Source organism: Seonamhaeicola sp. ML3 (assembly GCF_023273855.1).
Lineage (GTDB): Bacteria > Bacteroidota > Bacteroidia > Flavobacteriales > Flavobacteriaceae > Seonamhaeicola.
Map to the genome: position 1 here is coordinate 1,672,472 of NZ_CP096884.1, position 56,254 is coordinate 1,728,725.

At 35.1% G+C, this 56,254-nt stretch carries 64 protein-coding genes (2 of these 64 cut by a window edge); 37 read left to right on the forward strand and 27 right to left on the reverse strand.

The genetic code is table 11. The features are described 5' to 3' along the window. The 6 genes from M0214_RS07500 to M0214_RS07525 form a co-directional block, all read left to right on the forward strand. On the forward strand, window positions 1-115 hold the final stretch of the coding sequence (locus M0214_RS07500; protein WP_248724849.1) for a thiamine-binding protein. It extends 146 nt beyond the left edge of the window; only the last 115 of its 261 coding nucleotides appear in the window; its start codon lies off the left edge, out of view; it ends in the stop codon at window positions 113-115. After that, window positions 99-731, forward strand: coding sequence for a nicotinamide riboside transporter PnuC (pnuC, locus tag M0214_RS07505; RefSeq protein WP_248724850.1), 633 nt, complete (start codon window positions 99-101; stop codon window positions 729-731). The genes M0214_RS07500 and pnuC overlap by 17 nt, the downstream gene beginning before the upstream one ends. Continuing rightward, window positions 692-1,270: an AAA family ATPase gene (locus tag M0214_RS07510; protein ID WP_248724851.1), complete on the forward strand. Its 579-nt coding sequence runs from the start codon at window positions 692-694 to the stop codon at window positions 1,268-1,270. The genes pnuC and M0214_RS07510 overlap by 40 nt, the downstream gene beginning before the upstream one ends. Continuing rightward, a complete protein-coding gene (locus M0214_RS07515) occupies window positions 1,260-2,810 on the forward strand; it encodes a DUF4301 family protein (protein ID WP_248724852.1) in 1,551 nt (516 codons plus the stop codon). The genes M0214_RS07510 and M0214_RS07515 overlap by 11 nt, the downstream gene beginning before the upstream one ends. Beyond that, window positions 2,810-3,217, forward strand: coding sequence for an alternative ribosome rescue aminoacyl-tRNA hydrolase ArfB (gene arfB, locus M0214_RS07520; protein WP_248724853.1), 408 nt, complete (start codon window positions 2,810-2,812; stop codon window positions 3,215-3,217). Before M0214_RS07515 ends, arfB begins: the two co-directional genes overlap by 1 nt. Window positions 3,218-3,496: 279 nt before the next feature. Then, window positions 3,497-5,704 (forward strand): TonB-dependent receptor, encoded by a 2,208-nt coding sequence (locus tag M0214_RS07525; protein WP_248724854.1) that lies wholly within the window; start codon window positions 3,497-3,499, stop codon window positions 5,702-5,704. 50 nt (window positions 5,705-5,754) lie between these two features. Here M0214_RS07525 and M0214_RS07530 read toward each other — a convergent pair whose 3' ends face one another. Then, window positions 5,755-6,183: a hypothetical protein gene (locus M0214_RS07530; RefSeq protein WP_248724855.1), complete on the reverse strand. Its 429-nt coding sequence runs from the start codon at window positions 6,181-6,183 to the stop codon at window positions 5,755-5,757. Window positions 6,184-6,353: 170 nt separating this feature from the next. On the opposite strand from M0214_RS07530, the gene greA reads away from it, so the two are divergent. Next, window positions 6,354-6,830 (forward strand): transcription elongation factor GreA, encoded by a 477-nt coding sequence (greA, locus tag M0214_RS07535; protein WP_248724856.1) that lies wholly within the window; start codon window positions 6,354-6,356, stop codon window positions 6,828-6,830. Between the two features lie 5 nt (window positions 6,831-6,835). Continuing rightward, on the forward strand, window positions 6,836-7,228 hold the full coding sequence (locus tag M0214_RS07540; RefSeq protein WP_248724857.1) for an HIT family protein: 393 nt from the start codon (window positions 6,836-6,838) through the stop codon (window positions 7,226-7,228). On the opposite strand, the gene M0214_RS07545 is transcribed toward M0214_RS07540, so the two are convergent. Continuing rightward, window positions 7,229-8,380 (reverse strand): PAS domain-containing sensor histidine kinase, encoded by a 1,152-nt coding sequence (locus M0214_RS07545; RefSeq protein WP_248724858.1) that lies wholly within the window; start codon window positions 8,378-8,380, stop codon window positions 7,229-7,231. A 121-nt stretch (window positions 8,381-8,501) separates the two neighbouring features. Between M0214_RS07545 and M0214_RS07550 the strand changes: the two genes are divergently transcribed. From M0214_RS07550 to aat, 3 genes are all read left to right on the forward strand, one after another. After that, on the forward strand, window positions 8,502-9,374 hold the full coding sequence (locus M0214_RS07550) for a flavin reductase family protein (protein ID WP_248724859.1): 873 nt from the start codon (window positions 8,502-8,504) through the stop codon (window positions 9,372-9,374). Window positions 9,375-9,402: 28 nt separating this feature from the next. Then, the gene (locus tag M0214_RS07555; RefSeq protein WP_248724860.1) at window positions 9,403-9,780 is read left to right on the forward strand and encodes a DUF3127 domain-containing protein; all 378 of its coding nucleotides are present in this window, start codon (window positions 9,403-9,405) and stop codon (window positions 9,778-9,780) included. Window positions 9,781-9,927: 147 nt separating this feature from the next. Then, window positions 9,928-10,560: a leucyl/phenylalanyl-tRNA--protein transferase gene (gene aat / locus M0214_RS07560; protein WP_248724861.1), complete on the forward strand. Its 633-nt coding sequence runs from the start codon at window positions 9,928-9,930 to the stop codon at window positions 10,558-10,560. Window position 10,561: 1 nt separating this feature from the next. Here aat and M0214_RS07565 read toward each other — a convergent pair whose 3' ends face one another. Genes M0214_RS07565 through M0214_RS07575 form a run of 3 tightly spaced genes read right to left on the reverse strand, consistent with a single transcriptional unit; the run spans window position 10,562 to window position 12,354 of the window. Then, complete coding sequence (locus tag M0214_RS07565) at window positions 10,562-11,239, reverse strand: DUF2490 domain-containing protein (protein ID WP_248724862.1); 678 nt, start codon at window positions 11,237-11,239, stop codon at window positions 10,562-10,564. Then, window positions 11,226-11,801, reverse strand: a complete 576-nt coding sequence (locus tag M0214_RS07570) for a hypothetical protein (protein ID WP_248724863.1) — start codon at window positions 11,799-11,801, stop codon at window positions 11,226-11,228. The genes M0214_RS07565 and M0214_RS07570 overlap by 14 nt, the downstream gene beginning before the upstream one ends. Further along, entirely contained in the window at window positions 11,788-12,354 is a 567-nt protein-coding gene (locus tag M0214_RS07575) for a DNA-3-methyladenine glycosylase I (RefSeq protein ID WP_248724864.1), read from the reverse strand. The genes M0214_RS07570 and M0214_RS07575 overlap by 14 nt, the downstream gene beginning before the upstream one ends. 91 nt (window positions 12,355-12,445) lie before the next feature. Here M0214_RS07575 and M0214_RS07580 point away from each other — a divergent pair, with 91 nt between their 5' ends. Further along, on the forward strand, window positions 12,446-13,063 hold the full coding sequence (locus M0214_RS07580; RefSeq protein WP_248724865.1) for a thioredoxin family protein: 618 nt from the start codon (window positions 12,446-12,448) through the stop codon (window positions 13,061-13,063). Here the strand turns inward: M0214_RS07580 and M0214_RS07585 are convergent. From M0214_RS07585 to M0214_RS07595, 3 genes are read right to left on the reverse strand one after another with little or no spacing between them, the layout of a single operon-like run. Then, window positions 13,047-13,769 (reverse strand): hypothetical protein, encoded by a 723-nt coding sequence (locus M0214_RS07585; protein ID WP_248724866.1) that lies wholly within the window; start codon window positions 13,767-13,769, stop codon window positions 13,047-13,049. The genes M0214_RS07580 and M0214_RS07585 overlap by 17 nt on opposite strands. A 34-nt stretch (window positions 13,770-13,803) precedes the next feature. Further along, on the reverse strand, window positions 13,804-14,502 hold the full coding sequence (gene truB, locus M0214_RS07590) for a tRNA pseudouridine(55) synthase TruB (RefSeq protein ID WP_248724867.1): 699 nt from the start codon (window positions 14,500-14,502) through the stop codon (window positions 13,804-13,806). A gap of 3 nt (window positions 14,503-14,505) precedes the next feature. After that, complete coding sequence (locus M0214_RS07595; protein ID WP_248724868.1) at window positions 14,506-15,300, reverse strand: undecaprenyl-diphosphate phosphatase; 795 nt, start codon at window positions 15,298-15,300, stop codon at window positions 14,506-14,508. A 77-nt stretch (window positions 15,301-15,377) separates the two neighbouring features. Between M0214_RS07595 and M0214_RS07600 the strand changes: the two genes are divergently transcribed. Beyond that, entirely contained in the window at window positions 15,378-16,520 is a 1,143-nt protein-coding gene (locus M0214_RS07600) for a glycerate kinase (RefSeq protein ID WP_248724869.1), read from the forward strand. Window positions 16,521-16,573: 53 nt separating this feature from the next. Here the strand turns inward: M0214_RS07600 and M0214_RS07605 are convergent, their stop codons facing one another. After that, complete coding sequence (locus M0214_RS07605) at window positions 16,574-16,828, reverse strand: DUF3098 domain-containing protein (protein ID WP_248724870.1); 255 nt, start codon at window positions 16,826-16,828, stop codon at window positions 16,574-16,576. 60 nt (window positions 16,829-16,888) lie between these two features. Further along, window positions 16,889-17,767 carry an ABC transporter permease gene (locus M0214_RS07610; RefSeq protein WP_248724871.1) on the reverse strand — a complete coding sequence of 293 codons (879 nt, stop codon included), beginning with the start codon at window positions 17,765-17,767 and terminating at the stop codon, window positions 16,889-16,891. 314 nt (window positions 17,768-18,081) lie between these two features. Here M0214_RS07610 and M0214_RS07615 point away from each other — a divergent pair, with 314 nt between their 5' ends. The 7 genes from M0214_RS07615 to M0214_RS07645 all read left to right on the forward strand — a co-directional run bounded on the left by M0214_RS07615 (window position 18,082) and on the right by M0214_RS07645 (window position 27,545). After that, window positions 18,082-20,997: a leucine--tRNA ligase gene (locus M0214_RS07615; protein ID WP_248724872.1), complete on the forward strand. Its 2,916-nt coding sequence runs from the start codon at window positions 18,082-18,084 to the stop codon at window positions 20,995-20,997. 224 nt (window positions 20,998-21,221) lie between these two features. After that, window positions 21,222-21,497 carry a SemiSWEET family sugar transporter gene (locus M0214_RS07620; RefSeq protein ID WP_248724873.1) on the forward strand — a complete coding sequence of 92 codons (276 nt, stop codon included), beginning with the start codon at window positions 21,222-21,224 and terminating at the stop codon, window positions 21,495-21,497. A gap of 215 nt (window positions 21,498-21,712) precedes the next feature. Continuing rightward, window positions 21,713-22,813: an alanine dehydrogenase gene (gene ald, locus M0214_RS07625; RefSeq protein WP_248724874.1), complete on the forward strand. Its 1,101-nt coding sequence runs from the start codon at window positions 21,713-21,715 to the stop codon at window positions 22,811-22,813. 183 nt (window positions 22,814-22,996) lie between these two features. After that, a complete protein-coding gene (locus tag M0214_RS07630) occupies window positions 22,997-23,707 on the forward strand; it encodes a zinc metallopeptidase (protein ID WP_248724875.1) in 711 nt (236 codons plus the stop codon). A 76-nt stretch (window positions 23,708-23,783) separates the two neighbouring features. Then, the gene (locus M0214_RS07635) at window positions 23,784-25,553 is read left to right on the forward strand and encodes a DNA mismatch repair protein MutS (RefSeq protein ID WP_248724876.1); all 1,770 of its coding nucleotides are present in this window, start codon (window positions 23,784-23,786) and stop codon (window positions 25,551-25,553) included. 64 nt (window positions 25,554-25,617) lie between these two features. Further along, on the forward strand, window positions 25,618-26,763 hold the full coding sequence (locus M0214_RS07640; protein WP_248724877.1) for a methionine aminotransferase: 1,146 nt from the start codon (window positions 25,618-25,620) through the stop codon (window positions 26,761-26,763). Window positions 26,764-26,765: 2 nt separating this feature from the next. Beyond that, the gene (locus M0214_RS07645; protein WP_248724878.1) at window positions 26,766-27,545 is read left to right on the forward strand and encodes an amidohydrolase; all 780 of its coding nucleotides are present in this window, start codon (window positions 26,766-26,768) and stop codon (window positions 27,543-27,545) included. On the opposite strand, the gene M0214_RS07650 is transcribed toward M0214_RS07645, so the two are convergent. Both M0214_RS07650 and M0214_RS07655 read right to left on the reverse strand, forming a co-directional pair. Further along, window positions 27,532-29,154 carry an Ig-like domain-containing protein gene (locus M0214_RS07650; RefSeq protein WP_248724879.1) on the reverse strand — a complete coding sequence of 541 codons (1,623 nt, stop codon included), beginning with the start codon at window positions 29,152-29,154 and terminating at the stop codon, window positions 27,532-27,534. The genes M0214_RS07645 and M0214_RS07650 overlap by 14 nt on opposite strands. Before the next feature lie 58 nt (window positions 29,155-29,212). Beyond that, on the reverse strand, window positions 29,213-29,890 hold the full coding sequence (locus M0214_RS07655) for a ComF family protein (protein WP_248724880.1): 678 nt from the start codon (window positions 29,888-29,890) through the stop codon (window positions 29,213-29,215). A 105-nt stretch (window positions 29,891-29,995) separates the two neighbouring features. Between M0214_RS07655 and M0214_RS07660 the strand changes: the two genes are divergently transcribed. Continuing rightward, on the forward strand, window positions 29,996-31,537 hold the full coding sequence (locus M0214_RS07660) for a glycine--tRNA ligase (RefSeq protein WP_248724881.1): 1,542 nt from the start codon (window positions 29,996-29,998) through the stop codon (window positions 31,535-31,537). A gap of 85 nt (window positions 31,538-31,622) precedes the next feature. On the opposite strand, the gene M0214_RS07665 is transcribed toward M0214_RS07660, so the two are convergent. After that, a complete protein-coding gene (locus tag M0214_RS07665) occupies window positions 31,623-32,159 on the reverse strand; it encodes a hypothetical protein (RefSeq protein WP_248724882.1) in 537 nt (178 codons plus the stop codon). An 84-nt stretch (window positions 32,160-32,243) separates the two neighbouring features. After that, window positions 32,244-32,714: an Lrp/AsnC family transcriptional regulator gene (locus tag M0214_RS07670; protein ID WP_248724883.1), complete on the reverse strand. Its 471-nt coding sequence runs from the start codon at window positions 32,712-32,714 to the stop codon at window positions 32,244-32,246. 173 nt (window positions 32,715-32,887) lie between these two features. On the opposite strand from M0214_RS07670, the gene M0214_RS07675 reads away from it, so the two are divergent. Together M0214_RS07675 and pckA are read left to right on the forward strand one after the other, a co-directional pair. Then, the gene (locus M0214_RS07675) at window positions 32,888-33,283 is read left to right on the forward strand and encodes a DUF423 domain-containing protein (protein ID WP_248724884.1); all 396 of its coding nucleotides are present in this window, start codon (window positions 32,888-32,890) and stop codon (window positions 33,281-33,283) included. Window positions 33,284-33,344: 61 nt separating this feature from the next. Further along, the gene (pckA, locus tag M0214_RS07680) at window positions 33,345-34,961 is read left to right on the forward strand and encodes a phosphoenolpyruvate carboxykinase (ATP) (RefSeq protein WP_248724885.1); all 1,617 of its coding nucleotides are present in this window, start codon (window positions 33,345-33,347) and stop codon (window positions 34,959-34,961) included. A gap of 56 nt (window positions 34,962-35,017) precedes the next feature. Here the strand turns inward: pckA and M0214_RS07685 are convergent, their stop codons facing one another. Next, entirely contained in the window at window positions 35,018-35,767 is a 750-nt protein-coding gene (locus M0214_RS07685) for a uroporphyrinogen-III synthase (protein ID WP_248724886.1), read from the reverse strand. Window positions 35,768-35,793: 26 nt separating this feature from the next. Further along, complete coding sequence (locus M0214_RS07690; RefSeq protein ID WP_248724887.1) at window positions 35,794-36,438, reverse strand: DUF4271 domain-containing protein; 645 nt, start codon at window positions 36,436-36,438, stop codon at window positions 35,794-35,796. Between the two features lie 116 nt (window positions 36,439-36,554). Between M0214_RS07690 and M0214_RS07695 the strand changes: the two genes are divergently transcribed. From M0214_RS07695 to M0214_RS07705, 3 genes are read left to right on the forward strand one after another with little or no spacing between them, the layout of a single operon-like run. After that, entirely contained in the window at window positions 36,555-37,277 is a 723-nt protein-coding gene (locus M0214_RS07695; RefSeq protein WP_248724888.1) for a polyprenol monophosphomannose synthase, read from the forward strand. 32 nt (window positions 37,278-37,309) lie between these two features. Further along, window positions 37,310-38,650 carry a dihydroorotase gene (locus M0214_RS07700; protein WP_248724889.1) on the forward strand — a complete coding sequence of 447 codons (1,341 nt, stop codon included), beginning with the start codon at window positions 37,310-37,312 and terminating at the stop codon, window positions 38,648-38,650. Continuing rightward, window positions 38,650-39,186: a DUF4296 domain-containing protein gene (locus M0214_RS07705; RefSeq protein ID WP_256467959.1), complete on the forward strand. Its 537-nt coding sequence runs from the start codon at window positions 38,650-38,652 to the stop codon at window positions 39,184-39,186. Before M0214_RS07700 ends, M0214_RS07705 begins: the two co-directional genes overlap by 1 nt. Here the strand turns inward: M0214_RS07705 and M0214_RS07710 are convergent. Beyond that, on the reverse strand, window positions 39,161-40,171 hold the full coding sequence (locus M0214_RS07710) for an NAD-dependent epimerase/dehydratase family protein (RefSeq protein WP_248724891.1): 1,011 nt from the start codon (window positions 40,169-40,171) through the stop codon (window positions 39,161-39,163). The genes M0214_RS07705 and M0214_RS07710 overlap by 26 nt on opposite strands. 122 nt (window positions 40,172-40,293) lie before the next feature. On the opposite strand from M0214_RS07710, the gene tyrS reads away from it, so the two are divergent. Beyond that, a complete protein-coding gene (tyrS, locus tag M0214_RS07715; RefSeq protein ID WP_248724892.1) occupies window positions 40,294-41,589 on the forward strand; it encodes a tyrosine--tRNA ligase in 1,296 nt (431 codons plus the stop codon). A gap of 141 nt (window positions 41,590-41,730) precedes the next feature. On the opposite strand, the gene M0214_RS07720 is transcribed toward tyrS, so the two are convergent. Both M0214_RS07720 and M0214_RS07725 read right to left on the reverse strand, forming a co-directional pair. Next, window positions 41,731-42,711: an acyl transferase gene (locus tag M0214_RS07720; RefSeq protein WP_248724893.1), complete on the reverse strand. Its 981-nt coding sequence runs from the start codon at window positions 42,709-42,711 to the stop codon at window positions 41,731-41,733. A gap of 84 nt (window positions 42,712-42,795) precedes the next feature. Beyond that, window positions 42,796-43,128, reverse strand: coding sequence for a T9SS type A sorting domain-containing protein (locus M0214_RS07725; protein ID WP_248724894.1), 333 nt, complete (start codon window positions 43,126-43,128; stop codon window positions 42,796-42,798). A 194-nt stretch (window positions 43,129-43,322) separates the two neighbouring features. Here M0214_RS07725 and M0214_RS07730 point away from each other — a divergent pair, with 194 nt between their 5' ends. Together M0214_RS07730 and M0214_RS07735 are read left to right on the forward strand one after the other, a co-directional pair. Further along, the gene (locus M0214_RS07730) at window positions 43,323-44,003 is read left to right on the forward strand and encodes a response regulator transcription factor (protein ID WP_248724895.1); all 681 of its coding nucleotides are present in this window, start codon (window positions 43,323-43,325) and stop codon (window positions 44,001-44,003) included. Between the two features lie 8 nt (window positions 44,004-44,011). Then, window positions 44,012-45,055 carry a cell wall metabolism sensor histidine kinase WalK gene (locus tag M0214_RS07735; protein ID WP_248724896.1) on the forward strand — a complete coding sequence of 348 codons (1,044 nt, stop codon included), beginning with the start codon at window positions 44,012-44,014 and terminating at the stop codon, window positions 45,053-45,055. Here M0214_RS07735 and M0214_RS07740 read toward each other — a convergent pair. Then, a complete protein-coding gene (locus M0214_RS07740; protein WP_248724897.1) occupies window positions 45,038-46,093 on the reverse strand; it encodes a glycosyltransferase in 1,056 nt (351 codons plus the stop codon). The genes M0214_RS07735 and M0214_RS07740 overlap by 18 nt on opposite strands. A gap of 141 nt (window positions 46,094-46,234) precedes the next feature. On the opposite strand from M0214_RS07740, the gene trmB reads away from it, so the two are divergent. From trmB to M0214_RS07755, 3 genes are read left to right on the forward strand one after another with little or no spacing between them, the layout of a single operon-like run. Further along, entirely contained in the window at window positions 46,235-46,909 is a 675-nt protein-coding gene (gene trmB / locus M0214_RS07745) for a tRNA (guanosine(46)-N7)-methyltransferase TrmB (RefSeq protein WP_248724898.1), read from the forward strand. A 2-nt stretch (window positions 46,910-46,911) separates the two neighbouring features. Continuing rightward, the gene (locus M0214_RS07750; protein ID WP_248724899.1) at window positions 46,912-47,541 is read left to right on the forward strand and encodes a LysE family transporter; all 630 of its coding nucleotides are present in this window, start codon (window positions 46,912-46,914) and stop codon (window positions 47,539-47,541) included. A 3-nt stretch (window positions 47,542-47,544) separates the two neighbouring features. Next, window positions 47,545-47,874, forward strand: a complete 330-nt coding sequence (locus M0214_RS07755) for an MGMT family protein (protein ID WP_248724900.1) — start codon at window positions 47,545-47,547, stop codon at window positions 47,872-47,874. A gap of 36 nt (window positions 47,875-47,910) precedes the next feature. Here the strand turns inward: M0214_RS07755 and M0214_RS07760 are convergent, their stop codons facing one another. Beyond that, entirely contained in the window at window positions 47,911-48,750 is an 840-nt protein-coding gene (locus tag M0214_RS07760) for a hypothetical protein (protein ID WP_248724901.1), read from the reverse strand. Window positions 48,751-48,904: 154 nt separating this feature from the next. On the opposite strand from M0214_RS07760, the gene M0214_RS07765 reads away from it, so the two are divergent. The 5 genes from M0214_RS07765 (at window position 48,905) to M0214_RS07785 (ending at window position 51,905) form a co-directional block, all read left to right on the forward strand. Next, on the forward strand, window positions 48,905-50,041 hold the full coding sequence (locus tag M0214_RS07765) for an Mrp/NBP35 family ATP-binding protein (protein WP_248724902.1): 1,137 nt from the start codon (window positions 48,905-48,907) through the stop codon (window positions 50,039-50,041). 5 nt (window positions 50,042-50,046) lie between these two features. Beyond that, window positions 50,047-50,289 carry a NifU family protein gene (locus tag M0214_RS07770; RefSeq protein ID WP_248724903.1) on the forward strand — a complete coding sequence of 81 codons (243 nt, stop codon included), beginning with the start codon at window positions 50,047-50,049 and terminating at the stop codon, window positions 50,287-50,289. 198 nt (window positions 50,290-50,487) lie between these two features. After that, window positions 50,488-50,817 (forward strand): 2Fe-2S iron-sulfur cluster-binding protein, encoded by a 330-nt coding sequence (locus M0214_RS07775; protein WP_248724904.1) that lies wholly within the window; start codon window positions 50,488-50,490, stop codon window positions 50,815-50,817. A 185-nt stretch (window positions 50,818-51,002) separates the two neighbouring features. Continuing rightward, entirely contained in the window at window positions 51,003-51,305 is a 303-nt protein-coding gene (locus M0214_RS07780; RefSeq protein WP_248724905.1) for a hypothetical protein, read from the forward strand. Between the two features lie 90 nt (window positions 51,306-51,395). After that, window positions 51,396-51,905, forward strand: coding sequence for a ferritin (locus tag M0214_RS07785; protein WP_248724906.1), 510 nt, complete (start codon window positions 51,396-51,398; stop codon window positions 51,903-51,905). A gap of 54 nt (window positions 51,906-51,959) precedes the next feature. Here the strand turns inward: M0214_RS07785 and M0214_RS07790 are convergent, their stop codons facing one another. The 6 genes from M0214_RS07790 to M0214_RS07815 all read right to left on the reverse strand — a co-directional run. Beyond that, window positions 51,960-52,754 carry a DUF1853 family protein gene (locus M0214_RS07790; RefSeq protein WP_248724907.1) on the reverse strand — a complete coding sequence of 265 codons (795 nt, stop codon included), beginning with the start codon at window positions 52,752-52,754 and terminating at the stop codon, window positions 51,960-51,962. 19 nt (window positions 52,755-52,773) lie between these two features. Further along, window positions 52,774-53,670, reverse strand: coding sequence for a metallophosphoesterase family protein (locus M0214_RS07795; RefSeq protein WP_248724908.1), 897 nt, complete (start codon window positions 53,668-53,670; stop codon window positions 52,774-52,776). Window positions 53,671-53,714: 44 nt separating this feature from the next. After that, window positions 53,715-54,434: an SGNH/GDSL hydrolase family protein gene (locus M0214_RS07800; protein ID WP_248724909.1), complete on the reverse strand. Its 720-nt coding sequence runs from the start codon at window positions 54,432-54,434 to the stop codon at window positions 53,715-53,717. Between the two features lie 103 nt (window positions 54,435-54,537). Then, the gene (locus tag M0214_RS07805) at window positions 54,538-55,575 is read right to left on the reverse strand and encodes a transporter (RefSeq protein ID WP_248724910.1); all 1,038 of its coding nucleotides are present in this window, start codon (window positions 55,573-55,575) and stop codon (window positions 54,538-54,540) included. A gap of 85 nt (window positions 55,576-55,660) precedes the next feature. Further along, complete coding sequence (locus tag M0214_RS07810) at window positions 55,661-56,032, reverse strand: hypothetical protein (protein ID WP_248724911.1); 372 nt, start codon at window positions 56,030-56,032, stop codon at window positions 55,661-55,663. Window positions 56,033-56,183: 151 nt separating this feature from the next. After that, on the reverse strand, window positions 56,184-56,254 hold the 3' end of the coding sequence (locus tag M0214_RS07815) for a hypothetical protein (protein ID WP_248724912.1). Its footprint extends 3,430 nt past the window's final position; only the last 71 of its 3,501 coding nucleotides appear in the window; its start codon lies beyond the right edge, outside the window — the gene reads right to left on this strand; its stop codon occupies window positions 56,184-56,186.

The following is a 56,254-nucleotide window of genomic DNA, read 5'->3' on the forward strand; positions in this document are numbered from 1 at the left end:
GGTAATGAGTGTGTTGAACAAAGAAATTAAAGAAGCATTCGAACTCATAGATAAGGGTTTGCTTTACATGAAAATCGTAAAATCTGACAGATTCGAATATGAACCCCATTTTTGATTTTTTCTTTGGTCAATATTCAGGTTATCAAACTGTTGATGTTGTTCTGGAAATTACGGCGGTAGTTTTCGGGTTCTTATCAGTTTGGTTTTCAAAACAAAATAATGTTCTAGTGTTCCCAACTGGAATGATAAGTACTGTTATTTTTGTGTACTTGCTTTTAAAGTGGGAGCTTTTGGGTGATATGATGATCAACGCGTATTATTTTATTATGAGTGTATATGGTTGGTTTATCTGGACAAGGAAAGTTGATGAAACTCATGTAACTCCAATCTCTAGGACTACTTCCAAAGAGAAAATGACGAGTGTTTATATATTCTTGGTCACGTTGTTGTTTGTTTTTTTAGTTTATAAGTGTTTTGATAAGTGGACAAGTTGGGTGGCTTATGTAGATACGTTTACTACTGCTATTTTCTTTGTAGGAATGTGGCTTATGGCAAAACGGAAAATTGAAAATTGGATATATTGGATTGTAGGAGATATCATTTCTGTACCGCTTTATTTCTATAAAGGATTTACATTTACCAGTTTTCAATATTTAGGATTCACATTAATAGCTATTTTTGGATATCTAGCATGGAAAAAAACCTTAGACAAGAACCTTCTAATTGCATAAAAATTGTTTTGTTTGGCCCTGAATCTACAGGTAAAACGACTTTATCTAGACAATTAGCCCGACATTACAATACGGTATGGGTGCCAGAGTACGCCAGAGCGTATCTTCAAGATAAGTGGAATAATGAAAGAAAAACGTGCGAGCCCCATGATTTATTGCCGATTGCAGAGGGGCAAATGCGTTTAGAAAACGAGCTATCCAAAAAAACAGATACCGTTTTAATTTGTGATACAGATTTACTGGAAACCAAAGTATATTCCGAGGCCTATTATGTGGGTGCATGTGACCCGCTTATTGAAAAATTTGCATTAGAAAACATTTACGATTTATATTTTTTGACCTATATTGATGTCCCCTGGGAGGCCGATGATTTAAGGGATAAGCCAAACGAAAGAATGCTAATGTTCGAGGCATTTAAAAATGAGTTAATAAAACAAAACAGACCTTATGTTTTGTTAAAGGGAAATAAAAAAGAACGCCTTGAAGAGGCTATAAAACATATTGATAAGCTAATAAAAGACAAAAAGAATGTTCACTGAAAAAGATATTCAACAAATACATGGTAAAGGCATAACGTTCGATCAGGTTAATAGCCAAGTAGAGCGTTTAAAAAACGGAATGACGTATTCTAAACTACTAGCGGCAGCTACTATTGGTAGGGGTATAGAACAGTTCAATGAAGAAGAAGCTAGCGAATATATCAGCCTTTATGAGAACAAACAAAACGATTTATCTATTGTGAAATTTGTACCTGCTTCTGGGGCAGCGACAAGAATGTTTAAGTTTTTATTTCAGTTTTTAGGAGCTTTCAATCCGAAAAAGGAAACTATTTCAGGTTTTATAAAACGGCAAAGTGATGATTTGGTCGGAACTTTTTTTAATAATCTTGAGACTTTTCCTTTTTACAACGAGGTAATAGCTAAGCTAAAAGAGACCCATACAGATTATGAAGGGTTATCAGAAAGTGATAAGGCCCTGGAATTTGTTAAAGCCATGTTGGGCAACGATACTTTAAACTATAGTTTTTTTCCAAAAGGCTTGCTTCCTTTTCATAAGTATGGAGACGCTCCTGTATCTGCTTTTAGAGAACATCTTTTAGAGGCTACTATCTATGCTTCTTCAAACAAAACGGCGAACCTCCATTTTACAGTTTCTCCAAAGCATCATAAGTATTTTGAATCGGAGTTTAGCAAGGTAAAAGAACAACTTACCAAGGAAACAGGTGTTGTGTATAACGTGTCCTATTCTTACCAAAAAGAAGAGACAGAAACACTTGCGCTTACAACAGGCAACACTATTTATAGAAATGAAGACGATTCTATATTATTCAGGCCTGCTGGGCATGGAGCGCTTCTCGAGAATTTAGATGAATTAGATCATGATCTTCTCTTTATTAAGAATATTGATAATATCGTAGTGTCTGATAAGAATGTGGCTATTTCAGAATACAAGAAACTATTAGCCGGTGTTTTGTTAAGCGTTCAGGAAAAAGTATTTGAATATTTAAAGAAGCTGGATGAAGAAGAATGTAATGAAGAGGATTTTAAGATTATAGCTCTGTTTTTGATCCATAGGTTGAATATTGTTTTAGATAGAGATTTTGATGAATTTAGCTTGGAGGACAAAAAAGCGTATTTACATGCAAAATTAAACAGGCCAATGAGGGTTTGTGGTATGGTAAAAAATGAAGGACAACCTGGTGGCGGCCCTTTTTGGGTGAAAGATGCCGATGGAAATATTTCACTCCAGATTGTTGAATTTGCTCAAATAGACTTTAGAAATAAAGACCAACAAGGTATTGTTTACAAGGCTACTCATTTTAATCCAACAGATTTGGTATGTGCGGTTAGAGACTATAAAGGCGCAAAGTTCAATCTTAAAGATTATGTAGATTATGATGCTGCCTTCATAACTATGAAAACTCAAAATGGCACAGACATTAAGGCGCTCGAACTTCCTGGTTTATGGAATGGAAGTATGGCCGACTGGATTTCGGTATTTGTAGAGGTGCCTTTGGAGACTTTCAATCCCGTTAAAACGGTAAACGATCTTCTTAAACCTGCGCATCAATCCGAATAATGTTTGATGAAGAAACAGTATTAAAGGAGCTTTCTTTTAAGGCTTCGAGAAGTTCTGGAGCTGGAGGACAACATGTAAATAAGGTGGCTACAAAAGTTGAATTAACCTTCGATTTATATAACTCTAATGCCTTTTCAGGTTTTCAAAAGAAAAGGCTTGAATCAAAACTACAATCTAGATTAAACAAAGACCACAAACTTATTTTATTCTGTAACGAGACCAGAAGCCAACATAGAAATAAAGAGATTGTTATCGGTCGTTTTCTCAATTTAATAAAGATAGCGCTCACTGTTCCAAAAAGAAGGGTGCCAACCAAGATACCAAAATCCGTAATTCGGAAACGTTTAAAAAATAAGCGAAAACAATCTGAAAAAAAGGCGAACAGAAAGAGACCAAATTTAGACTAATAAAAAAATACTGAAACTTCTGTTTTAATAAAGAATAGGTTGTACATTTGCACCGTTCTCAAAAAGGGGTGCCTATAAGTGGCTGAGATCATACCCATTGAACCTAGAACAGGTAATGCTGTTTAGGAAACGAGCGTCAAAAAAATGTCCAATAGACATTTTTAGCGAGTGCAGAAAAATGTTTTGCATTTTTCCATGAGTTTAAGCACGCTCACATGTATTAATTTTTAACCAAAAGAATAATTACCTCTTTTTATTCGATTATAATTTTTAATCGACATGAAAAATTTATTTCTTTTTCTAACACTTTTAGTGTTGTCAGTCAGCGCTAGTGCGCAACAAAATCAAATTCAACAAGACTCAACTTCAAGAGAAAAATTAGACGAAGTCTTGGTGAAAGCAGTTAGAGTAGATGCCGATTCTCCAATTACGCACTCTAATGTTTCTAAAGAAGAATTGGCAAAACGAAACTTAGGGCAAGACATTCCTACATTACTTAACTATTTACCATCGGTTGTCACTACCAGTGATGCTGGTGCAGGTATTGGTTACTCTGGTATTCGTGTTCGTGGTACAGATGCTACACGTGTTAATGTTACAATTAATGGTATTCCTTACAATGACCCCGAGAGCCAAGGTACATTTTGGGTAAATCTTGGGGATTTTGCTTCTTCAACCGAAAGTTTACAGTTACAACGTGGTGTCGGGACTTCTATTAATGGTTCTGCTGCATTTGGTGCGAGTTTGAATATATTAACCGATGCTTATTCAGATGAAGCCTATGCCGAAATATCTAATAGTTTTGGTAGTTACAGTACCAGAAAGCATACTGTAAAATTGAGTACTGGTTTAATCAATGACCATTTTGAAGTTTCCGGACGTTTTTCTAAAATAGATTCCGATGGTTATATAGATAGAGCTTTTACAGATTTAAAGGCATTTTTCCTTCAAGGGGTTTATAAAGATGAAAATACCTTAATCAAGGCGGTTACTTTTGGTGGTGCCGAAAGAACATACCAAGCTTGGTTTGGTACTCCCTTGGCGAGAATTAATGGAGATACACAAGGTGTAGAAACATTTATCGCCGATAATTTTTTAAGTGATGCTGAGGCAGAAAATCTTAGGAATTCGGATAGAAGATATAATTACTATACCTACGAAGATGAAACCGATAACTATTGGCAAGACCATTTTCAACTACACTGGAATGAAAGGTTCGACAATAACTGGTCTACAAACATAGGTTTAAATTACACCAAAGGAAAGGGGTATTTTGAACAGTATAAACCTGAAGAGTCTGCAGAAGATTTTGCTAATTTAATCGAAGAGGGTTCTGATGTTATAGTTAGAAGATGGTTGGATAATAATTTTTATGTGGCTAATGCCAATGTAACTTACAAGAATGAAGCCGTAGAAATAATTACAGGTTTATCATACAGTACTTATGATGGTGATCATTTTGGTGAGGTAATTTGGGGAAGCGATCTGGCTACGGGAACTCAAATTAGAGACAACTACTATTTTGGAGATGCTGTTAAAAACGATTTTAGTGTATTCTCTAAAGCTACATTCAAATTATCTGATGTTGTAACTGGTTTTATCGATTTACAAGGTCGTTTTGTAGGTTATGAAACAGATGGGTTAAATTCAGACAGGGATGTATTTATTACAGATGCCAATTTTAGTTTTTTCAATCCAAAGTTTGGTTTGACATACAAGCCTAGTGTAAATAATAGTTTTTATGCTTCTTTCGCAAGAGCTAATAGAGAACCTAATAGAGATGATTTTGAGAACGGTGTAACTGAAAATGAAACCTTAAATGATATTGAGCTTGGTTGGAGGCACAATACAGAAAAAGTAGCGCTAAGTACAAATGTTTACTATATGTTTTATCAAAACCAACTTGTGTTAACAGGTGGATTAGATGACGTTGGTAGTCCAATTAGAGCAACTAGTGGAAAAAGTTACAGACTAGGTTTAGAGGTAGATGCCAATGTTAAATTTTGTGATGCGTTTACAACATCAACCAATGTTGCAATAAGCAGAAACAAGAATAAAGACTTCACCTCTTCAATAGATGGAGCATTGGTAAACCTTGGGGATACCAATATCTCGTTTTCGCCAAACTTAATTATTGGTAATGCACTTAATTTCTTTCCCTCCAAAAACCTTCAATTGTCGCTGTTAAGTAAATTTGTTGGTGAACAATATATGGGTAACGTAGACTCTGATGTTTCTAAGTTGGACAGTTATTTTGTAAACGACTTTAATTTGAACTATGTAATTAAACCCAATAGGATATTTGAGTCGATTACCTTAACAGCCTTAGTAAATAATATTTTTAACAAAGAATATGTTTCTAATGGTTATTATTTTACTTTCGATGACACATGGACAGACCCTAATGTTGTTACAACTATTGAAGGTGCAGGATTTTATCCGCAAGCAACAACAAATTATTTAGTTGGAGCCACGCTTAGGTTTTAAATCAAAATAAAGTTAAAGTGTTAAAAGCGACTCAATTTTGGGTCGCTTTTTTAATTAAAAATTAAAAGGGTGTTGCCGTTTCTTTCTATACGGTAAAATTTTAGTGAGCACCTTAGGTTTGGGTTTTCAGTTGGCTCACCTGTTATAAGATTATAAGTATTTTCATCCTCACAGCCAGAGGTCGCAAATAAACCGTTAGGCACTAACACAGAACAATTTGAAGGGGGTTTGTTTGGGTCACTGGCATCCCAAGCAAAAAAATCAAAGCCAGTGCTAGCTACTATAATTCCACCATTTCCTACATTAGGTATATAGACCGAATTTCCTGCAAATTGAAGTTCACTGTATTGTGGTAAACTTAGGTTAATACTTAAGTTTACGTTAATATCTAGTAAAAATCTACAATTTTCATCAACGTCATTCCTCGTGTCACAAGCATTAAATAGTAAGATGAAACAGATACAATAAAGTATTCTCATGTTTTTTTGTGTAAATGAAATGCAATGTACGACAAAAAGCAAACCCATATAAATATTTTGTATATTTGCTATGTAATCTCGTGAAAGCGGGATTTTTCTTTTGTCCCGAACTTGTTCGGGATCTTTATTTAGTTGAAGCCTTGGCTTCCAGAAAGTTAAACGATGAAGTTATGAGTAAAGTATCTTATTACACCGCCGAAGGATTAAAAAAATTAAGAGACGAATTAAATCATTTAAAAGATGTAGAGAGGCCTAAGGCTTCTCAAGCAATAGCCGAAGCCAGAGACAAAGGGGATTTAAGTGAGAATGCAGAATACGATGCTGCTAAGGAAGCTCAAGGTATGCTAGAAATGAAAATTTCTAAAATGGAGGAGACTTTGGCAAATGCAAGGGTTATAGATGAATCTCAATTAGACACTTCAAAAGTACTCGCCTTATCTACAGTTAAAATCAAGAACCAAACTAATGGTATGGAAATGACCTATACCTTAGTTGCAGAAAGCGAAGCCGATTTAAAAACGGGTAAAATTTCTGTGAATTCTCCAATTGGGAAAGGATTATTAGGTAAATCTGTTGGTGATGTAGCCGAAATAAAAGTGCCTAACGGTATCATGAAATTTGATATTATAGAAATAACCAGAGCTTAAATTTTATGGCTTCCTCAATTTTTACAAAAATTATAAACGGTGAAATACCTTGTTATAAAATCGCAGAAACAGAATCGTTTTTTGCTTTTTTAGATATTAATCCCAACAGTAAAGGACATACACTTTGTATTCCTAAGAAGGAAGTCGATAAAATTTTTGACTTAGATGAGGAGACTTACAATGGTTTAATGAGCTTTTCTAGAAAAGTGGCTTTAGCTATTGAGAAAGCAGTGCCTTGTGAACGCGTTGGAATTTCGGTAATTGGCTTAGAAGTTCCTCATGTTCACGTGCATTTAATTCCTTTGCATTCTATGGAAGATGCGCGTTTTATCAAAAAAACAAAGCTAACTCCCGAAGCATTCGAAAATATAGCAAGTTCAATAAGAGCTCATTTGTAATTAGCAGCGTTTCAAGTTAATTTGAATTGTCGTGCCTTTATCTTTTTCAGAACGGATAACCTTTATTTTTCCATTGTGAAAATCTTCAATAATACGTTTGGTCAAAGAAAGACCAAGTCCCCAGCCACGTTTTTTGGTAGTAAATCCAGGTTCGAAAATTTTTGTAAAATGTTTTTTTGGGACACCCTTACCTGTATCGCTAACGTTTATGTTTACATTATCCTCGAGTTGTGAAATTTCAATGGTTAATTTGCCTCGTCCCTTCATGGCATCTATACCGTTTTTTACAAGGTTTTCAATGGTCCAGCTGTAAAGCTGTTTATTCAGCTCAACAGGAATATAATTATCTGGAGCTACCAAGTTGAATTCAATTAAGTTCGAAGCTCTAGATTTTAAGTAGTCGTAAGAGCTAACGGTTTCCTCAACAATATTAGCAGTTTCTAAAGTTGGTAAGGATCCAATTTTACTAAAGCGTTCGGTAATAGTTTTTAATCGGTCAACATCTTTTTCAATTTCTTGAATATATTCTGGATTAACCTGCTCACTTTTTAAAATTTCGGTCCAACCAATAAGAGAGGATAACGGGGTTCCAATTTGATGGGCCGTTTCTTTCGCCATTCCAGACCATAATTTATTTTGAGTTGCATTTTTGTTGCTACTGTAGAAGAAGAAAATTACAGCGCCAAACAAAACTACAATAAGAATTAAAGCCAGAGGATAGTACTTCAACTTGTTAAGTAATGGTGAATTTCCATAATAAATAGTGTTGTATACTTTACCATCGAAAATAACTTCTTTGGGGTCGTTTTCTGTGCTAAATTTTGTTATTAGCTTTTTTATATAGAGTGAGTCCTTGGCTTTTACAGGGTCAATGTTGTTATGATCAATGCTCCCATCGCGATTAACCATGATCATGGGCGTTGTTTTGTTACTGGTTATGACCTTAAGGGGTAAATCTCCCATATCGGAGTTAAGATCTCCGGTTTTTATGATATCCGATTGAGCTTTTGCCCATATTTCTATTTTAACCCGCTCTTCATACTTAAATAACTGAAAAAACTCATAAGTTTTCCATAGAATAAACATCACTATAATAAAGGAGGCGCCTACTATTATCCAGCGAAATGTGTTTTGATGATTAGTTAAATTCATCTAGTTTTTAAATTGAACAGTAATATAATGCAAATCTGTTAATATTATTGCCTGAGTTGTTAGTAAATAGGTTTTTAGTTGCTATTGATATTAGTTACATTTGTTAAAACGAAAAAGTTTTATGGCGTCATTCGAACCAAAAGACTTGTCAACCAGTAAATTGCATAGCTATTTATTGGGTGCTGTAGCTCCCAGGCCAATAGCATTTGCAAGTACCGTTGATAAAGAGGGTAGACCTAATTTGTCGCCTTTCAGTTTTTTCAATGTGTTTAGTGCTAACCCTCCTATTTTGGTTTTTTCGCCAGCACGAAGAGTTAGAGATAATACCGTAAAACACACATTAGAAAATGTTCTTGCTACTAAAGAGGTAGTTATAAATATTGTGAATTTTGATTTGGTACATCAAGTGTCATTAAGTAGTTCGGAATACCCAAAAGGCGTTAATGAATTTGAAAAAGCTGGATTGAGCATGCTTAAGTCTGATTTGGTAAAGCCTTTGAGGGTAGCTGAATCTCCAGTGCAGTTTGAATGTAAGGTTAATGAAGTAATAACATTGGGGAGTGAAGGTGGTGCAGGCAATTTAGTAATATGTGAAGTATTAAAACTACACATTGATGACGATGTGTTGAATGATGACCAATCCATAAACCAAAATAAGTTAGATTTGGTCGCGCGTGCTGGTGGGGCTTATTATAGTAGGGCAAAAAAAGGTTTTTTTGAGATTCCTAAACCCATATCAACTTTAGGTATTGGTGTTGATAGTATGCCAGAACATGTAAAGAATAGCATGATTTTAACTGGTAACGATTTAGGGATGTTAGCAAATGTAGATAAGTTACCGAGTGCTGAAGAAGTCAATGCTTTTATTGAAAGTGTTGCGGAGAATTACCCTAATATAAAAACAGCTACTCACAGGGAAAAACACAAACTGGCCCGTAATTATTTGAGTTTTGGAGATGTAGAAAGTGCTTGGAAAATATTGTTAAGTAAATAAGTAATAATTTAGATATAAATAGTAATTAATGGAAGTTCAAGGAAGAATTAAAGTGATTGGGGAAACTCAAACATTCGGAGCAAATGGATTTAGAAAAAGAGAAATTGTTGTAACTACAGAAGAGCAATATCCTCAGCATATTATGGTCGAATTTGTTCAAGATAAAACAGATTTGTTAAATAATTATCAAGTAGGACAGCAAGTAAAAATAAATATCAATTTAAGAGGAAGAGAATGGGTAAACCCACAAGGAGAGACCAAATATTTTAATTCTATTCAAGGGTGGCGTATAGAAGCTTTGCAACAAGATACAGCAGCAGGTAATGTGCCGCCAGTACCTCCAATGGACGCTTTTGAGCCTGCGGGAGAGTTGAATACTGATGATAATGACGATTTACCTTTCTAAATAAATTCAGCTAATTTATTTTTTAAAATTAGTTAGGCTGAGTTTATTATTATCCTTTTAAAATTAGTTTGGTTTAACTAGATGGTTATGCCAAAAGTAATATAGAAACCTCAGCATTAATTTGTTGAGGTTTTTTAATTTTACAATATGTATTATCTAGGTCAAGAATTGTGGTTTCCAGATGTAAAGAAAGCTTCTCCAGAGGGCTTGTTGGCCATAGGGGGAGACTTAACAGTAGAGCGTGTTTTGTTGGCATATAAATCTGGTATCTTCCCATGGTTTGAAGCTCAAGAACCAATTCTATGGTGGAGCCCCGACCCACGTTTTGTTTTATTTCCAAAAAAAATAAAGGTAAGTAAAAGCATGAAACAGTTACTTAGGAAAACTAAGTTTACGGTTACAATTAATAAAGATTTTGAACGTGTAATTAAGTATTGTGCACAAATAAAACGAAAAGATCAACTTGATACCTGGATTACAAATGATATGATAAATACCTACATGAAGTTACATGAGTTGGGATTCGCAAAATCTGTTGAGGTATGGGAAGATAATGAACTTGTAGGTGGTTTATATGGTGTCGATTTAAACAATGGCGTGTTTTCTGGAGAAAGTATGTTTTCTATGGTTAACAATGCCAGTAAGGTCGGGTTGATATATTTTTTAAAACATAGTAATTACAAGCTAATAGATTGTCAGGTATATACAGAACATTTGGAGCGTCTTGGGGCAGAAAAAATACCTAGATCTGTGTTCTTAAACTATTTGAACGGCAAATAGTTTATATTTTAATAATAGCCGAAGTTAAGAGGTAAAGATTGTTTTTAGAGCTAATATTGTAGCTTTCAAGACGATATTCGAGACCGCTTTGTAGTTTTAGACCCTGATTTACCTGCCAGCCTATTTGAGATGTAAATCTTTGGTCAAATAATGGAGACCGTTTTTCACTAAGGCTTAAAAGTGTTTCTGTGCTTCCAATAAAATAGGTTTCTCCAATATCGAGTTTTTCACCGTTCAAAGGGAAATCTACGGCAAATCGGTATCTTGGTCTAAAAGCCGTAAAGTTATCGAATATACGTTGTTCAAAACGAAATCTATGCCCATAACGAACTCCAAGCCGTTGTTTAATAAACGCGAATTGCTGCATGAAACGAAGTTCGTCACTGCCAGATTCAAACCAATCGCGATTACGGTAATAAAAGCCAAGGCTTAATTTGTGAATAAAGTTCAATTTAAATGTTGAAAAATGAAAAACATCTAATTGCTGTTGGGTATATTGCAGATTCTCATCAAATAGGAAATACCGACTTCTTAGACTAAAATTTACATCGTAAGTGTCAGAAACCTTATGATTTAATGCAATGGCGGTTTCACCAAGAGCTTCTAGTTCATTTTGTGAAAAAGCCGTAATATTTATGAAGAATAATAATGTGTAGATGAGTTTTTTAATAAAGCGCATGTTCGTAAGACGAGGAGGTGACAATCCTCGATTTTTCAAAATTTCCGTGTCTATCAAAGGTGAGTTCTCTTAACTCGTGATGTTTTTTGGTTTTTATTTCGGCAATTATTTCAAAGTGTGTATACCTGTTGTTTGGTTTTTGTAAAATAAAATCTATAAACTGTTTATCCGAACGTTTTGTAGTATTTACATATTGCTTCTGAATTTTTATAAATCGAACCTTCAGGAATTTTTTGTCATAGTAATCGTAAATCTTTTTAAGTGTGGTTTTAGGGATATCTTTTTTCTTTACCAAAACCTCAATATCCTCTAATTTCCCGAGGCTATCGAACTCTACACTATAGTACGTTCTTTTGTATTTAAATTTAGCTTCGTAGCTTAGTTTGTTGCCATCGGTTTCTTTGTAAAACTTTAAATAATTCACCTCATCTGCAATTCCGTTGAAGTGGTTGCGAGCCATTGCCGGAAAATCAGAAGGTGCCACACGTTCTTCTTTTTCGTTTTTAGTTTGAGAAAATGAAAAGGACACGAATAAAAACAACAAAAAACTAAACTTCATCATATCTAAAACAGTTTGTTAGGTGGTCATTTACTATTCCAGTAGCTTGCATAAAGGCGTATACCACTGTGGTGCCCACGAATTTAAATCCACGTGTCTTTAAGTCTTTGCTTATTTTGTCGCTTAAAGGTGTGTTGGCAGGTACTTCAGACAGGCTTGAAAACTTATTCTTTATAGGCTTGCCATCAACAAAGTTCCAAATATAATTACTAAAACTGCCAAATTCTTTTTGAGTATCTATAAAAGCTCTGGCATTTGTAACTGTAGCATTCACTTTCAATTTATTTCTTACAATTCCAGCGTCCATAAGCAGTGTATCTATTTTATCTTGGTTATACCTTGAAATCACATTAAAGTCAAAGTTGTCAAATGCTTTTCTGAAATTTTCGCGTTTACGTAAAATAGTGATCCAACTTAGTCCAGCTTGGAATGTTTCCAAAACTAAAAATTCGAATAAAATTTGGTCGTCAAAAACGGGTACTCCCCATTCCTCATCATGATATTTCTCATAAAGAGGATCGCCTTTGCACCAATCACACCGCTTTATTTTACACATATTGTAAGTTTTACTTTCCTTGCATGACAAAAGTCATCTAATAAGGAGACCCAAGATACTAATTTTGTCTCGTCATAAAAAAGTATTTGTTATGAATGCAACTATAAAAACAGCCATCGAAAACAGTATGTCTTATGCCTCTTACAGGGAACTTGTAATGCATTTGGTTGAAGCTGAAGATACAACAGGAGTTGAAAAAAGTGAATCGAGAATTAATTTTACAAAACTTAATAATCGAAGAATGAAAAGATGGGACAAAACGTTGAAGGTGGATGAAAAAGCACAAAAACTTATAGCAGATTTTAACGATAAGATTACTTGGTTAGTGATAACAGAAAGTTGGTGTGGCGATGCTGCTCATGTCATTCCTATGTTGAATAAAATAGCAGAATTGAATCCCAACATAGATATGCGATTGGTTTTAAGAGATGAGCATAAAGATTTAATAGGAATGTTCTTGACCAATGGCGGCGAAGCTATTCCAAAAGTGATTATGATTGATGATGAAACAGGAACAGTTTTGGATACTTACGGACCAAGGCCAAGTGAAGCTACAGGTTATGTAAATAGATTCAAGGCTGCTAATGGAGCACTAACAGCTCAATTTAAAGAAGATTTGCAGCATTGGTACAATAATGACCGGGGACTAACAATAGTAGAAGATATCACCGAAAAGTTGTGTAAATTCCAACCTAGTTTTTGCCGATAAAGTGAAATGTGATAGAACCTATTTGACTAGGTTTTGAATCGTCTTTACTAAAAACAGATGCTTTTGCGTACTCTAATGCATGTTGTATTAAGCATTCATTGTCAGAATTAGAGTTTGTGTTAACATAAGCATCAGTAACTTTACCTGAGGCGTTTACAGTAATGTTTACGACTATTTTTCCGTTGTTTTCACAAAGGTAAATGGGAATTGGTATATGTACTTTTGATCGTCCTTTTAGTGAAAAGCCTATGGTGCTATTCGCGTTATTGGCTTCTTCCTGTTGTTTTTTTAAAACGTCGTTTGCTTTATCGAATTGAGATAGGGCTTTGTCGCTCACATCTTCTTTGTGATTGTTCTTGTATCTATCCTTTAAACTCTTTAAAGTTTCCTCGCTATTAAAATCGGTATGATTTGGAACATAGTCCTCTGGTGGGGCTATGGCTTTGTAGGCTTGAGCAAATTTATTTGATTTTTGCGATGAATTAAAAGCTTGATTGGTTTCAGCTTTAGAATTATTTAGCTTGTCTAAGGCTTCCAAAACCTTTAACTCTTCTTCGGTTATTTCTTCTTCAGGTTTAATCTCATAAAAGCTCTCGGCAATACCATTACTTTGTTTTTTTAAACTAAAGCTAAAAACAGAAAGGACTACCGTTGCAGAAATAAGAACGGTTATTAACAGGGCTTTATGTTGATCTGAGAGACGCAAAGTAACTTACTTTATGTACCCAATATACGTAAAATTAAGGGGTTTGGTCGTCTAGGCTTTCAATGAAATTGTCCACAGTCATAGCCTCATTAACGCAGAAATTACCAATCTTGGTGCGCCTTAATGCCGATAAGTGAGCTCCAGAATTCAAAGATTTTCCAAAATCATGGGCTAATGAACGAATATAGGTGCCCTTACTACAAACTACTCTAAAATCTAAATTAAGACCTTCGATTTTAGTAATTTCAAATTCCGAAATATTAATTGTTCTCGATTTAATCTCAACATCCTTTCCTGCTCTTGCAAATTCATAGAGCCGTTTACCATCCTTTTTTATTGCAGAGAAAACAGGAGGGAATTGTTCAATATTACCAATAAACTGCTGTGTGGTTTCAAGAATTAAATCTTTTGTTATATGCTTTGTTGAATATTGTTTGTCTATTTCGGTTTCCAAATCGAAAGAAAGTGTCGTGCTTCCAATGGTAAAAGTTCCTGTGTACTCTTTAATCTGACTTTGATAATTATTTATTTCTTTGGTTTTTTTTCCTGTACAAATAACCAAAAGTCCCGTCGCTAGAGGGTCTAGGGTTCCAGCATGGCCAACTTTAATCTTCTTGACATTGAAGGTCTTTCTAATTTTCCAGCGTAGTTTATTGACTACTTGAAAAGAAGTCCATTCAAGCGGTTTATCAATCAATAATACCTGTCCAGATTGAAAATCTTCAGCTGTCATAAATTAATTTAAAAATGAAACAGCAATTGCTATAATCCCCACAACAACACAGTAAATGGCGAAAAAGGAAAGTTTACTCTTTTTAACCAAAGCTATCATCCAGGTACATGCAAAAAGTCCTGAAATAAAGGCTGCTATAAACCCAGCCGTTAGAGCGGTGAAATTATGACTCTCGGTAGAGATTTCTCCGCTTAAGATGTCTTTGGCAATTTTCCCAAAGATTAAAGGAACTACCATTAAAAATGAAAATCGTGCTGCTTTGGTCTTGTCATTACCCAATAATACCGATGTAGATATTGTCGCTCCAGATCGGGAAATCCCAGGTAGCATAGCTATGGCTTGTGAAACACCAATTACAAAAGCATTTTTAAAACTCACTTTCTTGTTTGTGTTTTTTGCCTTATCGGCCAGATAAAGCAATAAAGCTGTAATAATAAGCATGAAACCCACAAGTTTAATGTTGCCTCCAAACAATTCAGCAAATTGAGATTCATAGGTAAAACCAATAATAGCAGCTGGAATCATGGAAATAGCAATTTTAGAAGCAAACTGTAAATCTTCATTCCACTTAAATTTTAAGCAGCCTTTTATGATATCTAAAACATCTTTTCTAAACACGACTATGGTGCTTAAAGCTGTAGCAAAATGAAGCACAACTGTAAAAAGCAAACTCTCTTCTGGGATTGAGTTGTCTCCCAGAATTGCTTTTCCCAACTCTAAATGTCCACTTGAGGAAACAGGTAAGAATTCAGTAAGCCCTTGAATAATGCCTAAAATAATTGAGTCAATAATATCCATAGGCGCAAAAATATTAAAATACAAGTACAAATAGGGGTTAAATGCGTTAATGATTTAATAATTGGTATTTTAGATTTATGAAAATCGTTTTGGCACCCGATAAGTTTAAAAATTCGCTTTCGAGTTTAGAGTTTTGCCTTGCAGTTTCCGAAGGACTAAAATCTATGATACCAAATTTAGAAATTGTTAAAACGCCACTTGCAGATGGAGGAGATGGAACTATTGAAGTTGTCAATTATTATCTCAATGGAAATGAGGTACGCGTTATGGTGAACAATCCTTTTTTTCAATCTGTACAGGCTGTATATTTGTTTTCAAAACCTACAAAAACAGCTTTTATTGAAATGGCTGAGGCTTCTGGGTTAAAGTTGTTAAGTCCCGAAGACTATGATTGTAAAAATGCAACTTCTTTTGGTACAGGAGAAATGATTGCAGATGCTATAGCAAAAGGTTCGACTAAAATCATTTTAGGAATTGGTGGTAGTGCAACTAACGATTGTGGTATTGGTATGGCTAGCGCTTTAGGATATCGGTTTTTAGACTCTAATACTGAGGAAGTAAAACCAGTAGGTACCAATCTGTCTAAAATAGAATTCATAGATGTTTCTAAGGTACATCCAGGATTACATAAAGTTGATTTTCAGGTGGCTTGCGATGTTACAAATCCGTTATATGGAGACCAGGGGGCAGCCTACATTTATGCTGCTCAAAAGGGAGCTTCTTGGCAAGATATTAGAATGCTGGATAAGGGGCTTTCAGATTTTTCTAAAATAATAGAAGAAGTCTTTCATGTAAATCCACAATCTGTAAAAGGAGCAGGAGCAGCAGGAGGAATGGGAATTGCTTCAAAGGTATTTTTAAAGGGCGAATTAAAACCCGGGATTGAATTGATAAAAAACTTGGCTCAGTTTGATGAAAAAATTAGGGGTGCCGATTGGATTATAACTGGTGAAGGAAAATTGGATTCTCAAACTTTATCTGGAAAAGCCATTCAAGGGGTTTTGGATTCCGCGAAAGCGCAAAGTATTAAAGTAGCGGCATTTTGTGGTGCTATTGATATTTCGAATGAAGAATTAACCAATTTGGGAATCGATTACGCAGATTCAGTTATCGAGAAGGTCAAATCTTTAAATGATGCTATGGAAAATAGTTATAACTACGTAAAGCTAATGGCAGAAGAATTTGCTCTGTCATTCCTGCGAAAGCAGGAATCTATTTAAGAAAGTTCCGTTTTGAACTAGTGGATTCCCGCCTTCACGGGAATGACAATAAACTACTTCTTGTCGGGATTCAGAAGAATAGCATAAATCTGAATGCCAAAACCAAGTAAAACCAGAGCAGGAGCTAAGCGTATACGCCTCCAAGAAAATATTTCAGGGTTAAAAACATTAGGGTCATCACTACCACCACCAGACATTAAAATAAAACCAAGTGCAATACAGCCCAATCCTATAAACATGAATTTATAGTTCTTTTTACCAAATATGAAGGTTGTTTTAGCGGTTTCTTTTCGTTTTTTTTCTCCCATGTCTTCTTCAGAATTAGTGCAAATTAAAGCATTTATTTAAAACTTAGTGTTAAATAAAAACTAATAGTAAAGTTCATCGGTTCTTAAATTTAAAAATCGTTGGGTTGCAAAATGGGTGCTTAGCCAAGTGATTAAAATTCCTAATGCAAAAACAAAAACAAAAAGTAGCCCAATAAGAACAATGTTATTCATTAACTCCAATTCTGGAAAGGTTTGGTTTAGGTAATAAAAAACTATGGCCATACCAATTAATGCTATGGTCGCTCCTATAATCCCCAAACGGATACTTTTCCAAATAAACGGTCTGCGAATAAACTGCTTTGTCGCCCCAACCATTTGCATGGTTTTAATGGTAAAGCGTTTGGAGTATACAGATAACCTTAACGAACTGTTTATTAAAAGCACAGCAATTACCGTAAACAAAACACTTATAATGAGTACCCAAAAGCTTATTTTTTTAACGTTATCGTTCATGAGGTTAACCAGATCGTTATCGTAGCTTACTTCTTCAACAAACTTTTTACTTAGCGCTTCACGCGAAATCATTTCAAGGTGTTCAGAAGTTACGTAATCTGCTTTTAGATGAACGTCGATAGAGTTTTGTAGCGGGTTGTATCCCACAAAATCCATAAAATCTTCGCCTGTTTCTGCTTTCATAAACTCTGCAGCCTGTTCTTTAGAGACATATTCTGTAGATTTGACGTAATCGCTCATGGCCAAACTTTTTTCTAATTGTTTTAGTTCAACCTCTTTGGTATTTTCTTTTAGATATATAGTAAGTACAACTTGTTCTTTAAAATGATCTGAAACTTTCTTGGCATTTAAGAGTACAATGCCCAAAAGGCCCAGTAAAAACAAGACTAATGCAATACTAAGAACAACAGAAAAATAAGAAGAAATAAGTCGGCGTTTTTGCTGTTTTTCGTAGTAAGAGCTCATGGATTATTGGATTAATGTGGTAAAAATATAAAAGAAAATGAAAAGAAACTTCAAAAGCCCTAAGTCTTTTGATTTCAATAAAAACTGTCTTTCCCGCTATATTGCGATTCTCATGCTTTTGGCGTGTTCTTAATTAAAATTCGAGTATACTTCTCAATTTGTTTATTTACAACGTTTAACTTTTAATAGTGTTATAATAAGTTTAAATTTGCAGCCTTGAAGCCGTCATTACGAGGAGAGAAACGACTAAGCAATCTTTTAATTAACAGATAGCTTCACTTTGTTCGCAATGACGTTAATATTTTAGAAAAGTCATGAAATACAATTTCAACGAGATAGAAGCTAAATGGCAAAAGTATTGGGCAGAAAACCAAACATTTAAAGCTGAGAACGAAAGTGATAAGCCTAAGTATTATGTTTTGGATATGTTTCCTTACCCAAGTGGGGCAGGGCTTCATGTTGGGCATCCTTTAGGGTATATCGCTTCAGATATTTATGCGCGTTATAAACGTCACAAAGGCTTTAATGTGTTGCATCCTCAAGGCTATGATTCTTTCGGGTTGCCAGCCGAACAATATGCCATTCAAACTGGACAGCATCCCGCGATTACCACAAAGGAAAATATAGCAACCTATCGTCGTCAGTTAGATCAAATTGGTTTTTCATTCGATTGGTCTCGTGAAGTAAGAACCTCAGACCCTAAATATTACAAATGGACGCAGTGGATTTTCATCCAATTGTTCGAATCGTGGTTTAATTATGATTCTAACAAAGCTGAAGATATTTCAGAATTGGTCAAAATATTTGAAGCCGAAGGTAACGCCAATGTAAATGCCGCTTGTGATGATAATGTTGATGGGTTTACCGCTGAAGACTGGAATGGTTTAACTCCCGAAGAGCAACAAAATATATTGCTGCAATACCGTTTAACCTACTTGGCTGAAACCGAAGTGAATTGGTGTCCAGCTTTAGGAACCGTGTTGGCTAATGATGAAATTGTAAATGGTGTTTCAGAGCGAGGTGGCCATCCTGTTATTAGAAAGAAAATGACTCAATGGAGTATGCGTATTTCTGCTTATGCCGAACGATTGCTTCAAGGATTGGATACTATAGATTGGACAGATTCTCTAAAGGAAAGCCAACGTAACTGGATTGGAAAATCTGTTGGTGCTTCTGCAATCTTCAACGTTAATGGGCATGACGAAACTATTGAAGTCTTCACTACACGTCCCGATACCATTTTCGGAGTAAGTTTTATGACACTCGCTCCAGAACATGATTTAGTTTCTAAAATCACGACACCAGAGCAGAAAGCCGAGGTGGAGGCTTATATTGAAGCCACGTCTAAGCGAAGTGAACGCGATAGAATGTCTGATGTAAAGACCATTTCTGGTGTGTTTACTGGGGCTTATGCAGAACATCCGTTTACCAAAGAGCCAATTCAAATCTGGATTGGTGATTACGTGTTGGCTAGCTACGGAACAGGAGCTGTTATGGCGGTACCTTGTGGAGACCAGCGTGATTACGATTTTGCTAAACATTTCGGGATTGACATTCCTAACATTTTTGAAGGCGTTGATATTTCAGAAGAGGCTTTTGCAGATAAAGACAAGACAATTATTGCCAATAGTGATTTCATTAACGGCATGAACTATAAAAAAGCTACCAAACGCGTTATTTACGAATTGGAGCAAATTGGACAAGGCGAAGGAAAAACCAATTACCGTTTACGCGATGCTGTGTTTAGCCGTCAGCGTTATTGGGGAGAGCCATTCCCTGTGTATTATGTGAATGGTTTGCCACAAATGATTGACACAGAGTATTTACCAATTGAATTACCAGAAGTTGAAAAATATCTTCCAACCGAAACGGGTGAGCCACCATTAGGAAACGCCACCGTTTGGGCTTGGGATACAACTAAGAATGAAGTTGTTTCTAACGATTTGATTAACAACGAGACTGTGTTTCCGTTGGAATTGAATACCATGCCAGGGTGGGCAGGAAGTTCACAGTACTTTAACCGTTACATGGACCCACATAATGAGGATGCTATTTTCTCGAAAGAAGCCATTGATTATTGGCAGCAAGTAGATTTATATATTGGAGGTTCAGAGCATGCTACGGGGCACTTATTATACTCGCGTTTTTGGCAAAAGTTTATGTTCGATAAAGGTTATGTTGGGCATGATGAGTATGCAAAAAAACTGATCAACCAAGGGATGATACTTGGGACCAGTGCTTTCATTCGTGAAATTATCACTGATAATAATGAAAAAGTATATCTTTCATCAGACTTCTTAGAAGGGTCTGATTTTATAGATTCAACTTTTTCAGAATGGGAGGAAGCTGAAAGAATCTTAGTGTCTAAAGGGATTGACTTAAGTAAAATAAACATTGAAAATTCAAGGTTAATCCATATTGATGTTAGTGCTCTAAAAGGTAATACAGAAGTTGAACTTTCTAGATTAGAGAATTGGAGAGTTGAATTTAAAGGAGCTACCTTTATTAGAGGGAAAAATAATGAATTTCACTGTAAAAGAGACGTTGAAAAAATGTCCAAATCTAAATACAACGTTGTGAACCCAGACAATATCTGCGAAGACTACGGTGCTGATAGTTTACGTCTTTACGAAATGTTCTTAGGGCCTTTAGAGCAATACAAGCCTTGGAACACTTCTGGTATTACGGGTGTTCATGGCTTCTTGAAGAAATTGTGGAAGTTGTATTTTGATGATAACGGACTAAAAGTTACTGATACAGAACCTACTAAAGATAGCTTAAAAACACTTCATAAAACCATTAAAAAGGTAGAGGAGGATATTGAGAATTTCTCGTTCAATACCTCAGTATCTACCTTTATGATTGCGGTTAATGAACTAACAGCTCAAAAGTGTAATTCTAAAGCTATTTTGGAACCATTGTTAGTTTTGATATCTCCCTATGCGCCACATATTGCAGAGGAACTGTGGAGCGCCTTAGGTAATACAGAGTCGATTTCAACAGCACCTTTCCCAGAATTTGACGAGAATCATTTAGTGGAGAGCAGTAAAAATTACCCCATATCATTCAATGGTAAAATGCGTTTCACTATGGAATTGCCTTTAGATATGAGTAAAGAAGACATAGAAAAGGCTGTTTTGGATTTTGAGAAAACTAAAGATCAATTACAAGGGTGCACACCTAAAAAGGTAATTGTGGTACCTGGCAAGATTGTAAATATAGTAGGATAATGATAACCGTCATTCTGAGCGAGGTACGAGCGTGAGAATCTGTTAAATTATTTAGTGCGTTTTATAACCAAAGAGATTGTTACGTCGCGCTTAGGCGCTCCTCACAATGACAGCTATTTGTCAACCTTGTCACACTGAGCGCAGTCGAAGTGTTGTTTCAGGTTCTCATATCGGATAAGATTCTGAAATAAATTCAGAATGACAACAGTATCTTAAGAGGAAATATGGAGGTTTTCAAAATAGACTACATCGAAATCATAGGCTTAATAGCAGCTGTTTTAACCACGGCGGCCTTTTTGCCTCAGGTGTATAAAACTTGGAAAACAAAAGATGTGGAATCCTTTTCCCTTCCCATGTTTCTTGTTTTTTTTATTGGGATTCTATTTTGGCTTATCTATGGTATTTTAGTGAAAAGTATTGCTATGATTTTGGCCAATTCCATCACTGTTGTTTCTTCATTTTTATTGCTTTACTTCAAAATTAAGTATAGCAAACGTTAGTAAAATACACTTCAATTTTATTTACTTGCGTATTATATTCTTTTATCCTAAGGGTGCTGGAAATATCTAGCATATTTTCTATTTCAGAACAGTCATAATGAAACGTTAAATTTTATATTAAACATTGAAATATTTGAATTTATTTAAATCTATTGAAAAACTTTTGTTATAAATTTGTAACCGTTTTTAAAGAATGACTAAAAAATTATAATAACATGAATATTGGTGTTCCTATTGAAATCAAAAATAACGAGAACCGTGTTGGGATGACGCCTTCGGGTGTTTTTGAATTGACAAAACGAAATCATAATGTTTTTGTGCAGAAGAATGCAGGTTTTAATAGTGGTTTTTTTGACGAGGATTACACAAGCGCTGGTGCTACCATACTTGATACTATCGAAGAGGTATACGATGCAGCCGATATGATTGTAAAGGTTAAAGAGCCTATAGAAAAAGAATATGCTTTAATAAAACCGCACCATACTGTATTTACCTATTTCCATTTTGCTTCTAGTGAGGCTTTAACTAAGGCTATGATTGCCAGTAAAGCAGTTTGTATAGCTTACGAAACTGTAGAGGTAGAAGATGGTTCGTTACCGTTGTTGATACCAATGTCTGAGGTAGCTGGAAGAATGTCTATCCAGCAGGGTGCAAAGTATTTAGAAAAACCAATACAAGGCCGTGGTATTCTACTTGGAGGCGTACCTGGTGTGCCGCCAGCTAAGGTCTTAATTTTAGGAGCAGGTGTTGTTGGATATCAAGCAGCTAAAATGGCTGCTGGTCTAGGGGCTTATGTCATTATTATGGATATAAATATGAAAGCCTTACGCTATGTAAGTGATTCTATGCCTAATAATGTTATTAGCGAATTTTCGAGTGAATATAATATTAGGAAACACATAAAGGATGCCGATTTAATCATTGGTGGTGTGCTGATAAAAGGAGCTAAAGCACCAAAATTAATTACAAAGGATATGCTTAAAGACATGCGTCCTGGTACAGTAATAGTCGATGTTGCTGTTGATCAAGGTGGTTGTTTTGAAACTACCAGACCAACAACCCACGAAGAACCAACTTATATTATTGATGATGTGGTACATTATTCTGTGGCCAATATGCCGGGAGCTGTGCCTTACACATCAACTATGGCATTAACGAATGTGACATTGCCCTATGTGATTAAACTGGCCGATCAAGGATGGGAAAAAGCTTGCGAAAACAATAAGTCTCTTGCTAAAGGCTTAAATGTTGTAAAAGGAAAAATTGTTTATAAAGAAATTGCCGAAGCCTTCGATTTAGAATTCGAAATGGCTTAGGTGGTATTTGAGTTGATTAATAGCGAAGAACTCCAGTATTTTACTGGAGTTTTTTTATTTGAGAATTTGATGTGTGAAGTTAAATTATGTTAAAAAGTAACTTCGCTTAATCTGACAAAGTTTCAGAGGTACAATAGTGGTGTAATTATTGCTATATTTAATAAAAATTAAAATGTATTAATCATGATGACAGGATACACAGGGTATTATATCCTTATAGGGGCCATTTCTTTAGTAAGTTGGTTGGTGAGTAACCAATTGAAAATGAAGTTCAAGAAGTATTCAAAAGTTCAATTGCGTAATGGTATGAGTGGCGCGGAAATAGCTCAAAAAATGCTTTCTGACCACGGTATTTATGATGTTGAGATTATTTCAACACCTGGTAGGTTAACAGATCACTATAATCCCAAGAATAAAACAGTAAATTTAAGTGAAGCTGTTTACAGTCAGCGTAATGCGGCCGCAGCAGCAGTTGCTGCACACGAAGTTGGGCATGCAGTACAACACGCCACAGCGTATGAGTATTTAACTATGCGCTCTAAATTGGTGCCAGTAGTGCAAATCACATCTAGTATGTCCCAATGGGTAGTTTTTGGTGGTATCGCATTAATGGTGTCTAATGCTGTTGGTGGAATGGGCTATTGGATAGCTATTGCTGGCCTAATTATGATGGGGTTTGCTACACTTTTTAGTGTCGTTACTTTACCTGTAGAATACGATGCCAGTAAAAGAGCTTTGGCGTGGTTAAAAAATAAGAATATGGTATCTCAAGAGGAATATAAAGGTTCTGAAGACGCTCTTAAATGGGCTGCACGCACCTATTTGGTTGCGGCGATTGGTGCTATAGCGTCTTTATTATATTGGGCACTTCAGGTGGTTGCTGCAAGAGATTAATCACTAATAAAGATAAAAACTAAAAGCTCTGAAAAATCAGAGCTTTTTTTGTTTATTTACTACACATTGTTAAGCTATGCACAATCCATTAGAATATTATAAAGAACATTCAGAAACCTATAAAGCAAAAGCCAAGGCATGTTATAAGCTTATGACCTCTTTGAGCCTGTTACGTCTACTTGTTTTTGTGTTAACCGGATTTGGTGTTTATCTCACTTTTGATGCTTGGCAATTGGCTGTAGCGATAGCTTTATTAGGTACGGTAGTATTTGTGAAATTACTTTCTAGATATACCGATATTAAGCATAATAAAGCTTTTAACGATGCTTTGACAGAGATTAATAGCGATGAAATTAAAATAGCTTCAGGAGATTTTTATGATAGGGAAAAGGGCCTTCAGTTTCAAGATCCAGCTCATTTTTACAGCTTAGATATAGATTTATTTGGTCGTGGGTCTTTTTTTCAGTTTGTTAATAGAACTAACATAAAAGAGGGCGCGGAGACATTAGCTTCTATGTTAAAAGCCAATAATATTGAAGATATTACCGCTAGACAAAAAGCTATAAAAGAGTTAAGCGAAAAACCCAAATGGCGACAGTATTACGGGGCGACCTCTAGTTTAGTCGATGTAGAAACTCCTGCCAGGGAGATTATAGATTGGTTGAGGAAATATCAAACCTTTTTGTCCAATATTATGAGGTGGTTGCCATTGGCTTTTATAGTGGCTACAATCATAATATTGGGGCTTACATTAGCAAATGTCATTGAAGCTACTTTTCTTATGTATTGGCTTTTTGTGGGTTTAGCTATTACGGGGCCTTATGTGAAAAAAATAAATATACTTTCTTTACAAACAGATAAACTTAAAGACACATTTAGGCAATATGCCCAGCTATTAAAATTAATTGAAGAAGAAACTTTTACTTCAGAATTTCTTAGAAAGAAGCAAAGCCAAATTAAATCTGAAAGCAAAGAGGCCTCGGCTATTTTTAAAGCGCTTTCCAGGGCTTTGGATGCACTTGACAACCGAAATAATATCATTGGAGCCATTTTTGGAAATGGTTATTTTTTAACGGATATTAGGAATAGTTATCGCATTGAAAAATGGATTGAGAGTTATGGAGATAAGGTTGAAGATTGGTTCGAAGTAGTTTCTTTTTTCGATGCTTATAATTCCTTAGGAAACTATGCTTACAATCATCCAGGTTTTATTTATCCTGAAATATCGGAAAAGGATAACGTTATAAAAGCAAAAGGGTTGGGGCATCCGCTTCTGGATAAAACAAAGCGGGTAGATAGTGATTTGCTTATCGAAAACGAGCAATTTTTCATTGTTACAGGGGCTAATATGGCTGGAAAGAGTACGTTCTTGAGAACGGTATCATTACATATTGTTATGGCAAATATGGGATTGCCAATTTGTGCTAAACACAGTCAATATTCACCTGTAAAGTTAATTACAAGTATGCGAACCACAGACTCGTTGACCGATGATAGTTCTTATTTCTTTTCGGAATTAAAACGTCTTAAGTTCATAGTCGATACCATTGCTAAAGAGCCTTATTTTATAATTTTAGATGAAATTTTAAAAGGAACAAATAGTACAGACAAAGCAATAGGGTCGAAGAAGTTTGTCGAGAAACTAGTGGCGTCTAATGCTACAGGGGTTATAGCAACACACGATTTAAGTTTGTGTGAGATTGAAGAACAGCTAGAAGCTGTGAAGAACTATTATTTCGATGCCGAAATTATAAACAACGAATTGCATTTCGATTATAAATTAAAGAAAGGGATTTGCCAAAATATGAACGCTTCATTTTTGCTTAAAAAGATGGAGATTGTATAGGTTTAATCATTCTAAAAAGTAGGGTCTATTAAAACAAAATGATTGCGTAAAATCCATTTAACCCATGCAGTATACTTCTAAACTACCAAACCTTGGGACGACTATTTTTACCGTCATGAGTGCCTTGGCCAAAGAACACAATGCGGTTAACCTATCTCAAGGGTTTCCAGATTTTGATAGCGATAAAAAGTTGGTAGATCTTCTAAGTAAAGCCATGAATTCGGGTTACAACCACTATGCTCCCATGAGAGGACTTTTAGAGCTAAAAGAAGCGATTGCTAAAAAGTTTGATAGTCTTTACGCAACAACCTACCACCCCGAAAGCGAGATTACCATTACTGCAGGTGCAACGCAGGCGATTTCTACGACGATTACCGCTTTTGTGAATAAAGGTGATGAGGTTATTATTTTTCAACCAGCTTATGATAGTTACCAACCATTGGTAGAACTTAATGGTGGAAAAGTGATTCCTGTTCAATTGAGAGCTTCGAATAATTTCAAAGTAAACTGGAACGAAGTAAGGGCAAGAATTAATAATAACACCAAAATGATTATTGTTAATTCGCCTCACAACCCAACGGGTACTGTGTTTTCTAAATCAGATATGCTGGATTTACAGGAACTGACAAAAGATACCAATATCATTATTTTGAGCGATGAAGTATATGAGCATATGGTCTTCGATGACTTACAGCATCAAAGTGCCTGCATGTTCCCCGATTTAAAGTCTAGAACTTTTGTTGTGGGGTCGTTCTGTAAAACATTTCACAATACGGGATGGCGTATTGGTTATTGTTGTGCACCAAAAGAACTTATGAATGAGTTTGTAAAAGTACACCAGTATATCGTATTCGGTATCCATCATCCTACCCAAAAGGCTATCGCAGATTACATGCAAAACCCAGAGCATTATTTGGGATTATCTCAATTTTATCAGGAAAGACGCGATTTTTTTCTAAATTTAATCAAAACGTCCAGATTCAAGTTTGTACCAGCCAAGGGCTCCTATTTTCAGTTGTTAGACTATTCAGAAATTACCAATGAAAATGATGTGGATTTAGCCAAGCGATGGACTATTGAAAAGAAGATAGCCTCTATACCTTTATCGGTTTTCAATACCAACGGATTAAATGAAAAAGTACTTCGTTTTTGTTTTGCAAAAAAAGATGATACTTTAAAACGGGCAGCCGATATTTTAAATACGATTTAGAAATGCGAGAACAATTAAAAATAGCATTGATACAATCTGATTTAGTTTGGGAAAATCCTAAGCAAAATAGAGTCAATTTTGAAGAAAAAATAAAGTCAATTTCTGCAGAAGTGGACTTGATTGTACTCCCCGAAATGTTTACAACTGGTTTTACCATGAATGCACAAGGCTTAGCTGAAAGCATGCAGGGAGAAACCGTGGCGTGGATGAAAACAATGGTTTCTAAATTCAATACTGCAATTATTGGGAGTATTATAACTTCTGAAGCACAAAAATTTTATAATCGCTTATTATTTGTGGAGCCTACGGGTGGAGTTATAACCTACGATAAAAAGCACACGTTTACTCTAGCTGGAGAGGATAAGATTTATTCTAAAGGAACAGCACGGGTGATTATTGATTATAAAGGCTGGAAGATTTGTCCTTTAATCTGCTACGACTTACGTTTTCCTGTTTGGGCAAGAAATACTGAGGATTATGACGTTTTGCTTTATGTCGCCAATTGGCCAAAGCCAAGAGTTTCTGCCTGGGATGCCTTGTTAAAAGCCAGAGCCATAGAAAATATGAGTTATTGTATTGGTGTGAATAGAGTAGGGGTTGACGGCATCAATATTGAATATTGCGGGCACTCAGCTGTCTATGATGTTTTGGGAGAAATGATTACTAATTTTCAGCCAAATAAAGAACAGATTGAAATAGTAACTTTAGAAAAACAGCATATTAAAAAGTATAGAAATGCTCTAAAGTTTTTAGATGATAAGGATGATTTTACTCTTGTATAAAATTTAAGGTTTGTATGAGCCCCCAATTCGCTCGAATTTGCTCATCGTTATCGAATATAAAATGGCTAACTTTCTCTGGTTGTATTTTCAATAGGTAGTTTCCACTATCATACCTTTCATTACCATTAGCATCGTAGATTACTCTAATATTATACTTTCCAGGATTCAAATCTAAGAATTCAACTTCTTCTGGCTTTCTTGAATATTTTTCATATTTCACTTCGCCTTTATTGTCTGTTAATTGAATAATCACTGGATATTCTGTTCCAACAAGTATTAGTTTTGCGAAACCATAATCAGATTCTTTTCTAATACTAACAGAGTATTGTAAAGTGTCTGTATTAGTTATGTTATAAAAATCAGTGAAAGCCTCAGGTTCAATGGTGAATTCGTATCGGTTTTCGTAGACTTTTTCAAAATCGAAGCTGTAGGTGTTATTTATCGTGTCAAACTTCGTATTAAATTTCACAAAAGTAGAGTCGTTGTCAATAAGGGTAATTTTGGAAGTATCTAAATTTACTAATGGTGTAGAAGCCGAAATTTTAAAAGTCTCGCCTCGGCTAATAGTACCAGAGTTTACAGGTTTTATAACCAAAGAATCCCGTTCTAGGTCTCTAATACGAGCCGTATATTCTTTTTCGTAATCGGTATTGGTTATTTTAAAAATTAAAGAGTCTATTTCTTCTAGCTTGGGCTTGTACCAATAATAAAGTGTATCTGTTTTTTCATCTTTAACAATACTATACGCAAAATCGTCTGGAACCTTAGATTGTAAGTCAATCTTCATGTTTTTGTAATCTCCCTCAAATCCAAAAGTGATTTTTTCGCCCGATTCCATTTTAGGTTTAGTAGCATTAAAATCTAGATTTTCTTTAAAAAGTTTAAGTGTGTAACTCGAATCTGTTGGGACGGTTATAAATTCTTTATGAAAGGCAATTTGGTCAGTTTTCTGTTGAAACTTATTATCTCCGTTATTGTCCTTTAAAGCCATAAGCATGTATTTGCCAGCTTTTACATTTTCGATAGAAAAAGTGGTTAAGCTATCTAGGGTATTGGTAATATACTTGGGCACTTGTTTGTAGACTATCGAGTCTGTGAATGTCGAATCCACTTCATATAATGCTACGTTAACAAAGGTTTCGGGTGCTTTAAAGTAGGCATCTACAATATTACCATTTACTTTAAGGGAGTCAATATAGTCTCCTGTAGAAAGCACATAACGATAATACGGGTAAGGATTTCCTTCGTTGTTATCGGTAATACTGTTCCCGAAATTGAAGGCGTAAGTTGTATTTGGTTGTAACGTATCAATTATTTTAATGGTAATTTTTTTACTCGCGCCACTTAAAGGTCTAACTTCTGGAGGGTATTCCATTGGAGGCGAGATGATAAGTTGCTTTTGTAAGTCTTTTATTTTTATAAACTCGTTAAAAGAAATCTCAATTTCAGTAGCGTTAAAATTGGTAGTGTAATTCTCTGGAAATTCTCTTGTGATTTCTGGAGGAGTTTCATCTTTGGGGCCGCCTTCTGGAGTGCCTCTGTTGGCACAATTTATAAATACAAGCGTTAAGCAGATGATTAAAATAAAATTTGAAAGGCTTTTAGTCATTACCAGTTTAAATTTTCCACAAACCTACATAATTTTTGAAGATATAACGCTTAATTCGTTAAGCTATTGCCATGGTAGCAACACTTATTTTTACGTTTTTAGCTTGGTTTAGAACAAGGCTACAGGCTTCAATTGTTGCACCCGTAGTGATGATGTCATCAACAAGTAAAATGTGTTTATTCTCTATGGCTGTAATGTTTTTCATGGCAAAAAGTTCCTCGCTATTCTTCCATCGGGCAAGTCTTGTTTTTTTAGTTTGAGACTTCGTGTTGGTAATTTTTACAAGTGCATTATCTATATAGTTGGCGTTTAGGGCAAGTGCAATTTGTTGTCCAAATTTCGCTACTTGATTATAACCGCGTTTTTGGAGCTTTTTTTTATGTAGCGGAACAGGAATTACAATATCTATGTCTTGGTAGGCTTCAACGTCTTTAAGTTCTCCACCAAGCCAATTACCTAATGTGAATCCAATGTTTTCGTAACCTCTGTATTTTAGTCCGTGTATTAAACGCTGAACGGGGCCTTCTTTTTCGAATCGGAACAGAGCAGTGCCATTCTCAATCTTCGCCCTACCATAAAGTACTTTTTTTAAACTTTCATCCTTGTCAAAATGAAAATTAGTTACAGGAAAATCGTGGCGGCAGTTTATGCAAATAGTATCTTCATTATCGCTCAATAAAGTAGAACAAGCGTAGCATACTTTTGGAAAAAATAAATTTAAAAGCGATTTAAACATGTTTTTAGTTGAGTTGCCATAAACTTAAATAAAAATTACTTCATTTTTATCGAAATTTCAATCTTCAAAGCCATTAGTTTCAGGCGGTTTTATATTTTTGCAGCTATGGCAAATCAAGACGATAAATTTAAGAAGGTTATTTCTCATGCTAAGGAGTATGGGTACGTGTTTCAAAGTAGTGAGGTTTACGATGGTTTAAGTGCAGTATATGACTATGCGCAGAATGGTGCAGAGTTAAAGAAAAATATACGTGATTACTGGTGGAAAGCCATGGTACAAATGCACGAGAATATTGTGGGAATCGATGCTGCTATTTTTATGCACCCAACGACATGGAAAGCCTCTGGTCACGTAGATGCTTTTAATGACCCTTTAATCGATAATAAAGATTCTAAAAAACGCTATAGAGCTGATGTTTTAATAGAAGACTATTGTGCTAAAATAGAAGCTAAAATTGATAAGGAAGTCATAAAAGCGGCCAAACGATTTGGAGATGACTTCAATAAAGAAGAGTTTATAACAACAAACGGGCGTGTTCTCGGATATCAAGAAAAGATAAATACGATTCTTTCTAGAATGGCGAAATCACTTGAGAATGAAGATTTAGCCGGTGTAAAAGCACTTATTGAGGAATTAGGTATTGCAGATCCATTAACAGGTTCAAAAAATTGGACAGATGTTAAGCAGTTCAATCTTATGTTTGGAACCAAATTAGGGGCCTCTGCCGATAATGCCATGGATTTATATTTACGTCCTGAAACGGCTCAAGGTATCTTTGTGAATTTCCTTAATGTTCAAAAAACAAGCCGTTTAAAAATTCCTTTCGGAATAGCACAAACGGGTAAAGCTTTTAGGAATGAGATTGTAGCAAGGCAATTCATTTTTAGAATGCGTGAGTTTGAACAAATGGAAATGCAGTTTTTTATTAAGCCAGGAACTCAAAAAGAATGGTATGAGCACTGGAAAGAAACCCGTTTAAAATGGCATTTGTCGTTGGGTATGGGAGAAGATTTGTACCGTTTCCATGATCATGAAAAGTTGGCGCATTATGCCGATGCAGCTGCCGATATAGAATTTAAGTTCCCGTTTGGGTTTAAAGAGTTAGAAGGTATTCATTCAAGAACCGATTTCGATTTAAGTCAGCATGAAAAATTCTCAGGCAAGAAACTTCAATATTTCGACCCAGAAGAAAATAAAAGCTATGTACCCTATGTTCTAGAAACATCTATTGGTTTAGATAGAATGTTTTTGGCTGTATTCTCTAATTCATTGCAAGAAGAAGAGTTAGAAAATGGAACCACAAGAACCGTTTTAAAATTACCAAGCGTATTAGCACCGGTTAAAGCTGCTATCTTGCCTTTAGTTAAAAAAGATGGATTGCCTGAAGTAGCTCGTAAGATTGTTGAAGAACTTAAATGGGATTTCAATGTAATATATGATGAGAAGGATGCAGTAGGACGTCGTTACAGAAGACAAGATGCCAATGGAACACCATTCTGTATTACCGTAGATCATGACACTTTAGAAGATAACACGGTTACGATTCGTCATAGGGACTCTATGGAGCAGGAACGTGTTAATATTGATGATTTAAGAGATATTATCAAGAAGCAAGTAGATGTACGTTCTTGGTTAATGAGGATGTAACATATTCCTGTGAAAGCAGGAATCTCTATAAAAACAAAACCCAGAGCCATGGCTCTGGGTTTTGTTTTGTATCTTTTTAGTGTTATTAAAATCGATAACCAAAATTAAAACCAAACCTAGGGACAATAGCATAATCCGAGTCATCATTCTGAAAGAGATTTCTGCCTATACCGTATAATAATTCAAAACTAACCCCTCTACTTGTAACCCACTTACTACCAATTGCAAAACCTACTGCAAAATCGGTTTTATAATCATCACCAGAAGAACTAATAAAACTAATACTCCTGTCTAAGGAATTTAACATGCCAAATCCTTCCGCAAAAAAACCTGAAGCATTTTTTTTACGTCCAAAATACATGCGATAATAAGGTAGTATATAGTATTGGGCTTCATCCCTTACGTCATTATCAAAAGGTAGAAAAACAGAAACGCCAACCGCAGATTCTTCATTTAAAATGTATTCGTATGTGCCTTCAAAAGCTCCTAAAATCAAAAATAATCCATTAAGTTTTATTTCGCTTGAGTTATTTGTACTACTAATATCACGATCATTTTCTTGAGAAAATAGGGGTGCATAAAGAAGTAATAGTAAGAAAGAAATAATCGAAAGTTTTTTCATTTTATTTGGTTTTTTGATTACTTGAAATAACCCAAAAACTATACCGAAATAACGAAAAATCTTATATATAAAGAAAGTTTTTCTTTATATTTTCATCTGTCTATCAATCTGCTGATCTAAAGAAATAAATGTCTCGGTTCTTGAAACTCCTGAAATTGTCTGGATTTCATCGTTCAACAAATGCATTAAATGCGCATTGTTTTTACAAATAATCTTTATCAAAACATTCCAGTTTCCGGTAGTATAATGGCATTCTAAAACCTCCGGGACTTTTTTGAGTTGCTTAATGGCTTCGGGATTGTGAATAGCTTTATCTAAATATACCCCAATAAAAGCAACGGTAGTGTAACCCAATACCCTTGGGTTAATCACAAATTTAGAGCCTGTAATTAAACCAGATTTTTCAAGTTTACGCAAGCGTTGGTGAATGGCCGCACCTGAAATCCCCACGTTACGTGCTATTTCTAAAATAGGTGTTCTGGCATCTACCATGAGCGCGCGTAAAATCTTTTTATCTATACCATCTATGGTAAGGGCTTTTTCTTTATTCTTCATCTGGTTAGTTTCTGTTTAAAATACAAATGTAATCATTTGGTTTCAATCTAAAACAAAAACCGTGTAAATGATTGTTCGAATAAATAAAAAGTGATTTTTATAGCATGTGTTTAGCCTTTTTCTAAGAATTAGTTGATTATTTTTGTGTTTTTATATCTGTATCTGGAGAAAAAATGAGAAAATCTATTTTAATAACTGGGGCTTCTTTAGGAATAATTGCAATTATTTTAGGTGCTTTCGGGGCGCATGGATTAAAAGAATTGATTACTGCTTCATCTCAGAACACTTTCGAAACTGGGGTGCGTTACCAAATGTATCATGCCATTCTATTGTTATTTGTTGGAAACACTAATTTGGTTACCGGCAAAATGAAAAGTTTAATATATTTCCTCGTAGTTTTTGGAGTTCTGTTTTTCTCTGGTTCCATTTATGGATTGGCTACTAACGAGCTGTCTTCATTCGATTTTAAGACCATTGGTTTTATAACCCCAATTGGTGGTTTACTCTTCATAATCGCTTGGATTTGTTTATTGATTAGTTTTTTAAGAATTGATAAAAAAAAGCGTTAAAATTGAATTTGTAATCCTTCAAATGTCATATTTTTAGTAAAAATAATTTAACTGAAAAGGTATGGCGAATCAAAATTCGGTTTCAAAAGAACTGACTTTAGAGCATTACGGTATTAAAAATGCTCAGATTAATTATCAATTGTCTCCCGAAGAATTACACGATTATTGTATTAATAACGGATTTGGAAAGGAAGCCTCTTCTGGGGCTTTAGCAATAAATACTGGTGAATTTACCGGAAGATCCCCGAAGGACCGGTTTATCGTTAAGGATGATATTACTAAAGATCGTGTGTGGTGGGGTGATATTAACATTCCGTTCGACAGTGAAAATTTTGACTTATTGTACAATAAGGTTGTTGATTATCTTTCTAATAAAGAACTATTTGTGCGCGACTGCTATGCTTGTGCTGACCCTAATTATAGATTGAACCTAAGAGTGGTTAACGAATACCCTTGGAGCAATCAGTTTGCATATAACATGTTTTTGAGACCCGAAGAAGAAGACTTAAAACGTTTTAAGCCAGAATGGACAGTAATTAATGCTCCCGGATTTATGGCCAATCCTGATGAAGATGGAACGCGTCAGCATAATTTTGCCATAATTAACTTTACAAAAAAGATAGCACTTATTGGAGGTACCGGTTATACAGGTGAAATAAAGAAAGGTATATTTTCTGCATTAAATTTCATTTTACCAGTTTACAAAGACACATTGCCCATGCATTGTAGTGCAAATGTTGGGGCAAATGGCGACACCGCAATATTTTTCGGCCTATCAGGAACTGGTAAAACAACTTTGTCTACAGATCCAAATAGAAGTTTAATAGGAGATGACGAGCATGGCTGGACCAACGACAACAATGTGTTTAATTTTGAAGGCGGCTGTTATGCTAAGGTTATTAATTTATCGCGAGATAAGGAACCTGAGATTTTTGATGCCATAAAAAAAGGAGCAATCCTTGAGAATGTGATTTTAGATGCTAATGGCGTGGTGAATTTCAAAGATACTTCTATAACACAAAATACAAGAGTAAGTTACCCAATACATTTTATTGAAAATATTCAAGTGCCATCAGTAGGTTTTAATCCTAAAAATATATTCTTTTTAACAGCAGATGCTTTTGGGGTTATTCCACCAATATCGAAATTAACCCCTAGCCAGGCTGCCTATCACTTTATTTCTGGTTACACTGCCAAGGTGGCTGGAACCGAAGCTGGAGTTGTAGAGCCTGTGCCTTCTTTTTCGGCATGTTTTGGAGCGCCTTTTATGCCGCTACACCCTGCTAAGTATGCCGAAATGCTAAGTAAAAAAATGATTGATGCTGGTGTTAATGTTTGGCTTGTTAATACAGGTTGGACAGGAGGCCCTTACGGTGTAGGTAAGCGTATGGAACTTAAATACACCAGGGCTATGATAAATGCTGTTTTAAATGGCGAACTAGGACTGTATAACTATGATGATTATCATATTCATTCAGTATTTGGAGTTGCTCAACCTAGAACCTGTCCGGGCGTACCAACGAGTGTATTAAGCCCCAGACAAACCTGGAACGATGATGAAGCGTATTATACCATGGCATTTAAGCTAACAAATGCGTTTCGCGAGAACTTTAAAAAGTTTGAGGCGCATTGTAATGAGGAAATTAGACGTGGAGGTCCGCAACGATATGCGTTTTAATAGAAAAAAATCCCGATTCAAATAAGAATCGGGATTTTATATTTAAAGTGGTTTAATTACTTTTTTTTGTTGACTTCTTCAATGTATTTCTGCAAAGCCATCGTCATGGAAGGTGTTTCAGGAGTTGGAGCGGCTATATCTACGCGTAACCCTTTTTCCTTTACCGCTTTTATGGTGGTATTACCAAAAACAGCTATGCGTGTATTATTCTGTTTAAAATCAGGGAAGTTTTGAAACAGAGATTCAATACCCGAAGGACTGAAAAATACTAAAACATCATAATAAACATCGGCAAGGTCTGATAAATCACTAACAACTGTTTTGTAGAACGTTGCTTGTTTCCAATCAATACCTAAACCATCTAAAGTTTCAGGAACTAGAGGTTTAACTTTATCGGTATTTGGTAACAAGAACTTTTCGTCTTTATACTTTTTAATTAAAGGTGAAAGCTCTGCGAACGTACGTTTTCCAACATAAATCTTACGTTTTCTATATACTACATATTTTTGCAGATAGTAGGCAACCGCTTCAGACTGGCAGAAGTATTTCATAGTATCTGGTACTTTAAAACGCATTTCTTCAGCAACTCTAAAAAAGTGGTCTACAGCATTTCTACTGGTAAGTATAATGGCCGTGTAATTTTTTAGGTCTACTTTTTGTTGCCTAACCTCTTTAGCAGACACGCCTTCAACATGTATGAAAGGTCTAAAGTCTATTTTAACCTTTTGCTTTTCCTCTAAATCAAAATATGGTGAGTTCTCTATTTTAGGTTCTGGTTGAGATACTAAAATTGTTTTCACTTTCATAGGCCAAAGTAGTTTGTTCGTAGTTTCTAAGTCATAAACACCTTGTATATTATTACATAGGGTGCAATTTCGAGAGCGCAAAGATACAAAATAAAATAGAAAAAGTATTGTTTTATTAAACTTTGGTATGTTTTGAAAGACGTTATGAGCCCAATAATATTAACTGTTAATAAAATAATAATCATTACATAAATTAAAGGTAATGTTAATTCAAAACTGTAAAGGATAAAACAGTTTATTGGTAGCAACAATATGCCAAGATAATTTTTGTAGCTTATTTTCTGAAAAAGATAGTCTGAAACCAATTTTTCCATCTCAAAGAGACTTGCAATAAGACGCTCCAAAAGTACTTTAATTAGAAAAAAAGTGGCAATACCAATACCAAATTTTATGAGCGTATTAGGCAAGAACGTATCTTGACCTGTGGTGTATTCAAACAGTGTATACGAAAACAATGAAAGTGTAATCACAAGATTTCCGAATAGCAATGCATCAAAATTGTCTAAAAATTTTTGGTCTCTAGAGTATATTTTTAAGTATTTGGAGTTGCCGGGAACCGAGATAAAATCGTTGAAACGTTTGGGGTCTTTAAGCTTAGCGAGAGCTACGATAATTAACCCAACTACAAGCAATGCCGTGAATATTTCATTAGATACTATTTCCCTAAGCATGGGTTAAAATTATTATAAATTATTAATAAGAAGCTTAAATTATTGAGGAATATTTAAAAAAAATAAACCCATATTGCCGTACATTTGCCATGAATGAAAGCTCAGACAAACTGAATATGGAAGGAGCCATCGTTATCATCCCAACCTATAACGAAATTGAAAATGTTGAAGCTATTGTGAAAGCTGTATTTTCGCAGTCTGATGATATTCATATCCTCATAGTTGATGATAATTCACCAGATGCCACAGCTTCCAGGGTGAAAACACTTCAGAAAGAATTTAAGGGAAGACTGCATTTAGAAGTTAGGCAAGAGAAATCTGGTCTAGGTACAGCTTATATCCATGGCTTTAAGTGGTGTTTAGATAATAGCTATGAGTATATTTTTGAAATGGATGCCGACTTTTCCCATAATCCAAAAGATTTACAGCGATTATACGATACCTGTGCTATTGAGGGTGCAGATATGTCTATTGGGTCAAGGTATATAACAGGTGTTAATGTGGTAAACTGGCCTATGGGCAGGGTTTTAATGTCGTATTGTGCGTCTAAATATGTTCGATTTATAACAGGTATGAATATTAATGATACCACAGCAGGTTATGTCTGTTATAAGCGAAAGGTACTAGAATCGATAGATTTAGATACAATTAAGTTTATTGGTTATGCGTTTCAAATTGAAATGAAATTTAAAGCGTATCTTAAGAAATTCGAAATAAAAGAAGTGCCTGTTATCTTTACCGATCGTACAAAGGGGGAATCTAAATTAAGTAAAGGAATTATATCGGAAGCTGTTTTTGGAGTTATATCAATGAAAATAAAGAGCTTCTTTAAAAAATAAAGTCTTCTGTAAGAAGGCAAAAAATATAGAACATGAAAAAAACACTAATAAAAAATGCCAACATAGTTAATGAAGGTACTGTGTTTAATGGCGATGTTTTAATCGAGGGAGAATATATTAAGAAGATAGGAGAATCCTTAACGCCTAAATCGCCAGATGTTTTGGTGTTAGATGCAGAGGGGAAATATCTTTTACCTGGAGCCATAGATGATCAAGTTCATTTCAGGGAACCGGGTTTAACCCATAAAGCCAATATAGAAACAGAATCTAAAGCAGCTATTGCAGGAGGTATTACATCATTTATAGAAATGCCTAATACAAATCCGCAAACTACAACGGTTGAGAAGTTGGAAGAAAAGTTTGAAATAGCGGCCAAGAACTCGTCTGCAAACTATTCTTTTATGTTTGGTGGTACTAACGATAATTTAGATGAAATTTTAAAACTAGATGCGAATCAAGTTGCAGGTCTAAAACTGTTTTTGGGGTCTTCAACTGGAAATATGCTTGTTGATGATCCAGAAGTATTAAAAAAGATTTTTTCTAATACCAATTTGCGAATTTCAGTGCATTGTGAGGATGAAGCAACCATTAGAAAAAATTTAGAGGCGCACTTGAGCAAATATGGCGAGGACATCCCAATAGAGGAACATCCTGTAATAAGAAGTGAAGATGCTTGTTATTTGTCGTCTTCCAAAGCCATAGAATTAGCTAAAGAAACTGGTGCTCGATTACATGTTTTTCATTTGTCTACAGGAAAGGAAACCAATTTGTTTACCAACGATATAGCGCTAAAGGACAAGAAGATAACTTCTGAAGTATGTATTCACCACCTTTGGTTTTCTGATGAAGATTACAAGAATAAAGGGACCTTAATTAAGTGGAATCCTGCGGTTAAAACAGCTAAAGACAGAGATCAATTATGGGAGGCGTTGTTAGATGATAGAATTGATGTTATTGCTACAGATCACGCACCGCATACCATAGAAGATAAAAATAATGTTTATACCAAGGCGCCGTCGGGAGGGCCTCTAGTTCAACATGCGCTGCCAGCGATGTTAGAAATGTACCATAAAGGAAAAATTTCTTTGGAAAAAATAGTTGAAAAAATGTGTCACAATCCCTCTATTATGTTCGAAATAGATAGAAGAGGCTTTGTTAAGGAGGGTTATTATGCCGATTTGGTTTTAGTAGATTTAAATAATCCTTGGACGGTTACTAAAGATAATATCTTATACAAATGTGGTTGGTCACCGTTTGAAGGGGCAACTTTTAAATCGAGAATAACACATACCTTTGTAAACGGAAGTATGGCTTATCACAATGCTAAATTCAGTGCTGTAAAGTATGCAAAACGATTAACCTTTAATAGATAATGTACAGGCTAACATTTTTAGTTCTATTTATAGTTTTTTGTCTTTTAGGATGTACTCGTAGCATAAGCAAACCTAAAAACTTAATTTCTAAGAAAGACATGGTATGCATTTTAATTGATGCGAAATTGATTTCTTCAGCTAGTCCCCTAAACAAAAAAATATTACAGGAAAATAGGGTTTTTCCAAACAGTTATATCTTTAAAAAGTATAATATAGATAGTGCTCAATTTGCCGAGAGCAATATGTATTATACGCATCGTGTCAAGGATTATGAGGAGATTTACCAAATGGTAAAAGATAGTCTAGACCTTTTAGAAACTAAATATAAAGAACTAAAAGAAGCGGAAATTAAAATCGCAGAAAGAAAAAGCAGGGATTCATTAAATCAGGTGCTCAAAACAAGAGATTCATTAAGGGAAATAGCTAAAGATTCAAAAACTGAAACAGTTGGAAATAACCCAATGTTGATACATGAACTTGAGGACATAGATATTGATGATGAATTAGAGCTTATCGATCCTGTTTCAGATAAATAGCTCCGACTTCTATAATGCTTTCTTCTATAGGTTTAAAACTGTAATTAAGCGTTTTTTTTACTTTGTCGCTACTGTAGTTTTTCTTTGTGGAAATGGAGCTAACGATATGTTTTGTTATTCGCCTTCTTTTTCCAGTAAGTTTCGTTTTAAGCCAATCTATTTTCCAAGCAAATTTCAAAAGTAGAGGTTTAGCAAGGTGCTTCGGAGGGTTTTTGCCTACAGCCTTTGAAAGCGCACTGAAAAAACGTTTATAAGACCAGTTTTCGGCGACCAAAACAAAACGTTCGTTAACGATTGGACTTAGCATTAAATCTACCATGATATCAACTACATCAATTACTGAGACCAAGCCTATGCTTCCATTAGTATAGTGTTTTAGGCCTTTAGCTGCTTTTCTAAATAAACTTCCGGAACCGTATTTCCATATACCAGCCCCTATAATTACACCAGGATTAACCACCACCACATCCAATCCTTCCTGCGAGGCACGCCAAACTTCAATTTCGGCACCATATTTAGTGATGGCATATACACTATTGTCTGCTTCAGCGTTCCAAATAGTTTCCTCATTAATTGGAGATTCATTTAAACTCTCACCTAGCGTAGCTATAGAGCTTACATAGCAAAGTTTTTTTATGTTATTGGTACAACAGAGATTCACCACATTGGCTGTTCCTTCAATATTGGTTTTTCTTAAAATTAGATATTTGTCGGGTTCGAAAGATACAAACGCAGCGCAGTGGTATACATATTCTATGTCCTTAAAGACATCAGTCAATGCAGGGATGTCAAGTATATCGGCCTTTACCCATTCTATTTTTTTGAAGACATCATGATAGTTTTCGGAATAACAAGAAAATACATTTTTTACATGTTCTATTTTACGTTCGTTTCTGTATATAGCTCTTACATGATTGTCTTTATTCGCAAGTCTGTAAAGTAAATGTGCTCCCACCAATCCTGTTCCGCCGGTAACTAGTATCATAAAACTAAATTAAAGAATTATTCATAATACCAGAGTAATTGAGTAGTGATTTTTATCTTTGCGTAGTTTTTTTTAGAAAGCGGTTAGAGTAGCCAAAATATTTTACAACAAAACAGAATAAAATGATAAAGAATTTTGTAGAAGAACTAACTTGGAGAGGAATGATTCATACTGTAATGCCAGGAGCCGAAGAGCATTTAATGGAAGGTATGAAAAGTGCTTATATAGGTTTTGATCCAACCGCAGATTCTTTGCATATTGGTAATTTGGTTCCAATCATGATTTTAGCTCACTATCAAAGATGCGGACATAAACCTGTGGCTTTAGTAGGTGGGGCGACAGGTATGATTGGTGATCCATCTGGAAAATCTAATGAGCGTAACTTGCTTGATGAAAAAACGCTTCGTCATAACCAGGAGGCCATTAAAGGACAGTTGGCACATTTTTTAGATTTTGAGAGTGATGCTGATAATGCTGCAGTTTTAGTGAATAATTACGATTGGATGAAAGATTTTTCTTTTTTGGAATTCATCCGTGATGTAGGTAAGCATATCACCGTTAATTACATGATGGCCAAAGATTCTGTTAAGAATAGAATTTCTGCCGAAGCCTCAGAGGGTATGAGTTTTACAGAGTTTACCTATCAATTGGTGCAGGGATACGATTTCCTTCATTTATATAGAGAGGCCAACTGTTCTGTGCAAATGGGAGGTAGTGATCAATGGGGTAACATCACCACGGGAACAGAATTGATTAGACGAATAGCTGGTGGTAAAGGGTATGCTATTACTTGCCCTTTAATTACGAAATCCGATGGGTCTAAATTCGGAAAATCTGAAGGCGGAAATGTTTGGTTGGATCCAAAAAGAACTTCATCTTATAAGTTTTACCAGTATTGGTTAAATTCTTCTGATGAGGATGCAGAAAAGTATATTAAGATTTTTACGTTTTTAACCGAAGATGAAATTAATAGCTTAATTGAAGAGCACAAACAAGCGCCTCATCTAAGAGTATTGCAAAAGCGTTTGGCTGAAGAAATCACCAAAATGGTACATTCTGAAGAAGATTTAGGTAATGCGATAAAGGCGAGTAATATATTGTTTGGAAGATCTACAGGAGAGGATTTAAAAGGGTTAGACGAACAAACTTTTTTAGATGTTTTTGATGGGGTCCCTCAAACCGAAATTTCAACTTCAGATTTCAATAATGGTTTGGATATGATTGCAGCTCTTGCTGAAAAAGGCGGATTCTTAAAATCTAATGGAGAAGCAAGGCGCGCCCTTAAAGAAAATTCTATTTCGGTTAATAAAGAAAAAGTAAAAGAGGACTACATCATAAGTGAAAAGGATTTGATTAATGGTAAGTTCGTGCTTTTACAAAGAGGAAAAAAGAATTATTTCCTACTAAGCGTTGTTTAAGAAATAAGGCCCGAGTGAGAGCTCAGACCTTATAAACTAACCAACCAATTAAAAACTAATCTTTCTTTATCTTAGCTTTATTGGTTTGTCGCTCGAAACTTCAAAACCTAACAAGAAAATTGATTTTTTTTAGGGTAGTTTTTATAGAGCCATGAGGTTGCACCCTCGAATATCAGAATGGTCAAAACGACCAATAACCTCAAAGGAACCATCACTGTGTACTCTACCTAAATCTTGAGTGGCGATAAAGGCACATGAATTTATGTTGGCAAAATCTATGATATTTAAGCCTCCTGATTTTTTTGGGCTTTGAATGGAAAGCGGATCTTCAGTGTCGCGGGTAAGAACACGCATCCATGGCGGACAGTGAAAAATGCCTTTTTCTTTAGAGTAGGCTTGGCTTAGAAGCTCTGTCATACCATATTCGCTATGAACAGAATTAATCCCAAACCTCTTTTTTAGTATTACGTGGAGTTCTTCTCTAATCAATTCTTTCCTTCTTCCTTTCATGCCACCAGTTTCCATGACGATGGTGTTTTTAAGATTGAATTGAAATTTTTCCACCAAATCCAAAAGTGCAAAAGAAACACCAATGAGTAAGACTTTTTGTCCTTTAGAATTTAATTTTACTAGCGTCTGTTTTAATTCATTAAGGTTGTTGAGGTAGAATCCGCTTTCATTATGTTTAGACTCTTCAATTAAAGTATTTGCCATGTAAATTAAAGAAGACCCTTGGCGTTCTAAGTAAGAAGGTAACAAGGCTAGAACTACATAATCTTTAATATTGCCGTAAAATTGCTCGAAACATTTACCAAAACTCTGTTCATAAATACTTAAGTCGGTTATATGGTGTTTGCTAGTAATACTTCCAGTAGTCCCTGAACTGGTAAAGGTAGTTTGAACAGTTTTTTTTGAACTCAGAATGTCGTGTGTTTTAAAAAACTGGATGGGTAAAAAAGGTATCTTATCTATAGCGTTAACCTCACTAGGCGTTTTGTTAATGAGGTCACAAAAGGAACGATATACCCTATTGTTTTCAAATTGAAATTTAAATACCTCTAGTGCCTTGGATTCAAATTGATTTTCAGTCTTTATTTCGAAAATGGAATTAGCGTCTATCATAAACTTTTACTGCATAACAAAAGTATACAAAATAAAAAGCGCTACCAATGGTAGCGCTTTTGCAAAATTATATTTAGTACTAAATTATTTTATTACCAGTTTTCGGGTTTCGCTTATGCTACCTTCGGTGATTTTCAAGATGTAAACGCCTTTGTTCAAATTAGAAATCTCAAGCCTTTTACCAAATAATCTTGTTTTGTACATTTCTTTTCCCAAAACATTAAAAAATGTTATAGTTTTTGGGAGGTTTTTTTTGGACGATATAGTTACAAATGTACTTCCAATAACAGGATTGGGGAATATAGACAGTTCCTCTATGACTTCTTGTGATGGTTGCTCACGAAAGTTTTGAGCACTCAGAGATGAATTGCACAAGAGAATTAGAATGAAAATAACTGACAAGTAAAGTTTCTTCATATACAGATATTGGTAATTTAAAATTACGAAAAATAACACAAAAGTCATACCAAAAATTTGTTAAAGATTTTCGTGATTTATCGAAAGTTAATTTTCGGTAAGTAGTTTGTTATCTAAACGTTATTAATTAATTCAATATTAATTATATTGTCCTTTAAGTTATATATTTACTTTTTGCAAACATTAATTTAAACATGAAGAAAAAAGATATAAAAATACTTTTGGTTGATGATGAGCCAGATATCTTGGAAATTGTTGGTTATAATTTATCTAGTGAAGGATATAAAGTTATAACTGCCGAAAATGGTTTTGAGGGTGTAAAAAAAGCAAAAAAAGAACTCCCCCAGTTAATCATATTAGATGTTATGATGCCAGAGATGGATGGTATTGAAGCCTGTGAATTAATGCGCAAAACTCCCGATTTAAAAAATACAATAATTACGTTTTTAACTGCTAGAGGTGAAGATTACTCGCAAGTTGCGGGTTTTGATGCTGGAGCAGACGATTATATTACTAAACCCATAAAACCTAAGGTTTTAATTAGCAAAGTTAAGGCGCTTCTTAGGCGTTATAAAGAAGAAGAGGTGTCCGAAACGGTTAAAATTGGAAGTTTGGTAATTAACAAAGATGAATACAAAGTAACCTCAAAAGGAAAAGATATTATCTTACCAAGAAAAGAATTTGAATTACTATCTTTATTGGCATCTAAGCCAGGAAAAGTTTTTAAGCGCGATGAAATCCTAGATACCGTTTGGGGTAATGAGGTTGTTGTGGGTGGAAGAACCATAGATGTTCACATTCGTAAATTACGTGAAAAACTAGGAGACGATAGTTTTAAAACCATAAAAGGCGTAGGATACAAGTTTGTTGATTAGGGCCTAAAATGCGTACAAAATTTAAAAAATCGTATCGATTTGCGATTAATTCTTCGCTTTATATAACCATTTATATAACGCTCATAACAGGTGTTTTTTTATTTTACTATCACGAGTTAATATGGTATCATTTACTTTTATTCGCTTTGGTAGTTTATCTTTTCTCTTTTGCAATTATTCAATTTAGAGTAGAACGTTACATATACAAGCGCGTAAAGAAAATCTATGATGATTTAACACTATTGGAATCAGCCAGTCTTACCAAGGGTGCTATTACTACAGATATGCGAACCTTAACTCAAGAAATTGATAAATACGCAAAGGATAAAAAAATTGAAATTGAGACGTTACGAGTTAGGGAGCAATACAGGAAAGAATTTTTAGGTAACGTTTCCCATGAGTTAAAAACACCGTTGTTTACTGTTCAAGGTTATATCTTAACCTTACTAGATGGTGCAATGAACGATGAGAAAATCAGGAAAAAGTACTTAACCAGAGCAAGTAAGGGCATTGAGCGCCTGGGCTATATTGTAAAAGACTTAGATATGATTACCAAGTTAGAGGTTGGGGATTTAAGTCTAAATACTGAAGACTTTGATATAGTAGAGCTCATAGAAAACGTATTTGAAATGTTCGAAATGAAGGCTGGGAAAAAGAAAATTACCTTGACCTTCGATATGGATTATCCCGAACCAATATTGGTAAAGGCCGATAAAGAACGAATACAACAAGTTTTAGCCAATCTTATTGTAAATTCATTAAAATATGGCAGGGAAAAGGGAACTACAGAGGTAAGTATTGAGAATCTTATTAAAAACAAAGTTATTGTGCGCGTTACCGATAACGGTGAGGGTATAGAAAAAGAACACCTTGGGCGTCTTTTTGAGCGTTTTTACAGAGTAGATAAAAGCGGTTCCAGAAAGGAAGGTGGTTCCGGTCTAGGACTTTCAATTGTTAAGCACATCATGGAAGCCCATAACGAGAAAATATATGTTGAGAGTGATTATGGCGTAGGTAGTGAGTTTTCGTTTACCCTAGAAAAGACTAAATAACTCTTTATAATCTGTTTCAAAATTGAAAGACTTTAAACCTTCAAAGTCTTTTGTATCTTCAATCTTTTTAATTGAAAAATCGTCTTGGTTACAGCTTGGTACAAGGTTTTGCCTTGTAAGTCGTTCTGCTAAATATTCTTGTTCAAATTGTCCGGGTGTAGGTATAAAGAATGCTTTTTTGTTCAACTTTGCCAAATCCATTACAGTAGTGTAACCGCTCCTGGAAATTATTAATTCACTTTCGTTAATTGTTTTTTCAAGAAGTTCTGAGGTCATAAAGTTATATATGGTTATATTTCGATTGACCTGAATGGTTTGTTCTTTTTCCATTTTGCCTTTAACAAAAACAACTTTTCCGGTAAAATCTTTAAACGCTTCTAGAAGCTTTTCTTCCAACAAGGTGCGTTGTGGTTCTGGGCCAGAAATAAGAACTAAAACCTTGTTTACATAATTAACATATTGCTTCTTAAACCTACTTAAGGGCCCTATGTATTTTGTTGGTATATCGAAGTTTTCTGTGTGACCTAGTTTTCCGCTTAAGTTAGGAGTGCCCTCAATATCAGGAACCCAACATTCATCAAACTTTTTTATGATTTTTTGATGCATCTTGGTGCTTAACCAAGTCGTGCTTCCGCTTAGAACGTTCAACTGGTGCGTAATAAAAACCGAAGGCACTTTTTTACTGTAAACCCCCAGTCTATTATCCGAAATAATACCAGAAATACTGTGGGTCTCTACAATCTCTTTTACAGTTTTTTTTTCGTCCTTAACGGCTTTGAGTAGTTTGGGGGAATCTTTAATCAGTTTTAACTTGAAGTTCTTGCCTTTTTTAGCGTAGGTTACGTTATATGGAGGCAATTCTATAGATGAAACTGTAGGGAACTCTTTTTGTAGTAGAGAAAGTGCTACACCATCACTTGCTATTATAGGATGAAAGTCATGTTCCAAAAGAGCTTTAATAATTGGAATACACCGGGTGGCGTGTCCAAGTCCCCAATTTAAAGGAGCTATTAAAATGCGTTTTTTATTGTGTTTCACTTAATATTTTATTTAGGCCTAAATTAAAGTAAAAGCCTTAAATCTATTTTTGAAAGAAAACAAATATAAGCATACCACCACTCTTGTATATTTCCTTAATTTTACCAAATATTTTTAAATAATAAGAAATAGTTAAATTAAGTGGGCAGCAAGAATAAGCTAAGAAGATTCAAGGAGAATGAAACGTTTTCTAACGTATATCAACCTAAGAGAGAGATGTTGGTCGATGAAGAATATGAACTCAAAGGCCAATGGCGAAATATTGTTTTTAAAAACGAAAATCCAATCGTGCTTGAATTGGGATGTGGTAAGGGTGAATATTCTGTGGCTCTGGCAAAAAAATATCCCAATAAAAATTTTGTTGGTATAGATATAAAAGGAGCTCGTTTTTGGCGTGGTGCTAAAACTGCTATCGAAGAGGATATACCCAATGTGGCATTTTTGCGCGCTCAAATAGAACTTATTGACTATGCTTTTGATGCCAGTGAGGTAGATGAAATTTGGATTACATTTCCCGACCCTCAAATAAAATACAAACGTACCAAGCATAGAATGACCAACACCGATTTTTTGAGTAAGTACAAACGCATACTTAAACCAGAAGGTGTAATAAATTTAAAAACAGATAGTGAATTTATGCATGGGTATACCTTAGGGCTTTTACACGGGGCAGGCCACGAAGTACTCTATGCAAATCATGATGTTTATAAGCAGGAAGGAAGCCCAGAGGATGTAACAGCTGTTCAAACGTTTTATGAATCTCAATATTTAGAAGAGAATAAACCAATTACGTATATTAGATTCAAAATTAACTAACATTGAACATTACTTTTATTTTCTTTCTAGGTTTGGTAATAGCCTTGGTAGGTGTTATTCCTCCTGGTTTGTTAAATATGACGGCTGCTAAAATTAGTCTAAAAGATGGTCACAGTAGAGGCATCATTTTTTCTATAGGTGTGTGTGTAATCGTAGCAGTCCAAACTTATATTGCGTCGGTTTTTGCGAGTTATTTAAGTCATCATCCCGAGGTAATAGATGTACTTCAGCGCGTAGCATTTGTGATTTTTGTACTCATAACAGTCTATTTCTTGTTTATTGCTAAAGCCACCACAAAGCAACAAATTGAACCTAAGATAAGAAGTAAGCATAGTCGATTTTTTCAGGGGATTTTATTGTCTGCTATTAACGTGTTTCCTATACCTTATCAGGCTTATATGACTATTACATTGGCGTCTTTTGGGTGGTTGAATTTTGAGCAAATAAATATAATTTCTTATGTAGCAGGAGCTGTATCTGGAACTTTTGTAATGCTGTATATGTATATTTTCTTTTTTGATAAAATAAAGGACAAAACATTCACTTCACAAAAAAGTATGAATCGCATAATTGGCGGCATTACAGGTATAATTTCTGTAGTTACGCTTATTAATATCATAAAGGAGTTGTAGCTTATGAAACCAGAAACTTTAAGTTTTTTCGAAAAAGTTTTTGAAGTCGCTCGATTAATACCTCATGGTCGTGTAACAAGTTATGGCGCTATAGCTAAATATCTTGGAGCGGTTAGAAGTGCCAGAATGGTTGGTTATGCCATGAACGGCTCTGGAGGGAAAGATGTACCTGCTCATAGGGTGGTAAACCGAAATGGTTTGTTAACTGGAAAACATCATTTTGATGGAACAAATCTCATGCAACAGCTTTTGGAAAGTGAAGGTGTAGAGGTAGTCGACAACCAAATACAGCACTTTAAGTCTGTATTTTGGGACCCTTCCAAGGAATTGTAATTATATCCTAATTATTCAAAAATTTACAAATAATTACTAAAAAGACATACCCAAACCTATGCTAGTGGTCGAAAACTTTTGATCTCCAATATTTAAACGTTCATAACCAGCGCAAACTTTATATTGATTGATGTAATAGTTTATTAATCCATAAAACTGAGTTATAGAACTGCCGTTTATAGCAGTAAAATTAAAATTTGATTCTATACTAATAGGTTTTGTGATAAAGGCTTCGGCACCCAAGCCAAAAGTAAATCCTAATTGATTTACACTACCATCCACGTAAGATGTTCCTACGCCCCACCAGCCGTCAAAGGTTTTGCGTCTTATTCTATGGTATTTAACCAATGCCGTGTAAATAGCGAGGGTATGATAACCAAAATTAGGATTGTTTTCCCAGAGTTGTAGGTAGTCAAGTTCAAGTGCTAACTTATTGTAAAAGCGCATGTCTAAGTTTAAGTGGTTACCATCTAAAGTGGTGTTTTCAAAAATATACCGCGATGAAATAGAGGTTCTGCCAACAGCAGAAAAATCATTCCATTGGTAATCGTAATTACCAATATTAGCATTGGAGTAGGGTTGTTTTGTTAGTATGGCATTACTACTTGGGTGGTCTTTCTCGAAAGGGGTTTCTATAAGAACGCCGTATAGGGTATAGGCGAATAGATTAATGGCTAATCTACCAATGGTTTCCTTAACCAGAATTTCACCGAGGTTATCGTCGCTATCGCTTGTGCTATTACTCCTTTTAGATTTGGTTCTAGAGGTCTTTTCTCGTTCTTTAAGGCTTTCTTCGGCTTTTTCTAATTTGCTTTGCCCCGAAGCCGCAATAGATATACTAATAAAGAGAAATATTAAGGTGTATTTATGAAACATCGGCCAGTTTTATTTTACGGGTTTTTGAACATAAACTATACCAACTTTTCAGTATAAATATTTTGCATTAGATAATAAATAAAACTTCTCATAGCACGCTTCTATCTTCAGCCGTTAATGATTATCTTTGCGTTTAGAATTAATCTGAATAAAAATGAAGCTTAATAAGCAAGATATATTAAAGGCTCTAGAGTATATTACAGTACCCGGAGAAGGTCAAAATATGGTCGAAAGCGGAGCGGTTACTAACGTTGTTACATTTGGTGATGAGGTCATTGTAGATATTACGATTAAAAACCCTAGTCTACAGGCTAAAAAGCGAACAGAAGTTGATATTCTAAAGACCATTCATGAGCAGGTTTACGAAAAGGCAAAAATAACAGTTAACGTAAAAGTTGAAGCTCCTGAAAAGCCTAAAGCCAATGTTATTAAAGGTAAACCAATTCCAGGAATTACAAATATTGTTGCCGTAGCATCAGGAAAAGGAGGTGTTGGTAAATCTACCGTAACAGCAAATCTTGCAGTTTCATTATCTAAAATGGGGTTTAAGGTGGGTGTTTTAGATGCCGATATCTACGGGCCATCGATTCCGATCATGTTCGATGTAGAAGCCGAAAAACCATTGGCTGTTAATGTTAACGGAAAATCTAAAATGAAGCCCATTGAAAATTATGGCGTAAAAGTCTTGTCTATTGGGTTCTTTACACAACCAAACCAAGCGGTTGTTTGGCGCGGGCCTATGGCAGCAAAGGCGTTAAACCAAATGATTTTCGATGCACATTGGGGTGAATTGGATTTTTTACTACTTGATTTGCCTCCTGGAACGGGAGACATTCACCTTAGTATTATGCAATCTTTGCCAATTACAGGAGCTGTTGTGGTTAGTACACCTCAAAATATTGCTCTGGCCGATGCCAAAAAGGGAGTGGCCATGTTTCAACAAGATAGCATACAAGTGCCAGTTTTAGGAATTATAGAAAATATGGCGTACTTTACACCAGAAGAATTACCAGACAACAAATACTATATTTTTGGTAAAGAAGGCGCTAAAAATTTAGCAGAAGATTTAGGCGTTGCATTATTGGGTGAAATTCCATTGGTGCAAAGCATAAGAGAAGCGGGTGATGTTGGTAGACCCGCAGCATTACAAACTGCTACACCTTTAGAGCAGGCCTTCGATGAACTTACACGAAATGTTGTAGAAGAAGTAGTAAAGCGAAATGACAGTTTGCCACCAACAGAGGCAATTAAAATAACAACAATGGCTGGTTGTTCGGCAGTTAAAAAATAAGAGAAATGACTTCAGAAGAGCTAAAAGAAAATGTTTTAAAAGCATTAGATGAAATCCGCCCGTTTTTACAAAGTGATGGTGGAGATATTTCACTTTTATCGATAGAAGATGATAAGTTGGTAAAAGTGCAGCTTCAAGGTGCTTGTGTAGGCTGTAGTGTAAATCAAATGACCTTGAAATCTGGAGTAGAGATGACCATTAAGAAACATGCGCCTCAGATTGAAGAGGTGATTAATATCGATGCCTAATCTTCCAGCATAAATTAGAAAAAGTATTTAATCACCCTTTTTACTGAAAAGGGTGACTTCAAAACTTTATAATTTTAAAAAATCCTTAATTTTTTTAATTCCTATCAAATTAGTAGAGAAAACTTTTAATAGTTTCATTTTCTTCACTTAAATTTGCGGCACGAATTATGATATGCCTTTGGCAATAAATGTTTTAACATGGAAGATGTAAATATCAAGATAACAGATAGAGATGGAGTAACGCACGATATTGTTGCACCAACAGATATGGCTATGAATTTAATGGAGGTTGTACGCTCCTACGAATTAGCACCAGAAGGGACGATAGGCGTTTGTGGTGGTATGGCTATGTGTGCATCTTGTCAGTGTTATGTTAAAAGTGATAATGACTTACCGCCAATGTCTGATGATGAGGAAGCCATGCTTTCTGAGGCCTTCGATGTTCAAGATAATTCGCGTTTAGGCTGCCAAATTCAAATCACTCCAGAAATGGAAGGGTTAGAAGTAGAATTGGCTCCTGAAAGTTAACGTCATTGCGAGGAGTGAAACTACGTGGTAATCTTTTGAAATAAAGAACCACAAGATTTTGATTGTAACCCTTCCGTCACTATGTGACACCTTCCCTTGTCAAGGGAAGGAACCTTTTTAATTTAATTTATCGATTTTCAACCAACTTATTTTTATTTATTCTAAATAAAATTTATATTTGTCCTGTGGATTTAGAAAAGGATTTGGAATACTGTTACGAAATAAAACAAGCTACGTTTTGTAAGTACGTTTTAACGACACCTAACAAGGAAATACGTTTAACGTTTCCTCAAATGTTAGAGTTGAGACGTAAAATCAATGCTTTAACCACATTCGAAAAACTCAATTACATAATTAATAACGAAAATTTCGTTCTTCTTTTTGTTGCCGATAAACAACACTTACTTTACTTAGATATCCCCCAATTACTAAAGCTAAAAGAAGAGATTGAGTTGTTTTTTGTCGATTTCACTCAAGTTTTAGTTTAAATCCTAATGTTTATTTAGACTTTTTTTAAATTTCGAAAGAGTCTACTGCCCGCTAATTTTTATCGTAACTTTGTTAAAAACAGGAAAGTTATGAAAACAACAGCTATAAGAAAACAGATGTCTATCCATCCAGACGTGATGGATTTGTTGAACAATCAGATTGCTATGGAGATGAAAGCTTCTGCTTCATATTTGGCCATGGCCTCTTGGTGTGATCAACGTGAACTGCTTAATAGTAAAGCCTTTTTCTATAAGCAAGCCGAAGAGGAAAGAGAGCATGCAATGAAGATTTTTACGTTTATAAATGATAATGGCGGAGGTGCCGTTTCCCCAGATGTGAATAACGTAAATAATGATTTTGAAAGCCTTAGAGGGATTTACGAAAAGGGATTAGAGCAAGAAATTGCAGTTACAGAATCCATTTTCAATATTTTTAAGGCAGCCAGAAAAGAAGGCGACTTAATCAGTGAGATCTTTTTACAGTGGTTTATTACAGAGCAATCTGAAGAGGAGGATACATTTAGAAGTATTATTGATGTGTTCGACCTTATGGAAGGTATGCCACTTAAAATGATTGACGAAAGACTACCAGAAGAGTAGGAGATAAAACGTAAATTATACCAAATCGTTTTGGTATCTTGAAATGTTCCTAGTTTACCACCAAACTAGGAACATTTTTTTTATCGTTCCATTTTTAAATTTCAACCAGCACAAAGGGGAGAATTTTTGACTATAATAGTCTTCGGCTAAAATCTTAAATGCATCGAAATTCAACCATTCAACTTGTGGGTGTGGAATTACAAGCCAATCTTTTTTATTGGGTATGTAGAATTTACATCCCCAAAATTCCATTAATTCATCTTTTGATATGTAAAAACCAGCTATACAGCTGTTGTTTAGCGTTTGGAACTTTATATTTTGGTTCTTATATGGAAGAAAAAGCTGTGCTTTAAAATAGACTTGTTGGGAAACGTTTTTGGGGTTCAGTTCTAATTTGTCTAAGTAAGATTTAGTGGTTTCAGAGAACAGTAATGGTAATTGTTTTTCTTTAAGTTTTAATAACTTTTCAATAAGAGTATCTTTTCTGTTTGGACCAACACAATGCTCTATTTCGGTATGGCCAACCGAAGGGTCATAAACATAAAACTTGTATATAATTTCCAGATGAATGGGTTTGCCTTCTTTTTTTATTATGCAATCCAGCTCACCTAAAGTTATTTTCTCTTTTTGAATTTGAAGGTTTTCGGTTATTATCGAAATGGTGTTTGTGCTTTGTAGTTGAAAAGAAACAAAACGCTCTATGTATTTCCCCAAACGTAGATTAGAATCGATGGAAATATTAATTTTTGAAAGCGTTGATTCAATGTTAAATTGCTTGAGGCCAAAAACCACATCGTTTTTCCATAAAACTGGGGTTTTTAAAAAGCCTTCGTAGCGTTTTTGGAGCATTAAATTCGTAGCTTGTTGTTTAAGTTCTGTAATTAATCAACTTCACAGGGCCTTCCAAAAGTGTCCTAATAATTTGAAGTGTACCATCATCTTTGGTAGCGATATGCCATTTAATTAATGCAATAGCACCGTTTTCTATTTCTAAACCTGTTATGCTTCTGGGGTGAACACAGCTACCGTCGTTAAAAAACGCAATATCTCCTGGTTCTGGAAAGCGTGGTCTATGGGTATGCCCGAAAATGGTGAGCAGATTATTATTGTTGACAATCCATTTTTTAGCCCTACGCTCTACTTTAATAAGTTCTTTATAGTTTTTTGCAGGGCTGGTAGGGTCTGCAATGCCCATAACATTTAAAGGTTTCCAGAGTATTCTAACCAAGAACCGACTCCATTTCCAAAACAAAAAATTCCACCAATCGGCTTGATGTCCATGCGTTAAAAAAAGTTCTTGTCCGTTATCTTCATGCTTTAAAACAATAGCTTCGTTATACGTTATATCACCAAAAAGTTCCACTTTCTTTCCTTCCTTGGGGTCAAAATAACTCGAAAGGTTTTTCTTTACATAATTAGGGTTTCGGTATACCATATCGTGGTTCCCCCAAATCATATGTAGTTTGTTTTCTTTATGAAACTCACGCATTAACATAAACACATTTTTGTGCGCGTGTAAGATAGAAGTGAAGGAGATGTTTTCCCAAAGTTCGTCGCCATCGCCTAACTCACAATATTGAAATCCTTCTTGGTAATAATGTTTTAAGGCGTGAAAGTAAATATTTCTATTATTGGCAAAATCATCTGCGAAACTATTGTCGCCACGGTGGCAATCGCTAAAGAGGATAAATTTATCGCTGTCGCCAAACGAAACTATTTTAGCATTTTTGTATGCTTGATCTAGCCTTTTCTTAGATGAAAACATAAACCCGTATTAGAATAGGATAAATATAGCCAATATTACTCGACCTAAAGCCCTAATTTTTTCAATGCCTCTGGAAGCATGCGACTCACAAATTTACTGTAAGCCACTGCAGAGGGGTGTAGTCCATCGCTGGCTACAAGTTCTGGTTTTTCGAGACCCTCTCTGGTTATATCGGTAATGTAGATATAAGTAATGTCATTAGCATTACAATAATTCTCTATGTAGTTATTGTACTTATCAATACCATTCGAAATTGTGCTTCTGCCATTTCCAAATGGTGTGAATGCATAATCGGGGATAGATACCACTATTAAATTTTCTTTTTCCCCTTTCGCAAATCGAATAGCATCATTCACTAGTTCAGGAAATTCTGTTTCAAATATGGAGAAATCCCTAACTTGAAACTGGTTGTTTACACCTATAAGTAGAGTCGCTAAATCGAAGTCATTACCAAGATTTTCATTTGCAATAGCATTTTTTAAGTTAGTAGTAGTCCAACCCGTTGTTGCTATTACTTTTAATTCAGCTGTTAAATTTTCAATACGTTCAATGAGACTGTCCTTGAGTTGTTCTGGAAACCTGCATGTTTCACAAACGCTTTGTCCTATGGTGTAACTATCTCCCAAAGAGAGTAATTTAATGGCATTGCTTTGTACTTCAGAATCATTAGGTTCTTCGGTATTAGTTTCTACAGAAGTTGAAGAGCAGCCTAAGTAGAATAATAATATTAGGCCAAAAAAGAGGGATACATTTTTCGAGTTCATTTTTCTTTTAAAGATACGATTTTAAAAAATGACTCGCACATAACAAAAAAAGGTGTTTCCTCATTAAGAAACACCTTTTTTAACTGATGAACATGAATTGCAATTAATGCAGAGCATATTGTAACCCAAAGGTTACATTATAATTCTGTTTTAATTGAATACCATTTAAATCCTGATAAACGGGTGTAGTGATTTCAGTAGCAAAACGAAGTCCTTTGAAAGCACCTGCGTTAATGACGTAGTTCAAACCAAAACCAGAGTTTATAAAGGTTGCACCAGAGTTTACCGTATCGGCTGTAGTTACCATCATTGGATTCAATAGTGGACTTGTACCTTCTATTTCACCAATCAATACACCTTCCAACCTTACAGAAACACTTAAGTTGTCTCCTGCTTTTGCAGCAAACCAGTTGTTAAACCTATATTGATTACCAAATTTGTAATCTTGGTCATTGTCGTTAATGTTTACTAAGCCTGTTAACTGATGCCCCCAAGAGAACTTATCGCATTGGCCAAGGTAAGTTAATCCTAATTTTGCTCCAAAAGAACCTGTGCCCAATTGCATAGGGTAAGGTAATTGCATCTCGTTACCCATAGACATTGGAGTAAGATCTTTGGCTTCAATGCTTCCCGTTGGAATGTTTACTCCAAATTGGGCATGCATCGCTTTATTGTTCTTATTAAAAATACTGTAAAGCGCACTTACCATCACATCGCCTAATCCTGAAGTGCTGGTAGCAAATTGGTTGCCATTGCGTATTATTAGGTTCATATCGTTCTCAAGATAGTTGGCCATAACCATTAATGTAATTTTGTTACTGGGTGCATACATTGCGCCAAGCATATGCATATTCATAACCATATCTACAGGAGCAACCATATAGTTTGTGTGCGCATCGGCATTTGTAGCATCTTCTGTGCCTTGTCTTAATTGGCGCATATCCATGGTCATGTAACGGTAGGAGAACATAATACCTCCCTTACCGTGAACGTGATCTCCCATAACACTAATTGGGGCGTGGCCATCTGGTCTGCTTGAAGACCACAGGTCTGATTTATTCTCGTGATTTTCGTGGCCGTGTTGTGCAAATATTGAAGTTGTAGCAATACATAGCACTGCTAAAAATAATTTAGTTTTCATTGTTTTTTTCTGAATTTGATATAATAGATTGAGTTTGCCTTTCGGAAGTTTTCCTAAGGCGTAATAAAATAATGTAGTATTTTTATTATATCAATTCTGGAGGTTGGTTATTTTCCTCGGCATACAAGAAGTTATACAATGTATGATATGAAAAAAGGGGGCTATTTGATTGATAAAGACCAATGGGTTTTTCTAAGCTCATAAATTCAACAAAACCAATGGGGTAGTTCTCCATGTTAACCGAAAGGGCAGATAAAGGTTTCTGGTCCTTTTGCTTTTCGATTTCTTTTACTAGGTGACACTTACCGTTACACTGTAGCTCAGGTTTGTCTTTGTTAATACACAAAAACTCGGCAATGTAATCTTGATTAAGCACATATTCTAGACAAGGTTGTATGGGTCTTAACATGGCTGTTAAGTAAAGAAACACAAAGAATATGGCCGTAGTTTTATACAAGAATCAAAAAAATTTCAGCAAATATAATATTTAGAGATAAATATTTTGTCATGTAAATAGTTTACTTTTATTGAAGTGCTTGTTAAAATGAAAAGGGCTAATATAATCAATATATCAGCCCTTTTTAAATTACTTAAAATACTTAACGAAACTAGTTTAACTGAAATTCCTTAAGGTCACTTTTTTTTTCAGGTGCTACGGTCTTTTTAAAAAGTGGGTCTG

Coding starts and splice junctions, on each gene's coding strand:
- pnuC (WP_248724850.1), top strand. CDS start 99: ATGAACCCCATTTTTGATTTTTTCTTTGGTCAATATTCAGGTTATCAA.
- M0214_RS07510 (WP_248724851.1), top strand. CDS start 692: ATGGAAAAAAACCTTAGACAAGAACCTTCTAATTGCATAAAAATTGTT.
- M0214_RS07515 (WP_248724852.1), top strand. CDS start 1,260: ATGTTCACTGAAAAAGATATTCAACAAATACATGGTAAAGGCATAACG.
- arfB (WP_248724853.1), top strand. CDS start 2,810: ATGTTTGATGAAGAAACAGTATTAAAGGAGCTTTCTTTTAAGGCTTCG.
- M0214_RS07525 (WP_248724854.1), top strand. CDS start 3,497: ATGAAAAATTTATTTCTTTTTCTAACACTTTTAGTGTTGTCAGTCAGC.
- M0214_RS07530 (WP_248724855.1), bottom strand. CDS start 6,183: ATGAGAATACTTTATTGTATCTGTTTCATCTTACTATTTAATGCTTGT.
- greA (WP_248724856.1), top strand. CDS start 6,354: ATGAGTAAAGTATCTTATTACACCGCCGAAGGATTAAAAAAATTAAGA.
- M0214_RS07540 (WP_248724857.1), top strand. CDS start 6,836: ATGGCTTCCTCAATTTTTACAAAAATTATAAACGGTGAAATACCTTGT.
- M0214_RS07545 (WP_248724858.1), bottom strand. CDS start 8,380: ATGAATTTAACTAATCATCAAAACACATTTCGCTGGATAATAGTAGGC.
- M0214_RS07550 (WP_248724859.1), top strand. CDS start 8,502: ATGGCGTCATTCGAACCAAAAGACTTGTCAACCAGTAAATTGCATAGC.
- M0214_RS07555 (WP_248724860.1), top strand. CDS start 9,403: ATGGAAGTTCAAGGAAGAATTAAAGTGATTGGGGAAACTCAAACATTC.
- aat (WP_248724861.1), top strand. CDS start 9,928: ATGTATTATCTAGGTCAAGAATTGTGGTTTCCAGATGTAAAGAAAGCT.
- M0214_RS07565 (WP_248724862.1), bottom strand. CDS start 11,239: ATGCGCTTTATTAAAAAACTCATCTACACATTATTATTCTTCATAAAT.
- M0214_RS07570 (WP_248724863.1), bottom strand. CDS start 11,801: ATGATGAAGTTTAGTTTTTTGTTGTTTTTATTCGTGTCCTTTTCATTT.
- M0214_RS07575 (WP_248724864.1), bottom strand. CDS start 12,354: ATGTGTAAAATAAAGCGGTGTGATTGGTGCAAAGGCGATCCTCTTTAT.
- M0214_RS07580 (WP_248724865.1), top strand. CDS start 12,446: ATGAATGCAACTATAAAAACAGCCATCGAAAACAGTATGTCTTATGCC.
- truB (WP_248724867.1), bottom strand. CDS start 14,502: ATGACAGCTGAAGATTTTCAATCTGGACAGGTATTATTGATTGATAAA.
- M0214_RS07595 (WP_248724868.1), bottom strand. CDS start 15,300: ATGGATATTATTGACTCAATTATTTTAGGCATTATTCAAGGGCTTACT.
- M0214_RS07600 (WP_248724869.1), top strand. CDS start 15,378: ATGAAAATCGTTTTGGCACCCGATAAGTTTAAAAATTCGCTTTCGAGT.
- M0214_RS07605 (WP_248724870.1), bottom strand. CDS start 16,828: ATGGGAGAAAAAAAACGAAAAGAAACCGCTAAAACAACCTTCATATTT.
- M0214_RS07610 (WP_248724871.1), bottom strand. CDS start 17,767: ATGAGCTCTTACTACGAAAAACAGCAAAAACGCCGACTTATTTCTTCT.
- M0214_RS07615 (WP_248724872.1), top strand. CDS start 18,082: ATGAAATACAATTTCAACGAGATAGAAGCTAAATGGCAAAAGTATTGG.
- M0214_RS07620 (WP_248724873.1), top strand. CDS start 21,222: ATGGAGGTTTTCAAAATAGACTACATCGAAATCATAGGCTTAATAGCA.
- ald (WP_248724874.1), top strand. CDS start 21,713: ATGAATATTGGTGTTCCTATTGAAATCAAAAATAACGAGAACCGTGTT.
- M0214_RS07630 (WP_248724875.1), top strand. CDS start 22,997: ATGATGACAGGATACACAGGGTATTATATCCTTATAGGGGCCATTTCT.
- M0214_RS07635 (WP_248724876.1), top strand. CDS start 23,784: ATGCACAATCCATTAGAATATTATAAAGAACATTCAGAAACCTATAAA.
- M0214_RS07640 (WP_248724877.1), top strand. CDS start 25,618: ATGCAGTATACTTCTAAACTACCAAACCTTGGGACGACTATTTTTACC.
- M0214_RS07645 (WP_248724878.1), top strand. CDS start 26,766: ATGCGAGAACAATTAAAAATAGCATTGATACAATCTGATTTAGTTTGG.
- M0214_RS07650 (WP_248724879.1), bottom strand. CDS start 29,154: ATGACTAAAAGCCTTTCAAATTTTATTTTAATCATCTGCTTAACGCTT.
- M0214_RS07655 (WP_248724880.1), bottom strand. CDS start 29,890: ATGTTTAAATCGCTTTTAAATTTATTTTTTCCAAAAGTATGCTACGCT.
- M0214_RS07660 (WP_248724881.1), top strand. CDS start 29,996: ATGGCAAATCAAGACGATAAATTTAAGAAGGTTATTTCTCATGCTAAG.
- M0214_RS07665 (WP_248724882.1), bottom strand. CDS start 32,159: ATGAAAAAACTTTCGATTATTTCTTTCTTACTATTACTTCTTTATGCA.
- M0214_RS07670 (WP_248724883.1), bottom strand. CDS start 32,714: ATGAAGAATAAAGAAAAAGCCCTTACCATAGATGGTATAGATAAAAAG.
- M0214_RS07675 (WP_248724884.1), top strand. CDS start 32,888: ATGAGAAAATCTATTTTAATAACTGGGGCTTCTTTAGGAATAATTGCA.
- pckA (WP_248724885.1), top strand. CDS start 33,345: ATGGCGAATCAAAATTCGGTTTCAAAAGAACTGACTTTAGAGCATTAC.
- M0214_RS07685 (WP_248724886.1), bottom strand. CDS start 35,767: ATGAAAGTGAAAACAATTTTAGTATCTCAACCAGAACCTAAAATAGAG.
- M0214_RS07690 (WP_248724887.1), bottom strand. CDS start 36,438: ATGCTTAGGGAAATAGTATCTAATGAAATATTCACGGCATTGCTTGTA.
- M0214_RS07695 (WP_248724888.1), top strand. CDS start 36,555: ATGGAAGGAGCCATCGTTATCATCCCAACCTATAACGAAATTGAAAAT.
- M0214_RS07700 (WP_248724889.1), top strand. CDS start 37,310: ATGAAAAAAACACTAATAAAAAATGCCAACATAGTTAATGAAGGTACT.
- M0214_RS07705 (WP_256467959.1), top strand. CDS start 38,650: ATGTACAGGCTAACATTTTTAGTTCTATTTATAGTTTTTTGTCTTTTA.
- M0214_RS07710 (WP_248724891.1), bottom strand. CDS start 40,171: ATGATACTAGTTACCGGCGGAACAGGATTGGTGGGAGCACATTTACTT.
- tyrS (WP_248724892.1), top strand. CDS start 40,294: ATGATAAAGAATTTTGTAGAAGAACTAACTTGGAGAGGAATGATTCAT.
- M0214_RS07720 (WP_248724893.1), bottom strand. CDS start 42,711: ATGATAGACGCTAATTCCATTTTCGAAATAAAGACTGAAAATCAATTT.
- M0214_RS07725 (WP_248724894.1), bottom strand. CDS start 43,128: ATGAAGAAACTTTACTTGTCAGTTATTTTCATTCTAATTCTCTTGTGC.
- M0214_RS07730 (WP_248724895.1), top strand. CDS start 43,323: ATGAAGAAAAAAGATATAAAAATACTTTTGGTTGATGATGAGCCAGAT.
- M0214_RS07735 (WP_248724896.1), top strand. CDS start 44,012: ATGCGTACAAAATTTAAAAAATCGTATCGATTTGCGATTAATTCTTCG.
- M0214_RS07755 (WP_248724900.1), top strand. CDS start 47,545: ATGAAACCAGAAACTTTAAGTTTTTTCGAAAAAGTTTTTGAAGTCGCT.
- M0214_RS07760 (WP_248724901.1), bottom strand. CDS start 48,750: ATGTTTCATAAATACACCTTAATATTTCTCTTTATTAGTATATCTATT.
- M0214_RS07765 (WP_248724902.1), top strand. CDS start 48,905: ATGAAGCTTAATAAGCAAGATATATTAAAGGCTCTAGAGTATATTACA.
- M0214_RS07770 (WP_248724903.1), top strand. CDS start 50,047: ATGACTTCAGAAGAGCTAAAAGAAAATGTTTTAAAAGCATTAGATGAA.
- M0214_RS07775 (WP_248724904.1), top strand. CDS start 50,488: ATGGAAGATGTAAATATCAAGATAACAGATAGAGATGGAGTAACGCAC.
- M0214_RS07785 (WP_248724906.1), top strand. CDS start 51,396: ATGAAAACAACAGCTATAAGAAAACAGATGTCTATCCATCCAGACGTG.
- M0214_RS07790 (WP_248724907.1), bottom strand. CDS start 52,754: ATGCTCCAAAAACGCTACGAAGGCTTTTTAAAAACCCCAGTTTTATGG.
- M0214_RS07795 (WP_248724908.1), bottom strand. CDS start 53,670: ATGTTTTCATCTAAGAAAAGGCTAGATCAAGCATACAAAAATGCTAAA.
- M0214_RS07800 (WP_248724909.1), bottom strand. CDS start 54,434: ATGAACTCGAAAAATGTATCCCTCTTTTTTGGCCTAATATTATTATTC.
- M0214_RS07805 (WP_248724910.1), bottom strand. CDS start 55,575: ATGAAAACTAAATTATTTTTAGCAGTGCTATGTATTGCTACAACTTCA.